This is a genomic window from Pantoea sp. PvP021, from assembly GCF_054056055.1.
Genome location: NZ_JBSRXX010000009.1, coordinates 57,672 through 114,570, shown reverse-complemented (window position 1 = coordinate 114,570; position 56,899 = coordinate 57,672). Strand labels below are relative to the sequence as shown.

At 57.8% G+C, this 56,899-nt stretch carries 53 protein-coding genes and 3 tRNA genes (2 of these 56 only partly in view); 23 read left to right on the top strand and 33 right to left on the bottom strand.

Going from position 1 to position 56,899, the window contains the following annotated elements; genetic code table 11:
* A protein-coding gene (locus tag ACVKSX_RS19620; RefSeq protein WP_033769584.1) for a YecA/YgfB family protein crosses the window boundary here: on the bottom strand, positions 1-247 show its 5' end (the start). The gene continues 422 nt to the left of window position 1, outside the view; only the first 247 of its 669 coding nucleotides appear in the window; the start codon lies at positions 245-247; the stop codon falls past the left edge of the window.
* Between the two features lie 239 nt (positions 248-486).
* Here ACVKSX_RS19620 and ACVKSX_RS19615 point away from each other — a divergent pair, with 239 nt between their 5' ends.
* On the top strand, positions 487-1,740 hold the full coding sequence (locus tag ACVKSX_RS19615) for a serine hydrolase domain-containing protein (RefSeq protein WP_354438994.1): 1,254 nt from the start codon (positions 487-489) through the stop codon (positions 1,738-1,740).
* Positions 1,741-1,872: 132 nt separating this feature from the next.
* A complete protein-coding gene (locus tag ACVKSX_RS19610; RefSeq protein ID WP_022625353.1) occupies positions 1,873-2,379 on the top strand; it encodes an RcnB family protein in 507 nt (168 codons plus the stop codon).
* Between the two features lie 45 nt (positions 2,380-2,424).
* On the opposite strand, the gene ACVKSX_RS19605 is transcribed toward ACVKSX_RS19610, so the two are convergent.
* The 4 genes from ACVKSX_RS19605 to ACVKSX_RS19590 form a co-directional block, all read right to left on the bottom strand.
* The gene (locus ACVKSX_RS19605) at positions 2,425-3,537 is read right to left on the bottom strand and encodes an NAD(P)/FAD-dependent oxidoreductase (RefSeq protein WP_324700421.1); all 1,113 of its coding nucleotides are present in this window, start codon (positions 3,535-3,537) and stop codon (positions 2,425-2,427) included.
* A 19-nt stretch (positions 3,538-3,556) separates the two neighbouring features.
* Entirely contained in the window at positions 3,557-4,318 is a 762-nt protein-coding gene (locus ACVKSX_RS19600) for an amino acid ABC transporter ATP-binding protein (protein WP_031593264.1), read from the bottom strand.
* Positions 4,311-5,117, bottom strand: coding sequence for an amino acid ABC transporter permease (locus tag ACVKSX_RS19595; RefSeq protein ID WP_010671730.1), 807 nt, complete (start codon positions 5,115-5,117; stop codon positions 4,311-4,313). Before ACVKSX_RS19595 ends, ACVKSX_RS19600 begins: the two co-directional genes overlap by 8 nt.
* 61 nt (positions 5,118-5,178) lie before the next feature.
* Positions 5,179-5,991 (bottom strand): ABC transporter substrate-binding protein, encoded by an 813-nt coding sequence (locus ACVKSX_RS19590; RefSeq protein ID WP_022625355.1) that lies wholly within the window; start codon positions 5,989-5,991, stop codon positions 5,179-5,181.
* Between the two features lie 193 nt (positions 5,992-6,184).
* On the opposite strand from ACVKSX_RS19590, the gene ACVKSX_RS19585 reads away from it, so the two are divergent.
* Both ACVKSX_RS19585 and ACVKSX_RS19580 read left to right on the top strand, forming a co-directional pair.
* Positions 6,185-7,270: a LacI family DNA-binding transcriptional regulator gene (locus ACVKSX_RS19585; RefSeq protein WP_354438997.1), complete on the top strand. Its 1,086-nt coding sequence runs from the start codon at positions 6,185-6,187 to the stop codon at positions 7,268-7,270.
* Positions 7,271-7,419: 149 nt separating this feature from the next.
* Entirely contained in the window at positions 7,420-8,133 is a 714-nt protein-coding gene (locus ACVKSX_RS19580) for a GNAT family N-acetyltransferase (protein WP_320504288.1), read from the top strand.
* Positions 8,134-8,149: 16 nt separating this feature from the next.
* Here ACVKSX_RS19580 and ACVKSX_RS19575 read toward each other — a convergent pair whose 3' ends face one another.
* The 3 genes from ACVKSX_RS19575 to ACVKSX_RS19565 all read right to left on the bottom strand — a co-directional run bounded on the left by ACVKSX_RS19575 (position 8,150) and on the right by ACVKSX_RS19565 (position 12,195).
* Positions 8,150-9,073, bottom strand: coding sequence for a tropomyosin (locus ACVKSX_RS19575; protein ID WP_354438999.1), 924 nt, complete (start codon positions 9,071-9,073; stop codon positions 8,150-8,152).
* A 219-nt stretch (positions 9,074-9,292) separates the two neighbouring features.
* Entirely contained in the window at positions 9,293-11,584 is a 2,292-nt protein-coding gene (gene opgB, locus ACVKSX_RS19570; protein ID WP_346437537.1) for a phosphatidylglycerol--membrane-oligosaccharide glycerophosphotransferase, read from the bottom strand.
* Positions 11,585-11,805: 221 nt separating this feature from the next.
* On the bottom strand, positions 11,806-12,195 hold the full coding sequence (locus ACVKSX_RS19565; RefSeq protein WP_010251498.1) for a tautomerase family protein: 390 nt from the start codon (positions 12,193-12,195) through the stop codon (positions 11,806-11,808).
* A 102-nt stretch (positions 12,196-12,297) separates the two neighbouring features.
* On the opposite strand from ACVKSX_RS19565, the gene ACVKSX_RS19560 reads away from it, so the two are divergent.
* Entirely contained in the window at positions 12,298-13,215 is a 918-nt protein-coding gene (locus tag ACVKSX_RS19560; protein WP_354439000.1) for a LysR family transcriptional regulator, read from the top strand.
* On the opposite strand, the gene ACVKSX_RS19555 is transcribed toward ACVKSX_RS19560, so the two are convergent.
* Positions 13,192-14,205 (bottom strand): glycosyltransferase family 32 protein, encoded by a 1,014-nt coding sequence (locus ACVKSX_RS19555; protein ID WP_122889254.1) that lies wholly within the window; start codon positions 14,203-14,205, stop codon positions 13,192-13,194. The genes ACVKSX_RS19560 and ACVKSX_RS19555 overlap by 24 nt on opposite strands.
* Positions 14,206-14,709: 504 nt before the next feature.
* Between ACVKSX_RS19555 and ACVKSX_RS19550 the strand changes: the two genes are divergently transcribed.
* Positions 14,710-15,675, top strand: coding sequence for a beta-propeller fold lactonase family protein (locus ACVKSX_RS19550; RefSeq protein ID WP_033759801.1), 966 nt, complete (start codon positions 14,710-14,712; stop codon positions 15,673-15,675).
* Here the strand turns inward: ACVKSX_RS19550 and ACVKSX_RS19545 are convergent.
* Positions 15,657-16,211, bottom strand: coding sequence for a histidine phosphatase family protein (locus ACVKSX_RS19545; protein WP_192034206.1), 555 nt, complete (start codon positions 16,209-16,211; stop codon positions 15,657-15,659). The genes ACVKSX_RS19550 and ACVKSX_RS19545 overlap by 19 nt on opposite strands.
* A 580-nt stretch (positions 16,212-16,791) precedes the next feature.
* Between ACVKSX_RS19545 and ACVKSX_RS19540 the strand changes: the two genes are divergently transcribed.
* The 3 genes from ACVKSX_RS19540 (at position 16,792) to ACVKSX_RS19530 (ending at position 20,287) form a co-directional block, all read left to right on the top strand.
* On the top strand, positions 16,792-18,180 hold the full coding sequence (locus tag ACVKSX_RS19540) for an MFS transporter (RefSeq protein WP_010251485.1): 1,389 nt from the start codon (positions 16,792-16,794) through the stop codon (positions 18,178-18,180).
* Between the two features lie 86 nt (positions 18,181-18,266).
* Positions 18,267-19,289, top strand: a complete 1,023-nt coding sequence (locus ACVKSX_RS19535) for a LacI family DNA-binding transcriptional regulator (protein WP_029519642.1) — start codon at positions 18,267-18,269, stop codon at positions 19,287-19,289.
* Positions 19,290-19,300: 11 nt separating this feature from the next.
* Complete coding sequence (locus tag ACVKSX_RS19530) at positions 19,301-20,287, top strand: nucleoside hydrolase (protein ID WP_062759657.1); 987 nt, start codon at positions 19,301-19,303, stop codon at positions 20,285-20,287.
* A 155-nt stretch (positions 20,288-20,442) separates the two neighbouring features.
* Here the strand turns inward: ACVKSX_RS19530 and ACVKSX_RS19525 are convergent, their stop codons facing one another.
* From ACVKSX_RS19525 to ACVKSX_RS19515, 3 genes are all read right to left on the bottom strand, one after another.
* Complete coding sequence (locus ACVKSX_RS19525; protein WP_010671716.1) at positions 20,443-20,907, bottom strand: YbaK/EbsC family protein; 465 nt, start codon at positions 20,905-20,907, stop codon at positions 20,443-20,445.
* 94 nt (positions 20,908-21,001) lie between these two features.
* Complete coding sequence (gene fhuF, locus ACVKSX_RS19520) at positions 21,002-21,796, bottom strand: siderophore-iron reductase FhuF (protein ID WP_010251473.1); 795 nt, start codon at positions 21,794-21,796, stop codon at positions 21,002-21,004.
* Positions 21,797-21,990: 194 nt separating this feature from the next.
* Entirely contained in the window at positions 21,991-23,088 is a 1,098-nt protein-coding gene (locus ACVKSX_RS19515; RefSeq protein ID WP_010671715.1) for a GGDEF domain-containing protein, read from the bottom strand.
* 231 nt (positions 23,089-23,319) lie between these two features.
* On the opposite strand from ACVKSX_RS19515, the gene ACVKSX_RS19510 reads away from it, so the two are divergent.
* On the top strand, positions 23,320-23,604 hold the full coding sequence (locus ACVKSX_RS19510) for a DUF1435 domain-containing protein (RefSeq protein ID WP_010251467.1): 285 nt from the start codon (positions 23,320-23,322) through the stop codon (positions 23,602-23,604).
* 161 nt (positions 23,605-23,765) lie between these two features.
* Here ACVKSX_RS19510 and ACVKSX_RS19505 read toward each other — a convergent pair.
* The 4 genes from ACVKSX_RS19505 to rsmC all read right to left on the bottom strand — a co-directional run bounded on the left by ACVKSX_RS19505 (position 23,766) and on the right by rsmC (position 25,267).
* Positions 23,766-23,852, bottom strand: a tRNA-Leu gene (locus tag ACVKSX_RS19505).
* Positions 23,853-23,880: 28 nt separating this feature from the next.
* A tRNA-Leu gene (locus ACVKSX_RS19500) sits at positions 23,881-23,967 on the bottom strand.
* A 30-nt stretch (positions 23,968-23,997) separates the two neighbouring features.
* Positions 23,998-24,084: transfer RNA gene (locus ACVKSX_RS19495), tRNA-Leu, on the bottom strand.
* Between the two features lie 151 nt (positions 24,085-24,235).
* Positions 24,236-25,267, bottom strand: coding sequence for a 16S rRNA (guanine(1207)-N(2))-methyltransferase RsmC (gene rsmC, locus ACVKSX_RS19490; RefSeq protein WP_010253598.1), 1,032 nt, complete (start codon positions 25,265-25,267; stop codon positions 24,236-24,238).
* A gap of 106 nt (positions 25,268-25,373) precedes the next feature.
* On the opposite strand from rsmC, the gene ACVKSX_RS19485 reads away from it, so the two are divergent.
* Genes ACVKSX_RS19485 through yjjG form a run of 3 tightly spaced genes read left to right on the top strand, consistent with a single transcriptional unit; the run spans position 25,374 to position 26,895 of the window.
* On the top strand, positions 25,374-25,784 hold the full coding sequence (locus ACVKSX_RS19485) for a DNA polymerase III subunit psi (protein ID WP_022625367.1): 411 nt from the start codon (positions 25,374-25,376) through the stop codon (positions 25,782-25,784).
* Complete coding sequence (rimI, locus tag ACVKSX_RS19480; RefSeq protein ID WP_010671713.1) at positions 25,756-26,196, top strand: ribosomal protein S18-alanine N-acetyltransferase; 441 nt, start codon at positions 25,756-25,758, stop codon at positions 26,194-26,196. The genes ACVKSX_RS19485 and rimI overlap by 29 nt, the downstream gene beginning before the upstream one ends.
* 18 nt (positions 26,197-26,214) lie before the next feature.
* Positions 26,215-26,895: a pyrimidine 5'-nucleotidase gene (gene yjjG, locus ACVKSX_RS19475; protein WP_010253605.1), complete on the top strand. Its 681-nt coding sequence runs from the start codon at positions 26,215-26,217 to the stop codon at positions 26,893-26,895.
* Between the two features lie 668 nt (positions 26,896-27,563).
* Here the strand turns inward: yjjG and ACVKSX_RS19470 are convergent.
* A complete protein-coding gene (locus tag ACVKSX_RS19470; RefSeq protein WP_010253606.1) occupies positions 27,564-28,214 on the bottom strand; it encodes a YtjB family periplasmic protein in 651 nt (216 codons plus the stop codon).
* A gap of 107 nt (positions 28,215-28,321) precedes the next feature.
* Here ACVKSX_RS19470 and serB point away from each other — a divergent pair, with 107 nt between their 5' ends.
* The 3 genes from serB (at position 28,322) to nadR (ending at position 32,012) form a co-directional block, all read left to right on the top strand.
* On the top strand, positions 28,322-29,299 hold the full coding sequence (serB, locus tag ACVKSX_RS19465; protein ID WP_010253608.1) for a phosphoserine phosphatase: 978 nt from the start codon (positions 28,322-28,324) through the stop codon (positions 29,297-29,299).
* 13 nt (positions 29,300-29,312) lie between these two features.
* Positions 29,313-30,695: a DNA repair protein RadA gene (gene radA, locus ACVKSX_RS19460; protein WP_010253610.1), complete on the top strand. Its 1,383-nt coding sequence runs from the start codon at positions 29,313-29,315 to the stop codon at positions 30,693-30,695.
* A gap of 75 nt (positions 30,696-30,770) precedes the next feature.
* Positions 30,771-32,012: a multifunctional transcriptional regulator/nicotinamide-nucleotide adenylyltransferase/ribosylnicotinamide kinase NadR gene (gene nadR, locus ACVKSX_RS19455; protein ID WP_010253612.1), complete on the top strand. Its 1,242-nt coding sequence runs from the start codon at positions 30,771-30,773 to the stop codon at positions 32,010-32,012.
* Positions 32,013-32,057: 45 nt separating this feature from the next.
* On the opposite strand, the gene ACVKSX_RS19450 is transcribed toward nadR, so the two are convergent.
* Positions 32,058-33,059 (bottom strand): zinc-binding alcohol dehydrogenase family protein, encoded by a 1,002-nt coding sequence (locus ACVKSX_RS19450; RefSeq protein ID WP_033756486.1) that lies wholly within the window; start codon positions 33,057-33,059, stop codon positions 32,058-32,060.
* A gap of 204 nt (positions 33,060-33,263) precedes the next feature.
* Between ACVKSX_RS19450 and ACVKSX_RS19445 the strand changes: the two genes are divergently transcribed.
* On the top strand, positions 33,264-34,160 hold the full coding sequence (locus ACVKSX_RS19445) for a LysR family transcriptional regulator (protein WP_010253616.1): 897 nt from the start codon (positions 33,264-33,266) through the stop codon (positions 34,158-34,160).
* Here the strand turns inward: ACVKSX_RS19445 and ACVKSX_RS19440 are convergent.
* From ACVKSX_RS19440 to deoR, 4 genes are all read right to left on the bottom strand, one after another.
* A complete protein-coding gene (locus ACVKSX_RS19440) occupies positions 34,141-34,743 on the bottom strand; it encodes a putative adenosine monophosphate-protein transferase Fic (protein WP_062759465.1) in 603 nt (200 codons plus the stop codon). The genes ACVKSX_RS19445 and ACVKSX_RS19440 overlap by 20 nt on opposite strands.
* A gap of 12 nt (positions 34,744-34,755) precedes the next feature.
* A complete protein-coding gene (locus ACVKSX_RS19435) occupies positions 34,756-34,920 on the bottom strand; it encodes a YhfG family protein (protein WP_109652447.1) in 165 nt (54 codons plus the stop codon).
* Positions 34,921-34,984: 64 nt separating this feature from the next.
* Positions 34,985-36,652 (bottom strand): energy-dependent translational throttle protein EttA, encoded by a 1,668-nt coding sequence (ettA, locus tag ACVKSX_RS19430; RefSeq protein ID WP_010253620.1) that lies wholly within the window; start codon positions 36,650-36,652, stop codon positions 34,985-34,987.
* A 190-nt stretch (positions 36,653-36,842) separates the two neighbouring features.
* On the bottom strand, positions 36,843-37,607 hold the full coding sequence (gene deoR, locus ACVKSX_RS19425; protein WP_061902110.1) for a DNA-binding transcriptional repressor DeoR: 765 nt from the start codon (positions 37,605-37,607) through the stop codon (positions 36,843-36,845).
* A 392-nt stretch (positions 37,608-37,999) separates the two neighbouring features.
* Here deoR and rbsK point away from each other — a divergent pair, with 392 nt between their 5' ends.
* The 3 genes from rbsK to ACVKSX_RS19410 are packed head-to-tail and all read left to right on the top strand — an operon-like array spanning position 38,000 to position 41,262.
* The gene (gene rbsK / locus ACVKSX_RS19420) at positions 38,000-38,917 is read left to right on the top strand and encodes a ribokinase (protein ID WP_354439006.1); all 918 of its coding nucleotides are present in this window, start codon (positions 38,000-38,002) and stop codon (positions 38,915-38,917) included.
* Positions 38,918-38,926: 9 nt separating this feature from the next.
* On the top strand, positions 38,927-40,252 hold the full coding sequence (gene fucP / locus ACVKSX_RS19415; protein WP_010671707.1) for an L-fucose:H+ symporter permease: 1,326 nt from the start codon (positions 38,927-38,929) through the stop codon (positions 40,250-40,252).
* Positions 40,249-41,262: an aldose 1-epimerase family protein gene (locus ACVKSX_RS19410; protein ID WP_137241506.1), complete on the top strand. Its 1,014-nt coding sequence runs from the start codon at positions 40,249-40,251 to the stop codon at positions 41,260-41,262. The genes fucP and ACVKSX_RS19410 overlap by 4 nt, the downstream gene beginning before the upstream one ends.
* Positions 41,263-41,269: 7 nt before the next feature.
* Here the strand turns inward: ACVKSX_RS19410 and urtE are convergent, their stop codons facing one another.
* The 8 genes from urtE to atzF all read right to left on the bottom strand — a co-directional run bounded on the left by urtE (position 41,270) and on the right by atzF (position 52,913).
* A complete protein-coding gene (gene urtE / locus ACVKSX_RS19405; protein WP_010253632.1) occupies positions 41,270-41,968 on the bottom strand; it encodes an urea ABC transporter ATP-binding subunit UrtE in 699 nt (232 codons plus the stop codon).
* 1 nt (position 41,969) lies between these two features.
* Positions 41,970-42,761 (bottom strand): urea ABC transporter ATP-binding protein UrtD, encoded by a 792-nt coding sequence (gene urtD / locus ACVKSX_RS19400; protein WP_010671705.1) that lies wholly within the window; start codon positions 42,759-42,761, stop codon positions 41,970-41,972.
* Positions 42,758-43,831 carry an urea ABC transporter permease subunit UrtC gene (urtC, locus tag ACVKSX_RS19395; RefSeq protein ID WP_010253637.1) on the bottom strand — a complete coding sequence of 358 codons (1,074 nt, stop codon included), beginning with the start codon at positions 43,829-43,831 and terminating at the stop codon, positions 42,758-42,760. Before urtC ends, urtD begins: the two co-directional genes overlap by 4 nt.
* Positions 43,831-45,396: an urea ABC transporter permease subunit UrtB gene (gene urtB, locus ACVKSX_RS19390; RefSeq protein ID WP_187507790.1), complete on the bottom strand. Its 1,566-nt coding sequence runs from the start codon at positions 45,394-45,396 to the stop codon at positions 43,831-43,833. Before urtB ends, urtC begins: the two co-directional genes overlap by 1 nt.
* 92 nt (positions 45,397-45,488) lie before the next feature.
* Positions 45,489-46,757, bottom strand: a complete 1,269-nt coding sequence (gene urtA, locus ACVKSX_RS19385; protein WP_354439088.1) for an urea ABC transporter substrate-binding protein — start codon at positions 46,755-46,757, stop codon at positions 45,489-45,491.
* Positions 46,758-46,785: 28 nt separating this feature from the next.
* Positions 46,786-47,487, bottom strand: coding sequence for a GntR family transcriptional regulator (locus ACVKSX_RS19380; protein ID WP_010671701.1), 702 nt, complete (start codon positions 47,485-47,487; stop codon positions 46,786-46,788).
* Between the two features lie 9 nt (positions 47,488-47,496).
* A complete protein-coding gene (uca, locus tag ACVKSX_RS19375) occupies positions 47,497-51,114 on the bottom strand; it encodes an urea carboxylase (RefSeq protein WP_354439008.1) in 3,618 nt (1,205 codons plus the stop codon).
* Between the two features lie 2 nt (positions 51,115-51,116).
* Positions 51,117-52,913: an allophanate hydrolase gene (atzF, locus tag ACVKSX_RS19370; protein ID WP_354439010.1), complete on the bottom strand. Its 1,797-nt coding sequence runs from the start codon at positions 52,911-52,913 to the stop codon at positions 51,117-51,119.
* A 269-nt stretch (positions 52,914-53,182) separates the two neighbouring features.
* Here atzF and sltY point away from each other — a divergent pair, with 269 nt between their 5' ends.
* Together sltY and trpR are read left to right on the top strand one after the other, a co-directional pair.
* A complete protein-coding gene (sltY, locus tag ACVKSX_RS19365) occupies positions 53,183-55,102 on the top strand; it encodes a murein transglycosylase (protein ID WP_033756501.1) in 1,920 nt (639 codons plus the stop codon).
* A gap of 45 nt (positions 55,103-55,147) precedes the next feature.
* The gene (gene trpR / locus ACVKSX_RS19360; protein ID WP_010671698.1) at positions 55,148-55,465 is read left to right on the top strand and encodes a trp operon repressor; all 318 of its coding nucleotides are present in this window, start codon (positions 55,148-55,150) and stop codon (positions 55,463-55,465) included.
* On the opposite strand, the gene yjjX is transcribed toward trpR, so the two are convergent.
* Positions 55,466-55,984: an inosine/xanthosine triphosphatase gene (yjjX, locus tag ACVKSX_RS19355; RefSeq protein WP_010671697.1), complete on the bottom strand. Its 519-nt coding sequence runs from the start codon at positions 55,982-55,984 to the stop codon at positions 55,466-55,468. It lies immediately after the preceding gene.
* Positions 55,985-56,190: 206 nt separating this feature from the next.
* Between yjjX and gpmB the strand changes: the two genes are divergently transcribed.
* Entirely contained in the window at positions 56,191-56,838 is a 648-nt protein-coding gene (gpmB, locus tag ACVKSX_RS19350; protein WP_010253664.1) for a 2,3-diphosphoglycerate-dependent phosphoglycerate mutase GpmB, read from the top strand.
* 42 nt (positions 56,839-56,880) lie between these two features.
* On the opposite strand, the gene robA is transcribed toward gpmB, so the two are convergent.
* Positions 56,881-56,899, bottom strand: partial view of an MDR efflux pump AcrAB transcriptional activator RobA gene (gene robA, locus ACVKSX_RS19345; protein WP_010253667.1) — the final stretch only. It continues 863 nt past the right edge of the window; 19 of the gene's 882 nt are visible here — the last part of the coding sequence; its start codon lies off the right edge, out of view; it ends in the stop codon at positions 56,881-56,883.

Below are 56,899 nucleotides of genomic sequence, written 5' to 3'. Positions count from 1 at the left end.
TATGCTGGAAGCAAAGCGACATAAAGCGCGTCATTTCACGCTCGTTGCTCCATTTTGGGATCTGCTTCTCGCCACCCCACAGTGCCACCAGCCACTGGCTTGGCTCGACGGTGACGGGACCGGAGAGAACGGCAGTCAGCAGGCCGTCGAGCTCGGAGACATCAATAATCGATGCTTCGCTGCCATATTTTTCCAGCATATCTTCCAGCCATTGCAGCTCTTTTTCGGACAGTGGGCCTTCTTTCATGCGGTTGCCTCCCGGGCATTTCAAAATTTCAGCGGCGTTGAGCCTTAAAACCGCAGCAGTGTACACCCTTGTGGACTGCAACACAGCTAACCCTGTTCGGGCGAGCTGCGGTGATTAAACCGCGTTTAGCACCACTTTCACCCCGTTGTGCAGGCGATAGCCCACAGCACTTTATGGTACATTTTTGCGCTCCAGCCAGACAGTTGCGTGTTAAATAATAATAAGTTAATGATTAATATATGAAAAATGGATTTACTGGCAGGCCGGCTGTTGCAGTCTCCCTTGCACGGCTGACCCTTGGCGGCCAGTGGATCAGCAGATTAATGACGCGATTCATGCCAGCCTTTATCTTCCTGCTGGCGGGATGTGGAACCCTGTCGCAAACCTCCGCCCCGGTGGGCGACCGCGTTTATCTGACACACGCCACCTTTCATGAAAATGTCGACGACATCGTGCAGCATTACATGCAACAGAAGCAGGTTCCCGGCATCAGCATTGCGGTCATTCATCGCGGTGGGCCGACCCGCTATTACGCTTTTGGCGTCACCGATCGTGTGCATCGCTATCCGATCACGCCCGATACCCTGTTTGCACTGGGATCGCTGAGTAAAGGCGTGACGGCAGAAGTGATTATCCAGCTGGTTGATCAGGGTAAGCTGCGCTGGAGCGATACACTGGCCGATCTTCTGCCGGAAGGCGTTCGCCTCAGCGCTGACGCGCAGCGCATCACGCTGCTGCAGCTGGTGACGCACACCTCGGGTCTGCCGCGACAGGATATGGATCTGACGATGCTGCAGCAGTTCGTTCGTTATCTGGACACCGGCGAGAACTTCTATGGCAATCTTGATAGCGACAAGCTGCTGAGTTATCTGGCGGACTTCTCTGCACCCGCGGTACGCATGCCACACTACTCCAACCTCGGCTATGCGCTGCTCGGTTATATCCTGCGCACGCGTTGTCATCAGGATATTCAGACGCTGGCGTCACAGCTTATCTTCACACCGTTAAAAATGAACCAAAGCAGCTTTGTACCGGAAACGCTGGCGGGCTATCCATTGCGTGCGCTGGGCCATGCAGGTGATCAGCCAAAATTAATCCGCCGCGGCACGCTGACGCCTGACTGGCATTTTCACGGCAACATGGTGGCCGCGGCCAGTCTCTACAGTAACGCGCGCGATCTGAGTGCTTATTTGCGCGCACATCTCAGCGCTACCGGTGATGCTGCGCGGGACCGGGCTTTCGCGGCGGTAGATCAGGCGTGGTATCAGCAGGGCGCGCAGGCGCAGAATATCGCCTGGGTGACCGACACTTTCGAACAGCAGCAGATCACCTATCAGGTGGGCTATATCGGCGGCTATGCCAGTTTTATCGGCTACGATAAACGTAACGGCAATGCGATTGTGGTGCTGCAGAACGGCTTTAACTGGAGTAACTATTTAGGCATTGCGTTGTTGGTCGATCTGGCAACTCAGGATAAAGTGGTCGGACAGTGATCCGCTACCTGGCCTGTGTGCAGTAAAGTGAATAGCGCTGTTTTTCCTTACACATAGCGTCAGTGCGCCGGAACTGAAGTGCGATAAACATTGTCTTTAGCCTGACTGTCAAAATTCAACGTGGAAATCATTATGCGCAGGACTCAACGTGTACTTTTATCAATGGGATTACTGGTTGGCTCGCTGAGCCTGATCCCCGCTGTACAAGCCGCTGGCGAAGCAACGGATACCGTTCCGCCACCGCCGCAGATTCAGCCTGCTAATCCGGATGCGCAGCCCGCTACGCCTGATACGGGCAGCGTTCAGCCGGATGCCGGTGCCGCGCAAAGCCAGGCGCCGACCAGCTCACAATCTAATGATGGTATTACGCCGACCACGCCAGCACCTTCCAACGGCGCGCACCCTAATTACGACCTCAGCACCATCATCATCGACTACAAACAGTATCAAATCGGTGACACAGTGCCAGAGAAGTACACCGATAAAACGTACACCATCAATGAGTGGCAAAAGCGTAATCTGCCTGCTCCGCAGGAAAACACCCACTGGGCCTATATCAACGCCAATTACATTCTTATTACTAATGACACCGGCAAAATCGTCATGGGTAAATCGGGCGATATCTTCTTCCGCGGTTAAAATAAGCGCGGTTAAAATCAGCCGGTCGTGATGACCGGCTTTTTTTTAGCTGAAACGCTCAGCACCAAAGCTTGCCAGCATCGGATGCTTTTCACCGCTTACAATCTCCTCCGCCAGCAATTCACCAACAATCAGCGCCAGGGTTGCACCCGAATGCGTGAACGCCACATAACAGCCCGGCACCTTCTGCAGTTGCCCCAGCACCGGATCGCCATCGCCTGGAATCGGCTTCAGGCCAATTTTCCAGCTCTGGACGCTGAGCGGCTCGTCACCCCGTAACAGCTGACTCGCTTCCTCGGCCAGCTTTGCTACAACCTGCTTATCAATATGGTAACCGCCTCCGGCCAGCTTCTGGATATCAGCCTCGTACCAGTCGTGATCCAGGGCGTAACGGTTGCCGGGGTTTGGCCGGATGGCGGCGCGGGGCGTGTTCAGCACCGCTTTGAGTTCATGTTTGCCCGGCTCAGTGATCACCAGCATGGAGACGGGCGATCCATTGGGAATCGTCACACCCAGTGGCGCAATCACATCCGGTGTCCAGGGCCCGCAGGCGACCACTACCGCATCTGCCCGCAGTTCGCCCAGCTCACTGCGAATGCCGCAGGCCCGGCCATTCACTGTGATCACACTGGCTTTACCGGCGTGTTCAATCACTTCACCACCCCGCGCCCGGAACTGATTCACCAGATACTCTGACAGGTGCGGCAGGCTGACCCAGCCTTCACCGGGGTTAAATATCGCCTGCGACGGCAGCGCGTCAGGATCGATCGTCGCATCCGCCTGCGCCACGTTATCAGGTGTCATGAGTTGTGAGTCGTAGCCGTGTGCTTTCTCATAGGCGTGCCGCGCCTGCGTTCCGGCTGCATCATTGCTGAACCAGCAGACCCCGCCATCAAAACGCAGCCAGTCGAGGGTAGGTTGTTGAGCAAACAGGGTGCGATAGCGATCAATGCCCGCCATGCGCAGCGCGTGATAGGGGCGGGAGCGTTCGCCCGCCGAGTTGAGCCAGGAGAGTGAACGTCCCGATGCGCCAGAACAGAGCGCGGCTTCGGTCACCAGGGTCACCGCCGCTCCCCGTTTTGTCAGCTCCAGCGCTGTCGAGACCCCTATTACGCCACCGCCCAGTACAACTACTTTCATTTCAGTTTTTACCGCCATTATCAGGTTCCTTGCTCAGTTACAGCACTTCAGAGAGAAAACGTTGCAGTCGCGGCGACTGTGGCGTATCAAAAATGGCGCCCGGCGGCCCGGCTTCAACAATCTCGCCTTCGTCCATAAACACCACCTGATCCGCCACTTTGCGCGCAAAGCCCATTTCATGTGTCACCACAACCATCGTCATGCCGCGACGACAGAGATCCGCCATCAGCGTCAGGACACCCTTCACCAGTTCGGGATCGAGCGCGGAGGTCGCCTCATCAAACAGCATGACCTCGGGATCCATCGCCAGCGCGCGGGCAATCGCGACACGCTGCTGCTGGCCGCCGGAGAGATCGCGTGGCCGGTGATCGGCGCGCTGACCCAGACCCACTTCTTCCAGCCGCTGACGCGCAATCGCCATCGCCTGCGCTTTGGGCAGGCCTTTAACCCGCCACGGTGCCAGCGCCACGTTCTCCAGTGCGCTGTGATCGGGGAAGAGATTGAAATGCTGAAATACCATGCCGATCCGTAACCGCAGCGCATCTGGTTTGTCGCGCAACACTGACCGATCAGCCAGAAGTACATCCCCCGATTGCGGTTCATGCAGCCGGTTGATGCCGCGCAGCAGCGTCGACTTACCCGAACCGGATGGCCCGATAATGCAGGTGGTGCTGCCGGGCGCGACCCGCAGCGAGACGTTACGCAACACCTCAATCGGGCCATAAGCCAGAGTCAGATCGCGCAGCTCCAGGCTGGCACCGTGCCAGCTCGCGGCAGTGATGCTGTTCAGGTTATTCATGGTTGCCTCCGATCCGGGGATGAGTGACCAGTGCGCCGCCGGGCGCTCTGACTTCCTCCACCTCTTTTAAGCCACTTTGCGGGGCAGTCAGGCGACGTCGGCCGGTGCGATAACGCACATCCACATAGTTGACCATGTGCGTCAGCGGCACAGTGATAATCAGATAGAACAGCCCTGCCAGCATCAGGGGCGAGAGGTTGCCGGTGAGCACCGCCGCGTCCTGGCCCACGCGAAACAGTTCCCGTTGTTGTGTCATCAGGCCCAGCAGGTAAACCAGCGAGGAATCTTTAATGATGGCGATGAACTGGTTAACGATGGCGGGCAGTACGCGGCGGATCCCCTGCGGGATCACCACCAGTCGCATTGCCCGGCCATAACTCATCCCCAGCGCACGGCAGGCTTCCATCTGGCCGCGTTCAACACTCTGAATACCGGCGCGGAAAATCTCGCCCATGTAGGCGCTGGCGATCAGGCTGAGGGCGAAGATCCCCAGCGGATAGGGCGTAGGACCGAACAGCTGATAGCTGAAGCGCGCCAGGCCCTGACCAATCAGCAGAATGGTCAGAATCGATGGCAGACCGCGGAACAGATCGGTATAGAGCCGGGCAGGCAGACGCAGCCAGCGTGAGGGCGAGATGCCCATCAGCGCCAGCAGAAGGCCGAATAGCGTGCCGAGCAGCGTTGCCGCCAGCGAGATAATCACTGTGTTGACCAGCCCGGTGGTCAGCATCTGCGGCAGTACTTCCATCATTGATGGAAAATCAAAGAAGGTGCGGGAAAGAATCGTGAGCAAGTCCATCGCCGTCTCCATGCAGGGTGGGGGATCCCCCGGTTAACTCAGGACGCGAACGTCCGCATCTTTACTGCCCGCCAGGCAGATACTGTTTTGGCATCGGCGATCCGGGGAACCACTTCTGATAGAGCCGTTGCCAGGTGCCATCCTGCATGGCTGCTTTAATGGCGCGGTCCAGCGCGGCCTTGAAGGCGGGTTTGCCTTTGGCAATGGCAATGCCGGCCGGTGCATCAAACGAGGGGATGTCGGCGGCAGAGACCAGCTTAAAGCGGTCGGCGTAGCTTTTTGCCGCCTCGTAGTCGAGGAAGATCGCGTCGAGCGTACCGTTGTTGAGCGCAGAGACTGCGCTGTTGTTATCCGGGAAGCGTACGAGATCGGTCTGGGTGAAGTGTTCGACGGCATAGCTCTCCTGCAGCGTGCCCTGAACCACCCCGAGCCGGTGTTTTGCCAGGCTGGCGACATTCTTCACGCCGCTGTCGTGGCGGGTCAGTACGGTGAGAAATCCCGCCAGATAGCCGGTTGAAAAATCCACCGTCTTTTCACGCGCAGGGGTGATGCCGATGGCCGCCACCGCCGCGTCATACTGACCGTTGGCCACCGCCGGCATGATGGCCGAGAAGTCCTGTCCAATAAAATCGACCTTATCGATCCCGATACGATGGGCGACATCTTTGAAGAATTCGACGTCAAAGCCGGTGAACTGACCGCTGGCATCCGTGAAGGTGTAAGGTTTTGAGTCGCCGACGCTGGCGATGCGTAGCTGACCCGGTTCGATCAGGCCATAGGGATTGTTATCGCTGGCAGCCAGCGTGCAGAACGACAGTGAACAGAGTGCGAGCGTGGTGCCGAGCAGTTTGCCCAGGGTGGTTTGCGATTTCATAGCTCATCCGTTTTTGCAGGTTTAAACATCAGAGACTGTTGAGCCAGCGATTATTATTGAGACCGGTCTCAACACAGGTGGCACCTTAAGACACTGATGTTGTGAGACCGGTCTCAAGGGGTTACAATGAGTTTAAGCACAGCCTTTTTTCGGCGTCAATATTCCTGTCATCAACCTGTGATTCAAAATAATTATGACCAGCCAGAAACGACAATCTAAAGCGCCCACCGTGGCGGATGTGGCGCGCGCAGCAAAAGTATCCAAAGCCCAGGCGGCGCGTGCGCTGGGTGGCTATGGGGCGGTCAGTGATGAGGTGCAGGAGCGGGTCAACAGCGCGGCCTCCGCGCTGGGCTACCGTCTGAATGCCCTGGCCCGCAGTATGAACACCGGACGTTCCAATACCATTGGTGTGATTGTCGGCGACATTGAGAATCCCCATTTTGGTCTTGCGCTGCGCGGCATGGCGGATGTGGCGCGCACTGCCGGTTACCATCTGCTGCTCAGTAACAGCGATGAGAAGTTGCAGGCTGAGCAGGATGCGGTGCGGGTGATGCTGGAAAAGCGGGTCGACGGCATTATCGTTGCACCCTGCTGTTCAGAACACCATCACAACAGTCACCTGACCCAGGTACTGGAAGAGGGCAGAGCGCTGAAATTATTTGATCGCGCAGTTAATGATCTTGATGTGGAGGCGATCTGCTGCGAATTTACCGAAGTCGCTGCAGAAGCAACCTCGCAGTTACTGGAAGCGGGCCATCGCCACATCGCCTATATCACCAGCATGGCACTGGCAACCGACTACAGCACGCCAGGGGATTTTGGCCTGACGCCGGTCGCCCAGTGCGTGGGCGGCATGATGCAGGCATTTGCTGCCGCGGGCGTGGATTTTGATCCGACGATGGTGAAAGTGAATGCGCTGGACGAAGCGGAGATTGCCCGTATCGTGGCCGAGCTGTGGCAGCGTCCGCAGCCGCCCACTGCGCTGGTGGCTTCTGACAGCGTGGTCGCGATGTGGCTGCTGCGCGAAGTGACGCAGCGCGGACTGCGAATCCCTGCCGATCTCTCATTCGTGATGTATGACAATTTTCCGTGGAGTGAGATTGTCACGCCACCGCTGACGGTGGTTGCGCAACCGGTGTATGAGATGGGCCGTGAAGCGGCACGACGCTTGATCGCGGAGATACGCGGCGAAGCCGTCGGACCGATGCCGCGCTTTGATGCCCGTCTGATGATTCGCCAATCCATTGCCGCACCGGCCAGCCTCATCAGTGGGAAATAAGAGGGTTAACCCGGCCAGCCCGGTAACCGGTATATCGCCTGACTGATGCGTTCGCAGGCAATGGGTCTATCATTTTCGCCAGTTTTGGTCCTTTTTAATCAATTATGATCGTGGCAATCTGCAGAGATAATCTGCAGCCAGGAGACAACATGTCACAACATACCAATCAGTACGGACAGCCGGTCGGTGAGCCAATGCCAGACTGGCAGCCCCGGCCTCTGCCCCAGCATCAGGTTTTTACTGGTGAAGTTTGTCGGCTGGAGCCGTTCAGTGTGGCGCGTCATGCTGAGGCACTGTTTGAGGCATGGGCGCTGGCTGAGGATGGGCGTGACTGGACTTACCTGCCTGCCGGTCCCTTTACCGAACGTCCGGCATGGCAGGCGTATGCCGCACAGCTTGAAATGAGTCGTGATCTGCTGCATTTTGCCGTGATCGATCTGGCCACCGACCAGGCAGTAGGCAGCCTGTCGTTAATGCGCATCCAGCCGGAACATGGCGTGATGGAAGTCGGGCATGTCATGTTTTCGGCCCGGCTGAAACAGACCCGCATGGCAACGGAGGCGCATTTCCTGCTGATGCGTTACGCCTTTGAGACGCTGGGTTATCGCCGCTATGAATGGAAATGCGATAGCTGTAATGCCCCTTCCCGTAAGGCAGCGGCACGTCTCGGTTTTCGTTATGAAGGCGATTTCCGTCAGGCAATCATCTACAAAGGGCGTTCACGTGACACCAGCTGGTTCTCGCTTATCGATAGCGAATGGCCGCAGGTGAAAAAGGGCCTGCAGCGCTGGCTGGCGGAGGATAACTTTACCGCCGACGGTCAGCAGCGCGAAAAGCTGGAGGCGCTGCGCGACAGACCCTGACCGGGCGATAACGCGATCACATTACAATATCTTTCAGGACCGCCGCCAGCAGGGTGGTGGTCATGAGAATAGATAACCGTTTGATCCAGCGCATATCGGTGGTCAGAGTAACAACGTCATTTCTGAGGCTGTCCACAGCCGAAGTTAATCGGAAATTCATTTCACTGAGAGCGACATCCAGCTTATCCACCTTGGCTTCTAACTGATTAAAACGGATGGCCAGTTTGTCCGTTTTTCTTTCAACATGGCCAAGCCGCTCGTCTATCTGATGTACTTTTGTTGTGAGCTGACCAAGCCGCTCATCTATCTGATCGACTTTGGTTGTAAGCTGGCCGAGCCGAATGTCTATCTGATCAACTTGTATTGTAAGCTGGCCGAGCCGGTTGTCTATTTGATCAACTTTTATTGAAAGCTGGCTGACCCGGCTGTCTGTCTGGTCGACTTTCAATGTAAGTTTGCCGAGTCGATCATCCATCTGCTCGACTTTGGTCGTAAGGTGGCTGACCCGATCGTTTGTTTCGTCGATTTTGGTCGTAAGGTGGCTGACCCGATCGTTTGTTTCGTCGATTTTGGTCGTAAGGTGACTAACCCGATCGTTTGTTTCGTCGACTTTGGTTGTAAGGTGGCTGACCCGATCGTTTGTTTCGTCGACTTTGGTCGTAAGGTGACTGACCCGATCATTTGTTTCGTCGACTTTGGTCCTGAGCTGACTGACCCGATCGTCTGTCTGGTCGGCTTTTGCCTGAAGCTGCCCGAGCCGAATGTCTATATGGTTGGCTTTAGTCTGAATCTGACCGAGTTGCTTTCCAACCTGTCCGCCTGGCTGCCTCTGCTGCATATCAGTAAACACCTCCACCATCGCCTCCGCTTGCTGATCGTCGATCCCTGCCTGTTGCAGCGCTTTAAAAGCTTTGTGGGTACTCATCATTGTACTTGTCATCACGACACCTCCCTGTGCACTTCAGCGATAACGGCATCATGACAGGCAAAAGACGTATCGCCACTAAGCCGGTTATATTTTGCGCGTCTCGCCGAAAAATATCAATTAGTACAACAAGTAACGTGCAGCAGAGTGCGGGCTGTCTCGCAACATTTAGCTGATGGCAGGATGAGGCGACTCTGCGGAAATCCGCAGAGTCGGAAAGAGAAAAAGCGGGCGTCAGGGCTGTGGCACGATTTTAATTTCAACCATGCCGATGCCCAGTTTGCGCGGATCCTGACCGGTGATATTGCCGGTGTTACTCAGCTGCGGTTCAGGTGGTGCAATCACCAGACGATGGCTGGCGCCTGGGTTAACAAAATGCAGGGTATGTGTCGATATCTCTTCACTCAGCGACAGCAGTTGCTGCTGATCGCCGACCCGAACCGGAATCGCCCGGTGCGCGTTGGGGCCATACGCGCGCGCGGTGATCACCAGATCGAACTTCGCGGGCAGCGCATCGATATAGTCGATATGAACCTCGGGCGCGAGATTAGCGTTAGACCAGCGTCCCCAGCTCTCTGGCCGTGAGATGCCGCTGAAGCTTTTAACACTCTCCGGCGCACCAGGCACATCAAGCCGGAAGCTATCGGCGCTGTAGCGAATGTTGTTATCTTCAATACGGATCTGCGCAAGGTTCTGCTGGTAACGCGCATCGCTGATAGCGCCCTCCGGGAAACGGACTTTGCCTTTCCACTGCGGTTTGTCGACATGCGTCACCGTCGGCGTGCCGCCGAGCTGTCCCATCGCCACACAGAGATCGCCGGAGAGTGCCAGCGAAGGCTGCCAGAGTCGCGCCATTTTAAAACAGCGATCCACCCAGAGGAATTTATCGGCTGAGGCGAAATCCGCCAGCTGATAGCGCAGCGGTGCCGAATATTCCCCCTCCGGCATCGGCTCGACATGCTTATCACTGATGCGGAACAGAATCGGCAATTTGAAGGTGGTCCCCGAGAAGCTGAAGATATTCTTCGCCTGATCCACCGTGAAGTTGTCTATCTTCTTCGGGAAGTTCCACAGCTGGATAATGTCGGGCTTCCAGCTCGTCACCTTACTCTTCATATCGTCGAACTGGGTGGAGAGTGAAAGCGATGAGAGGCTGCTGCGGCCCAGGCCAATCGCGTTATCGCCGCCGAGAATATCGAGCAGCGTGGCGCCGTTATCCAGCGTGCTGCGCTTCGCCTCCATCAATTCCGCCTGCGGCTTGTCACCACGGATCACCATGAAAAGATTGCGACGGGGCTGTTTGACCAGCCACGGATGCGCAGTGTTGTTCATCGCCAGATGGTCCGAGCTCACCACAATCACGGTGTTTTTGAACCACGGCGACGCTTTAATGCGCGCAATCAGGCGCGCCACATGCTCCTGCGAGCAGGCGACCGCACTGAATGACTGATTCGGTTTGCCCTCAATGCTGTAGCTCCTGCGAGCGCAGCTGCGTGAGATAAATCCGTCAGGATGATGGGTGTCGACGGTCAGCGTAAACAACGCAAAAGGTTTACCGGCCTGAGAGAGTTCCTGATACTTCTCAAACACCTCATCCATTACCGTATCGTCGTAATAACCCCAGTTATTACGGTAGGTGGGATCGGCGACGCGGCTTTTCAGCTCCTGCGAACCATAAAGGTTAGCGGGATCAAAACCGTGTGATTTCAGGAAGACATCTTTCCCGGCGAAACGCAGATCGGCACCCTGAATAAACCAGTTCTCGTAGCCGGAGTTCTTCAGGATGTCGCCCAGACAGACGTTCTGAGGATAGAAGCTGGAGAGCGATGCTGACGCATTGCCATCAAACGGGGCAAACAGCGGAATGCCACACTGTGAGGCGACCATGCCCGCAATGGTGTAATCGGTACCTGGCAGCTGTTCGGTTTCGCTGAAGTCGATGCTCTGCTCTTTCTGCCGGCTCAGCTCCGGCGCTAAGCCGGGAAAGGCGATAGGGTCAAAATAGGTGCGCTCTAGGCTTTCACCATAGATGTAAACCACGTTGAGGTGCGGCTGTTCAATGCGATTACGCGGCACTTTATAGAAGTTGTCGAAGTCAGAATCTGCCAGTTGGGTATGCGACACAATCAGGGTCGCGACCTGGCGAAAGGCCGGGGTAGTCTGCACCGAGCCGAGTGCACAGGCGGCGGCCAGCAGCGACCAGCCCATGTGATGCGGACGCTTACGCCGCCGCAGAATCCACGACAGCAGGCAGAACAGCAGAAACAGTACGATGATCAGGCCAATCGCCGGCACCACATATTTACTGACACCCGCGCCGGTCAGACTGTTGGTCAGCGTATAGAGCACCGCATCGTTGATGCCGTCACCGGTAAAATAGTTGCTGGCATAGAGGGTGGCGTTCAGCACAACGAAAAGCACCAGCAGGATAAGAACGACAATAAACCAGAATTTGTTACGCCCGGCTTTACAGGAATAGATTGCAATAGCGGCCAGAAACAACGCGACGGACACCAATTCGGACAACGGCAAATCCTCTCTTCAGGGCTACGCGAGGCTTCACGCAACCGGCCACCTTCGGGGGATGGTTTTTCGACAATCTATATTGACTGTAATCCGGCTGCAACATATCCGGCCCGATTTGTGCGGTGAAGAGCAGATTGGTTTATTGTCATTTCAGAAGTGAGGTTATCAGGCGTGACGGTGGCTGGCGCGCACCGTCAGCAGAGCAGAAGTCAGGGCGATTTTCAGAGTTTGCCGGTGAGATATTGTGCTTCGCCGTCGGCAAAACTCCAGTCACCTTTGTCATTGGTGATAAAGCTGATCATTAAATCGTTGCCCTGCACACCACAATGCTCACGCAGCTCACGCGCCAGCTCGGCCATGAACAGCTGTTTCTGTTCACTGCTGCGTGGGCTGGTATAGACCCGCACCATCACCAGATTATCGCTCCGGCTGAATCCCAGTCCGGTATCCTGGAACACCATCTGATAGCGCTTGTTTTCCTGAACAATCTGGTAGCGATCGCGTTCCGGCACCTTAAAGGCCGTGAGCACGGCGCGGTGTGCCGCATCCAGCAGTGTACGAAGCTCTGATTCTGAACGACCCTGGATAACATCAAATTGCAGCAGTGGCATAGCGGATTCCTCCCGGTGATTAAGAACCCTATGGTGACCCCTTTATCCGGCGGGAAAAAGCGCGTAGCCTGAAATGATTATTCACTATAGTGAACAATCCCGATGAAAGAGATGAAAACGGATACGCTGTGGGATCATCTGCACTGGCTGACCGTACTGGCAGAGCAGGGCAGCTTTACCCGCGCGGCAGAGCGGCTCGACGTCAGCAAGGCGGCGATGAGTCAGAAAATCAAAGAGCTGGAGGAGATGGCCGGTGTGTTGCTGGTACAACGCACTACGCGCAGCGTGCGGCTGACCTCTGCCGGTGAGAAGCTGGTGGAGGAGCTACGCGAGCCTTTTGCCCGCATTGAACAGAGTTTTTTCAGCATGCGGGACACCGCCGGACCGGTGCGTGGCCTGGTGCGCATTACCGCACCGGTGGCGTTTGCCCGTCAGCAACTGGTGCCGATTATCGGTGAGTTTCTGCGTGATTATCCGCAGGTGCGTCTGCAGCTGGATGTGACTGACCGCATTGTGTCGCTGAGCAGCGAGGGATTTGATCTGGCCATTCGACACAGCGACACCCTGCCGGAAACCCACGTGGCACTGCCGCTGTGTGACACACGGACATTACTGGTGGCATCACCCGCCTATCTCAACGAACAGGGGATACCGCAGTCGCCGCAGGATCTGGCGCAGCATAACTGCCTTTACTATCCACGAGGCGTCGAATCACCGCGCTGGCGGTTTACCACCACCGCGGATAACGAACAGGTCCAGATACGGATCCAGGGCAGCTTTGCCACTAACAACAGCGAGTCGATACGCGATGCGGCCCTGCAGGGATTAGGGATCGCTATGCTGCCCGATTTCAGCGCCCGGGAGGCGCTGGCAGCAGGGTCATTGCAGCAGGTGCTGCCTGCGTGGCAGCCGGTTGAGGCCTTTGCCGCCCGCCTGTGGATCGTACGACCCTGGGCGGCGCAGGTGCCCCGCGCGGTCACCACGTTTACACACTGGCTACGCGCGCGCTTTGACCGTTGAAGGCAATGCCAGCGCAGGTGGCGTGGTGTGCATCATCTCGCCAATCAGGCTGCTGCGGTTATATAAACCAAGCCGCAGATTGAAGTCGAGATGCAGCCGCTCGTTGCCGGTTAATTTTATAATGGGTGGCGGCGTCTGTGGCCGCTGCTGAAACATCACAGACTGCGCAAAGGCGCTGCTGCTGTCGGCATGCAGGCGCTGATAGAACCAGGCGCTGGCTTCACTTTTACGCAGATAGAGATTCGCCCGCCGGTATTCCCGCATCGCAACCTGCTGCGCCAGCGACAGGAGCTGACGAGACGGATTCTCCATATTCTGCACAATCAGCGGAAAATCATCACGCTTCTTCAGCTCATGGAAATAGTTGCGGATACCGACGTTTTTAACCGGCGCCAGCTGTTTCAGCCATTCGCGGATAAACGGATTTTGCGGGGCGGCAGCAAGAAACCAGCTCTCGGTGACCGGCGCCAGCAGGTTCAGCGTCGATTGCTCACCATAGTAACCAATGAGATCCATTGACCGCGCTTCGTGAACGCGATGCACCCAGGCGAGATTCTCAAACAGCAATGTGCTGCAATCAATGCCGATGCCGCCATAACGGTGAATCAGCTCAAGCCGGATGATTTCACTTTTATGTGCCAGCGTCAGATCGGAAGAGATAAAGTTGAGATCGGGCAGCCACTGCGACAGGGTGCGCTGCGTAATCAGATAAACCTGGTGGTCGGGGTTGTCCCGCCGGATTTTACTGATATTCAGCGCCATTGAGGCAGGCAGGTGATCGTTATGCCAGACCATCCAGACGATTTTTGGAATCTCCGGCAGATCTTTCTGCTGTGCGATCAATACGACATTATCTTCCTGACCCGGATCATATTCCGGTGCCTGACAGAGTCTCTGCTGTTTTCTATTCCATAACATCTGGCTACTGAACGATATTCTTTTCCAGTTACGCCAGATTTTATGCGCTGGACGTTGGCGATGTGAAGTCATGGTACACCTGTTATTTTTATTTTCCCGTCATAGTGCAGGCTCTGCCCGTTCCGCCAGCGGCGGGAACGGCCGGAATGACATACTGACTGCAATCCCGATGAGTGCGGGAATTAATGAATAGTTTTCCCTGGTGGCGACGCAGTGCTGGAGCGCGCGATAGTTTCCTCACGGCTGTTTAATTGCACTGCACCTTTTTAATAAAACATTATTTACACATTAGCTATGTCTTTTTTTGACTTTAGGATAATACGGAAATAATCCGGTCACGTTATGAAAATAATAATTTCGTCACTGTTAATCATTTATTTAAATGCGGGAATAAACGCAGTTAAGGAATATCTGAATATTATTCTTAACCTGCGCGTTATCCTGCGGCCCGGGCCACAGGAACAGTGGCTATTGTACTTAACTGGTGGTGTAAGCCCGGCTCATCAATCCGCGGAATCAGACAGCCTGAAGAGGATTGTCTACGCTTAAGAAGAACTTACTGAGAAAGGAGCGCGCATGCAGAGTGAATCTTACGGGTTACTGGCGGTTGATAAGCAGGGTAATCGCGTCCTGTTTCTTAATCCGGAAACCTTCGCGGTCGAGCGGGAACTGAACGCTTTTCCACCGCGGCCGCATGAACTCCTGATGCTGGCCCCCTGGGGTAAAGCCTATGTACCCATTTTTGGCGACGGCGTTCATGGTAATAACCCGCATCCGGGTCACAAAGTGGCGATTATTGATTTACAGCGTCGGGAGATCAGCGGCTTTATCGATCTGTCGCCGCTGCGGGCACCCCACAGCGGGCAGCTGGGTCGCGATGGCAAAGTCTATCTCTGCTGTGAGCAGAGTGCCGCAGTGGCGGTGATCGATCCGCAGAGCGACAAAGTGGAAAAAATCATTCCAGTTCCTTCTCACAACGCGCATCGCCTGACGCTGTCACCCAGCGGCCGCAAGCTGTTCACCGATAACGAAGAGGATGCGACCATCACCGTGGTGGATCTCTGTGAAGCAGAGGGGCGAGTTATCGACACCATCCTGCTGCCCGGGCCGATTGCGGGCATCGCTGCCTCTCCGAAACACCCCTATCTGGTCGCCAGCGCCGCTGATGCACCGTTGCTCTATGTGATCGATCGGCAAAGCCACCGCATTCGCCAGCGCCTGACGCTGCCGGGTCATGAACGGCCCTGTCAGGTAGTACGCTTCAGCGCCGATGGCGAGCAGCTGGTGGCGATAGGCGATCAGGAACCGCTGGTGACGCTGTTTGACGATCTGCTGAATCCGCTGGGCGACATCCGGGTAGGTAACATGCCGATGGATGGCTGTTTTACGCCAGACAGGCAACAGCTGCTGATTGCCAATCAGGATGATGGCACGCTGAGCGTCATCGATCTGGCGCAGCGTAAAGTAATTGCCACGCCGCGTGTCGGAACGGGCTGTGAGGTGCTGGGCTATTTTCCAATCGGTCAGATAAACGGACGATGATAGATCGCGGAACTCCAGTGGCGGCTGCTGGCGTGCTTCTCCGCCTGCCAGCCGCGTTTACGTAATTCGCGCGCAATCATCTTATTCATGATGCCGTGGCCCAGCAGCAGCACCGTGCCATGCCGTGAGTGATCGATCAGCTTCTCTGCCGCCGCGGAGGCGCGGCTGCGCGCATGTTGCAGCGACTCCGCTTCACCCGCATACCCGCAGAACCACAATAGCCGCAACAGGGCCAGCCAGCACAGGGTAGGCAGCTGCACCGCGCCGGTTCGCAGCAGTGGCACGGCGACTTCGCTGAACACGGCATCAACCTCATGGGGCTGCAGACCGAGCTGGCTCAGGGAGGATTGTGCGCGAGGCAGGGGACTACAGACAATCACCGCGGCCTGACGTGCAATCTTAATACTGCGCGGCGGCGGCCCGTCACTGACCTGTGACTGATCGTAGGCTTCGCACCAGTCTGCCAGCGCCTGCACGCTCTGGCGACCTGCCGCCTGATGATCGGGTTTACCATGTCGCATCAGAATAATGGTCATAACACCTCTGCCCGGACTTTTTGTCAGAGTAACGTATTGTCTGCGCTTACAGCGATTTTTCAGAATAAATACCCGTGTCATCTCACGGTCACAGGCGTGTGCGACAACAGAGCCCGATGAAAGGATTTTAGTCAGTCTTATAACGCTTAATCATAAGAGAAAATGGTAACTTATAGTCGATGGTGATTTTTTTCAGGCGATGTGTTGCGGGTAACTGGCTGAATTTGCGCTAAAAATGCGTGATGACGGGATGTGATAGTGAAGTTTTACTAATAATTTTCATCAGGATCTATTGATTTATCTACGCGCGTAGATACACTAGGTCCCCAGTGATTGCTCACGGTGCCCGATGCACAGTAGGCCCATCGATTGTTAAGTTACATTCGCTCAGTTTAAGCGACCGGTGAAAAATACACCGGCGAAATGGGGCGAAGAACAAGATTCCAACACCAGGGAATCCTTTAACCTTTCATCATGGTTAGTCAACTGAACGTCGTCACCGGGGAATTTCCGCTTTTATCAGGGAATCGACCCATGGACGGGCGTTTATCGATCTGCATACTCATTCAGGGATAGGGTTATGACGGCACACAACTCCGTTAATCAGCAGGCATCACTGTCATCCACTTCAGCCGCCGATGAGCGGTTTAACACCCCTTCAGGCCGCAAAGATTTCTGGCGCGCCACTTTCTCATGCTGGCTCGGAACGGCAATGGAGTACGCGGATTTCGCGCTCTATGGCCTGGCGGCCGGTATTATCTTCGGCGACGTCTTCTTTCCGGAATCAACCCCTGCCATGGCACTGCTCTCCAGCTTTGCTACCTGGTCAGTCGGCTTTGTTGCCCGGCCTATCGGCGCACTCTTTTTCGGCTGGCTCGGTGACCGCAAAGGCCGAAAGGTGGTGATGATCTCCACCATCATTCTGATGGGCGCTTCCACGACGTTGATCGGCTTAATCCCGAGCTATGCCTCTATTGGCGTCTGGGCGCCTGCCTGTCTGGTTCTGCTGCGCTTTACGCAGGGTTTCGGTGCTGGCGCGGAGTTATCGGGCGGCACGGTGATGCTGGGCGAATATGCGCCCACAGAGCGTCGCGGACTGATCTCCTCCGTGATCGCGCTGGGTTCTAACAGCGGCACACTGCTGGCTTCGCTGGTCTGGTTGCTGGTGGTACAAATGGATCAGCAGAGCCTGCTGGAGTGGGGCTGGCGTATTCCGTTCCTCAGCAGTGCACTGATTGCGCTGGTTGCCTTGTGGATTCGACGTCATCTGCGCGAAACGCCGGTGTTTGAGCGCAGAAAAGCGGAGATGGAAGCGGAACGTGCAGGCGTGCTGGCCGCTCCGGTGGTGGATCAGCGGCCTTTCTTCCAGCGTACCCGTGCCTTCTGGACCATGGTTGGCCTGCGTATCGGCGAAAATGGCCCCTCCTATCTGGCGCAGGGCTTCATCGTCGGTTACGTCGCAAAGGTGCTGATGGTCGACAAGTCCGTACCAACCACTGCGGTGTTCCTCGCGTCGTTGCTGGGTTTCCTGATCATTCCTTTAGCGGGCTGGCTTTCTGACCGCTTTGGTCGCCGGGTGGTTTATCGCGTGTTCTGTCTGTTACTGATGTTCTACGCCTGGCCCGCCTTTACGCTGCTCGACACGCGTGAACCGATGCTGGTGATCCCGGTTATCGTGGTCGGTATGGCGCTGGCGTCGCTGGGTATTTTTGGTGTGCAGGCGGCATGGGGCGTGGAGATGTTCGGCGTTCATCATCGCTACACCAAAATGGCAGTGGCTAAAGAACTGGGTTCCATTTTGTCCGGCGGAACCGCACCACTTATTGCCGCTGCTATGCTTTCTTATACCGGTCACTGGTGGCCGATTGCGGTTTATTTCTCGGCGATGGCCGCAATTGGGTTCTTTACCACCTTTGTCGCGCCTGAAACGCGAGGGCGGGATCTCAATCTGCCTGAAGATGCCATCTAGCTTTGCCTGAGGATGCCATCTGCCAGGATAGCGCGAAAAGCAGCAGGCCGTGTAAAGCGGCCTGTTTTTTTATGGAGGAACGTGATGTGCCTAAGTCGTTAACGGGAAAAGTGACCCGCAGTGAAGTTGCGAAAGCGGCAGGCACCTCAGTGGCAGTTGTCAGTTATGTCATCAATAACGGGCCTCGCCCGGTTGCCGAGGCGACCCGTCAGCGGGTACTGGAGGCGATTAAAGCCACCGGTTACCGGCCAAATGCGGCAGCACGCGCACTGGCATCCGGTAACACCAAAACCTTCGGATTGGTGGTGCCCAACATCGGCAATCCTTTTGTGGCCTCAATGGCGCACGTGTTGTTGCAGGAGTCGATGAATCACGGCCACGTTATGCTGCTGGGTGATGCAGGTGATGACCGGAAGCGCGAACTGGAGTTAATTCAGGGACTGCTTAATCGGCAGGTCGATGGACTCTTTTACAACAGCGTCGATCGCCATCCTTACATTGACCTGATTAAAGCCAGCGGTACGCCACTGGTCATGCTGGAGCGGGTTGAGCCTCAGCCGGGCGTTAACATGCTGCGGGTCAATGAGCGTCAGGCCGCCTGGCAGGTGACGGCACATCTCTTGAGTCATGGTTATCAGCAGGTCGGCATAATCAGCGGCCCGGTCGATATGCTTAACGCGCAGGATCGTATTCAGGGCTGGCGTGATGCCATGCAGGATCGCGGGCTGCCGATTGATGAATCGCTGATGTTTCCCGCCAGCTACACCCCACAGGGCGGATACGCTGCGGCACAAACTATGATCGCCCGGGGTCGTGTGCCTCGTGCACTGTTTACCAGCAACGAAGGTCAGGCGATTGGCGCGCTTCGCGCCTTTTCCGAACATCAGATTCGTGTGCCGCAGGATGTGGCGCTGGTCTGTTTTAACGGTACCAATCACTCGTCGTTTCACGTCCCGACATTAACGACCGTGCGCCAGCCACTGCGTGAGATGGCTCGCTCTGCGATTCATATGCTGAAAGAGGGACAGAGCGAAGCGCAATTAAAGGAGTTTCCACACTACCTTGAAATCGGTGAATCCTGCGGCTGTGAGCCGCAAAGCCAGAGTTAGCCTATAAAAATATGAAAAGAATTATTATTGACTGCGATCCCGGCAACGGTATCGCGGGTGCCAACACCGATGATGGGCTGGCGATTGCGCTGGCCTTAGCTTCACCTGCACTGTCGCTGGAATTGATCACCACCGTGGCCGGTAACACGCCATGTGAAGTTGGCGCGCGCGTCGCCAAAGATCTGATCGTCCGGCTGGGATTATCTATCCCGGTAATCCAGGGTGCTACGCAGGCGCTACAGGAAGATCCTGCGCCGTGGCGCGAGACGCTGGATAACCGGGTCAATCAGCTTGCGCTGGGTAAGATGTGGCAGGGCGTGCGCCAGCCAGCGGATATCGCGGCGGATGCGTTTGATGCTGCTGACGCTATCGGCAAACTGATTTGCGACAATCCGGGCGAGATTACCCTGGTGGCGATTGGCCCGCTGACGAATGTGGCGCTGGCAATGCAGCGCTATCCCGCCATGGCCGATTCTGTGGCGGAAATTGTCATCATGGGCGGCGTGTTTACGCTGGATGATTATATCAAAGACACCAATTTTGGACTGGATCCGGAAGCGGCCCATCAGGTGTTGCACAGTGGTGCAGCAGTAACGCTGGTTCCGATGGATGTCACCACGCAGACGCTGCTGACCCAGCAGGATTTGACCCGCCTGACCGCCGTCGATCATCCGCTGACCGAATTTGTGCGCGATACGCTGCGTCCCTGGATCGACTATTCGATGGCGACCCGGCAGCTGGCGGGATGCTGGATCCACGATGCGCTGGTGGTCGCCTGGTTGCTGAATCAGCGGGTTGCGTCAGGCATCGATTACCGGGTGGATATTGAACTGCGTCCCGGTGCGACGCGCGGCAAAAGCTGGCGTTATCGTCAGCCCCTTCGGCTCACTGTCGGCGTGCCTGAGCAGTGCGGCGCATCGGTGCATGTGCTGCATCGTGTCGATAACACGCTGCTGTTATCGATTATTGAACAGGCATTTAAGCGCCTGAAATCCTGATGTCGTGGGCGATTAACTCGCCCGCGTGCTGGCGGCAGCGGATCGGTTTCCAGAAGATCGCTGTTGCCATCAAACGCTGACGGTATCCGTCAGTTTGTCAGCCGCATCAGGACGCGGGCAGAAGGTGCAGGGCTTGTGTGAGCTGATACCCGGCATTACATTGCTTCGCACACATCGACCCAGCGGGCGTTAGTCAGTTCAGCCATCAGCTGTGGGGTAATGCGAACGGCGCTGTGGATAGCGCCGGCGGCGGGCAGGACTTCCTCGAAACTGCGCAGTGAAACATCACAGTAAACGGTCAGCGGATTCTCAAGACCGAAAGGACAGACGCCGCCCACCGGATGGCCGGTCCAGTTAATCACCTCGTCCACGCTCAGCATTCGCGCTTTCGCCCCCAGCGCCGCTTTCAGCTTGCGATTATCCAGCCGGGCATCGCCTCGTGTCACAATCAGCACCACGTCGTTTTTCACTTTCAGTGACAGGGTTTTGGCAATCTCACCTGGCGTCACGCCATGGGCGCGGGCAGCCATCCCGACCGTCGCAGTACTTTCGGCCAGTTCAATAATTTCAATTTCAGGGGCGTGTTCGGCGAAGAACTGGCGCACGGACTCCAGGCTCATCTTTCTCTCCAGGCTGATCGAAGGCGTAAAAATTGCCACAAGCCTCAGTGCCTGTAAACGAGATAAACGGAGAATTCAGCGTAATTAAGTCTGTTTAGCTGCCGCTCAGGGTGCAGTTGCCGCATTGTTCGACATCGGGAATGCGATAACGCTGGCAGCAGCTGCGACGGACCAGTTCGCCGTTGCGCGGGATCATGGTGCGGTAGAGCGGGTTTTCGCTGCCATCCAGCAGCCGCTGGTTGAAGAACAGCGCCTGCTCCAGTTGCAGCACCAGCGACTCATCGATCTGGCTTTTCAGTTCACCCAGGAACCACTGGAATGAGTAGCCCATATTGTTCCAGATGAGTCGGGCGTTGATATCACCATGCTGCGTAATACCATTAACCACCGGGATCAGATGCTGCTGAATCAGCCGATCGATACGCTGCTGAGGGTTAAGGTAGCGCGCTTCTTCATCCTCCTGCACATCGATCCAGAAAGTGGCCGGATGACCATTCTCATGAAAACCGACGCGGATATGCTCTGGCGAGCAGTCCAGCGCACGCGACTCCTGCAACAGCGCCATGATCAGTGTTGGCAGCAGCAGACCAAAATACCATTGCGCCCAGAGTGACAGCACCGGCTTCGCTTCACGAACCGCATCAGGATGATCGCGATAGAGATAATCGCTGTAGCGCTGAATAATTGGGGTAAAGGCTTCTGATTGTGACCAGGCGGCGAGGGTCAGCGTGTCGCGCGGCGCAGGCTGGCTGAGCTTCGTAGATTCAAGCAGATAGCTGCGCTGTTGTTGCAGCCGCTCATGCAGACTTTCCGCCAGTGGACGGTCATTCTGCCGGAAGATCATCGACTGAGCGTTAAAACGCTGTTCCTGAGCTGAAACGGTTGCCATGACGACTCGCGAAAAGTGTAGATAAGAAAGCAAATGATAATCGTTATTGATTAACTCTACAAGTCGTGTAAAAAATCGTCGTTGCTGGCGGGGGAAACGGCGGGGTTGAGGTCAGTTATCCGATCGGGCAGAGCAGCAGAGAGCCGGGCTTATCGAGTCAAAGCCTCAGTGATTACCGATAGCGTTACGTTTAATTATGCATGTTCACTGGCGGCGTGATGCTGTTTTCGGGGTAAATCTTCCCAGGCGAGAATGGTATTCCGGCCCTGATTTTTAGCCACATATAATGCGCTGTCAGCATTGGCGACCGCCAGGTCAAATTCATTATCGTAAATAGGCGCGATGCCGGCACTGATGGTGACGTGGGTTGAAACGGTTTCATTGAAAAGATGGGGGATTTCTAAATCCAGCACGTACTGACGGATTCGCTCTGCCAGTTTCATGGCGATGGAACTGTTCACATTGGTCATCAATACCAGAAACTCTTCGCCGCCATAGCGGGTGACAACATCGCGTGAACGCACCGCATCACGAATTGCGACAGAGACCCGCGCCAGCGCCTGATCGCCCATCGCATGCCCGTAATTGTCGTTATAAGACTTAAAGTGATCGATATCCAGCAGCAGCACGTAGTGGCTGCCAGCATGGTTTTCCAGAATATTATCCAGCCGGTTCTTAAGACCACGACGGTTATAAAGCCCGGTCAGCGGGTCGAGCATGCTGAGGTCGCTGAATGTCTCTTTCTCTTCGTAGAGCTGATGCATCAGGCGCAGAGTAAAGTTGTCGGCACGGCGGCGCATCAGATGCTGTAGTGAAAAACCAATCAGCGGCAGCGTAATGGTCAGCAGGATCAGCGGCAGGTGCTGCGCATTGTCGAGCAATAAAACGGTGAGCACCGGTGGCGTGACATGCAGACAAAAAGCCCCCAGATAGTCGCTCAGGGCGATGGCACTGATAAATAACACGCTAATCAAACTGATAATAAGAAAGCCACCATCAAAATAGAACACCTGATGAAAGCGATAATTAATATGCCAGGCCCAGAGCATTCCAAGCAGCAGCGCCACAGGATTTAACAGGGGAAGTTTTACTTTAGGCCATATTAAAAGGGAAATTAACATAATGCCGCTAAAGGCCGCGACACTCATTACCGGCAGGGTCGTCTCACTTTGCTCACTGCTCATTATTGGCAGCAGATGAAATAGCGAAACGGCGATATTCAGAAACAGAAAAAGCATCACTGAAAGCCGGTATTTACTCTGTTTCAGTTCTTCATAAGATTGTAATTTCATTATAAGTACTCGTGACGACCCTGAAATACCAAAGCGCACGCCGGCAAAACCAGGTTCTGCCAGACAATGAGCAAATTATTGCTGTTGCTGTTATTAAAGGTGTTATCGGCCGCAATCTAGCATTTTCCAACTGGTCTGTCATCTTCGTTGCCGGGCGTGACAAAAACAGGCTGCAGAGCAGGCAAAACTGTCATATGATAATGGGAATGCTTATCATTTGAGGTTCGTGTCATGGGGATAGCGATTATCGCGGCCTGCGGCCTGTGGGGAGTCAGTTGGGCACTGGGTAAAAAGCTGGATAGTGCGTGGGGCGTGTTGCTGCCGTGCATTGCGCTGCCGCTGTTCGCCTTATGGGAACCGAGCTTCAGCCAGTGGCGGATGGTGATGACGGTTGCGCTGCTGCTGACTGTCGTGATGCTGTTTAACCAGCGGCTGCGTCACTATCTGCTGCTGCCATCCTGTCTGGCGTTAGCGGGCGGACTGGCGGCTGTCTCTGTGAATTTTCATCTGAATTAACATAAGCGGAATGGTTAAAACCAGCGAACGGCGTGAAGCGGCTGGAAAAGGTAAAGCGACCGAAAAACAGAACAACTGGAAAAGGTAAAACGAGCAGGGGGTAAAACGAAACTACAGGGGAACAGAAGAGATGAGCGGGAAAGGCCTGAAGATGACAACGTTGGTGCGAAGAGAGGGACTTGAACCCTCACGTCCGTTAAGACACTAACACCTGAAGCTAGCGCGTCTACCAATTCCGCCACCTTCGCATCGAGTTGTCTGTTCATATCACCGCAATGGTGCGAAGAGAGGGACTTGAACCCTCACGTCCGTTAAGACACTAACACCTGAAGCTAGCGCGTCTACCAATTCCGCCACCTTCGCGCAGTGCTCGCGATATGAAACTTGTGATTTTGGTGCGAAGAGAGGGACTTGAACCCTCACGTCCGTTAGGACACTAACACCTGAAGCTAGCGCGTCTACCAATTCCGCCACCTTCGCATACCCGTAACACCTTGAGAATGTTACAACCACGGAGGCGCATTCTAGAGATTTTACTCTTTGCGTCAACAACTATTTCGTCGGGCTGAAACGATCGCTGTAAAAAGCAACGTTTTCAGCCCGGCAAAGCAGTTAACGGCAGGAAAAACCCTTAGCGCGTTTTGGCACCGCGACCATAGACGGCACGGTAAACTTTAAAGCGGCCGGTTTGCGCGATGACTTCGTGACTGCCGAAGGCTTCATCCAGCGCCTGCGGATAGGGCAGGAAGGTGTTGGCAACGATACGCAGCTCGCCGCCGGTATTCAGGTGCTTCACCGCACCACGAATCAGCGCCTGTGCGGCGTCGAGGCTGGTCTGAGTGCCTTCATGGAAGGGCGGATTAGAGATAATCATGTCGAAACGACCGGTCACGTCAGAGAAGACATTGCTGGCGAAGACTTCGCCCTCGATGCCATTGGCGGCCAGCGTCGCTTTACTCGCTTCAATCGCCGCTGCATGCACGTCACACAGCCACAGACGCACTTTAGGCGAACGGGCAGGCAGCGAGGCGGCAATCACGCCCGCGCCACAGCCCATATCCAGCACTTTACCTTTGGTGTGTGGGGTAAAGGTCGACAGCAGCAGGGCGCTGCCGCTATCCAGACCGTCACGGCTGAAGACGCCAGGCAGGGTATGAATCGTCAGACCATCGAGCTGATACTGGTGACCAAAGGTGCTGGCATCGAATTCAGGCTGTTTGTCGAGGCGACCGTGGTAGAGACCACAGCGACGCGCGCTGTCGATCTTCTCCAGCTTCACCCACGACTCCATCATGCCTTCGGCGCTGCGCACGCCGCTGCGGTTTTCACCGACCACGAACACGTCGCAGCCCACCGGCAGCAGCGACAGCAGGTTCTGCAGCTGGAACTGCACTTCCGGCTTATTCTTGGTCCAGAAGTAGACCAGGGTATCGCAGCCCTGCACATCTTCGGCCTGAGCAACCATTCCGTAACGCGCCTGTTCGCCCATACGGCGGCTCAGGTTTTGCCAGTGATGATATTGCTGGGTGTGAACGCGCGATGAGGCGGTTTCCAGCTGAGCGGGCAGGTCATCCTGCAGATCGCCAGCAAATAAAACATGGCGGGCGGTAAATTCATCACTGTGGCGCAGAATGACTTCGCTGGCCGGGGTAAAAGCAGACATGTAGGGCTCCTGTAAGATCTGAGCGGGGATTATAGTGGTTTGTTGGCGCATGTTCGATGGGTTTGCTAGCATAGCGTCGCATTCAGGCAGCAGAACAGGTAACACCATGACGTCCAGGCGCGACTGGCTTTTACAGCAAATGGGAATTACGCAGTACCAACTGCGCCGCCCGCGCGTGCTTCAGGGCGAAATTGCCGTCACGCTGGCACCGGACACGCAGTTAATTATTGTCGCTGACGCACCGCCCGGCCTGCATGAACCGCTGATGCGCGATGTGCTGCATGCCCTCAATCTGCAACCCGCTCAGGTAATGACCGTGACACCGGATCAGCTGCAAATGCTGCCGGAGACGCTAAACTGCGCGGGCTGGCTGCTCGGCGTAGAGAGCGAACAGACTTTCAATGGCGTGGCATTAACCAGCGCCTCTTTCAATGAACTGATCAGCAGCGGCGTCGCCAAACGCGCGCTCTGGCAACAGATGTGTAACCATGACAGCCATCTCTTTACTCACCCCTGACGATCTGGCGCAGGCCTTCGCCATTGAGTGTCGTAGTCACGCGTTTCCCTGGAGTGAAAAGACGTTTGCCAGCAATCAGGGCGAGCGCTTTATCAATTTACGTCTCGACGTTGACGGCCAAATGGCCGCCTTTGCGATTACGCAGGTGGTACTGGACGAAGCCTCGCTGTTTAACATCGCGGTCGATCCCGCTTTTCAGCGCCGGGGATTGGGCCGCCAGCTGTTGCAGCATTTGATCGATGAGTTGATCAAACGCGACGTGCTGACGCTGTGGCTGGAAGTGCGGGCCTCGAACCTGCCCGCCATCGCGCTCTATGAGCAGCTTGGATTCAATCAGGTCAGTCGTCGCCCCAACTATTATCCCACCGCCAGCGGCCGTGAAGATGCCATTCTCATGGCACTGACGCCGTAGCGGTGTTAAGGAGCTTTAATGATTGATAACTGGGATTGCATCCTGTTTGATGCCGACGATACCCTTTTTCATTTCGACGCCTATGCCGGTTTGCAGCGCCTGTTCGCCGGTTATGACGTGCAGTTCACCGACCAGGATTACAGCGATTATCAGGCGATAAACAAGCCGCTGTGGGTCGATTATCAGAACGGTGCTATCTCCGCGTTACAGCTGCAGACTCAGCGTTTCAACCACTGGAGCGAAAAGCTCAGCGTTGCGCCGGAGATCCTCAACAGCGGCTTCCTCAGCGCAATGGGAGAGATCTGTACGCCGCTGCCGGGCGCGGTCAGCCTGATGAACCAGCTGCATGGCCGGGTGAAAATGGGCATCATCACCAACGGTTTTACTGCGCTGCAGCAGACGCGTCTGGAGCGCACCGGTTTCCGCGATTACTTCTCGGCGCTGGTAATCTCCGAGCAGGTCGGCCAGCCAAAACCGGCGCCAGAGATTTTTGATTACGCACTGAATCTGATGAGCAACCCGGATCGTGAGCGGGTGCTGATGGTGGGTGATACGCCAGAGTCAGACATTCTGGGCGGTATGAATGCCGGTATTAAAACCTGCTGGCTCGATCATGGCACCCGGCCGCTGCCGGAACATATTAAGCCCACCTGGCAGGTCAAATCACTGGGCGAGCTGGAAGCGCTGCTCATCGGCTAACGCAAGTCGCCTCGCAAATCAGCATCTTTCCCATAAAAAAGGCCCGCACAGCGGTAATGCTGGTCAGTTAAGGTTAGATTTGTAAAAGGCTGTCACGGTCAAACGTGGCAGCTTTTTTTCCGGGCGGGCGAGCCGCAGTGCGGGCCAGCGCACCTCTGCTGCTGCCGGGCCGTCCTCGCGCCGCTCACGCGGTGCCTTCGGCTTTGACGTCGTGCCGACGAACCGTTCGGGGATCGGCCCTCCCTGGCCGGCCCCGAACTGTCCACGCTTCCCGGCGTGGACTTCTGGCCCGCCGTCACGCCTCAGCGCTGCGGATAGCCCTTTCAGCAGCAGAGGCGCTCAGGCCTCCACTCTCGTGCCCTTTTTAACAGCACGCACCAGAAGCTTAAGAGCAGACTGGTGGCGATCAGGAGCAGGCAATCCGCAGCGCTGAACAGAATGAGTCTGCCAGGAGAGCCCGCAGGACGCGGGCGAAAGGCGGGGCGGCACAGGATGTGCCATCCCCGCCGGTCCGTCAGGCAGAGGAATGACGTGAAGGAACCGCGCAGCGGCGCGAGGACAGCCAGCCCCTGAGTGGCACCAGACTGCGTTATCACCTGTCGCTTAACTGACTGGCATTACCGCATAGCGGGCCTTTCTTGTTTTATCTTTACAGCAGCGCCGGAACACTACTCTTTCTTCTCGTCGTCCTCATCCCGATCCTCTTTCACCGGGGTGCTGGCGGTGAGCAGGAACGGCGACTGCTGCCAGCGGGTGCGGCGGTGGCGCAGCAGAGTGCGTGAGAGAATAATGCCGATAGCCAGCGCCAGCAGCATCATCAGACGCAGAATATTGGTGGTGTTATCGACCTGATGCGAGTCGGTGACCAGCACATGGGTATCCAGCGTCACGCGCAAAAAGCCCAGCGGACCCTCGTTTCCGGCCAGCGGCTGCACAATCTGATGGTTGAAATAGCTGCCCGCGCGCTGGCCGTCGAGCGCCAGCCGATCGCGGACATTGATGTTTTCACCACTGTGCGCCACCAGGCTGCCGTCGCCGTCATAGACCGATGCATCCAGAATACGGCTGTTAGCCGTCATCTGATTAAGAATGGCTTCTATCTGAGTCCGGTTATTTTCACTGTTGTCCATCAACGGCTTAAGGCTGAACGCCACCTGGCTGGTCAGCGTATGCGCCAGCTCCTCGACCTGTTCAGAACGCGCCGCCTGATGGCCGAGGCTGAACCAGGATGCGCCCTGCATCAGCACGACCAGCAGCGCCATCGAGATGAGAACGATCACGGTACGATGTAAGCGAAATTTTAGTGCGGTTTTAGCCATTAATCATCCGGGTCATATCACAACAGAAAGCCTGGAGATTATGTTGCCAGAAGCGGCGCAGACAAGGTAGCCTCTTGCGTGGTTTTGTTGTCCCTACAGGAGCTCTGATGCCAAATCGTTTAACCTGGTGCGATCTTCCCGCCGATGTCTCCCTCTGGCCGGGTTTGCCCCTTTCTCTTAGCGGTGATGAAGTGATGCCGCTGGATTATCGCGCTGGCCGTACCGGCTGGCTGCTGTATGGTCGCGGGCTGGATAAGCAGCGGCTGACCGATTACCAGCATCAGCTGGGTGCCGCCATGGTGATCGTCAGCGCCTGGAACGTCGATGAGTATCAGGTGATTCGCCTGGCGGGATCGCTGACGCCGTTTGCCAGCAAGCTGGCGCACGACGCCGGACTGGATGTTGCGCCGCTGGGCAGAATTCCGCATCTCAAAACGCCAGGCCTGCTGGTGATGGATATGGACTCCACCGCGATTCAGATCGAGTGCATCGATGAGATTGCAAAACTGGCGGGCTGCGGCGAGCAGGTGGCGGAAGTCACGGAACGTGCGATGCGCGGCGAACTCGACTTCACCGCCAGCCTGCGTCAGCGCGTGGCCACGCTGCAGGGCGCGGACGCCAATATTCTGAAACAGGTGCGTGATGCCCTGCCGCTGATGCCAGGCTTAACCACCCTGACGCAGAAGCTGCAGGCGCTGGGCTGGCAGGTTGCCATCGCGTCTGGCGGCTTTACCTACTACGCCGAATACCTGCGCGACAAGCTGCATCTGTCGGCGGTGGTGGCTAATGAACTCGAAATTCGCGACGGCAAACTGACCGGCAACGTGCTGGGACCAATTGTCGATGCACAATACAAAGCCGATACCCTGAAGAAGCTGGCGCAGCGTTTTGACATCGCGCCGGAACAGACGGTGGCGATCGGCGATGGTGCCAATGACCTGCTGATGATCAAAGCCTCAGCACTGGGCATTGCGTTCCATGCTAAACCTAAGGTGAATGAGCAGACTGCGGTCACCATTCGCCATGCCGATTTAATGGGGGTGTTCTGCATCCTCACCGGCAGCCTGATCCACGAAGAGCGTTAACTGAGGTATTGATTTGGCCAAAGCGGCAAAACGCGCATTTGTCTGTAACGAATGTGGCGCAGATTACCCACGCTGGCAGGGGCAGTGCAGCGCCTGTCACGCCTGGAACACCATCACCGAGGTGCGCATTGCCGCCTCGCCCGCGGCTGCGCGTAACGAGCGCCTGAGTGGCTATGCTGGCAGCGCCGGCACCAGCCGGGTGCAGAAGCTCTCTGAAATCAGCCTGGAGGCGTTACCGCGCTTCTCGACCAGCTTCAAAGAGTTTGACCGGGTGCTGGGCGGCGGGGTGGTGCCGGGCAGCGCCATTCTGATTGGCGGCAGCCCCGGCGCAGGCAAATCCACGCTGCTGCTGCAGGTGATGTGCCGGTTGTCAGAGGGGATGAAAACCCTGTATGTCACCGGTGAAGAGTCACTGCAGCAGGTGGCGATGCGCGCCCATCGTCTGGGATTACCTACCGAAAATGTGAATATGCTGTCGGAAACCAGCATTGAGCAGATCTGCCTGATCGCCGAACAGGAGCAGCCGCAACTGATGGTGATCGACTCGATCCAGGTGATGCACATGGCGGAGATCCAGTCATCGCCGGGCAGCGTCGCCCAGGTGCGTGAAACCGCCGCTTACCTGACGCGCTTCGCCAAGACGCGCGGCGTGGCGATCATCATGGTTGGTCACGTTACCAAAGATGGCTCCCTGGCCGGACCGAAAGTGCTGGAACACTGTATCGACTGTTCGGTGCTGCTGGATGGCGATGCCGATTCCCGCTTCCGCACCCTGCGCAGTCATAAAAACCGCTTCGGCGCGGTCAATGAACTGGGTGTGTTTGCCATGACCGAGCAGGGCATGCGTGAAGTCAGCAACCCGTCAGCTATTTTCCTGTCGCGCGGCGAAGAGATCACCTCGGGCAGTTCGGTGATGGTGCTGTGGGAGGGAACGCGACCGCTGCTGGTGGAGATTCAGGCGCTGGTCGATCACTCGATGATGGGCAATCCACGCCGCGTGGCGGTAGGTCTGGAGCAGAACCGTCTGGCGATTCTGCTGGCCGTTTTACACCGTCACGGCGGATTGCAGATGGCGGATCAGGATGTGTTCGTTAACGTGGTCGGCGGCGTCAAAGTCACCGAAACCAGTGCAGACCTGGCGCTGATGCTGTCGATGGTGTCGAGCCTGCGCGATCGTCCGTTGCCGCAGGATCTGGTGATCTTCGGCGAAGTGGGACTGGCGGGCGAAATCCGTCCGGTGCCCAGCGGTCAGGAGCGCATCGCTGAAGCGGCGAAGCATGGCTTCAAACGCGCCATTGTGCCGGCAGGGAATGCACCGAAAAAACCGATTGCCGGGATGCAGGTTTTCAGCGCGAAGAAGCTGGCCGATGCGCTGGCGATTCTGGACGATCTGTAACGCGCCTGCGGCCGCCAGCGAAAAGCCGCTGGCAGGCCGCTCCCACCTTAACCGCATTGATGCAGGAGGCACGACATGTCGTCGTTTGATTATCTGAAAACGGCCATTCGCCAGCAGGGTCACACGCTGCAACAGGTCGCTGATGCCAGCGGCATGACCAAAGGCTATCTGAGCCAGTTGCTCAATGCCAAAATCAAAAGCCCCAGCGCGCAAAAGCTGGAGGCGCTGCACCGTTTTCTGGGTCTGGAGTTTCCGCGCCGCGATAAAACGGTCGGCGTGGTGTTTGGTAAATTCTATCCGCTGCACACCGGCCATATCTATCTGATTCAGCGCGCCTGTAGCCAGGTCGATGAGCTGCATATCATTATGGGCTACGACGAGCCACGTGACCGCGAACTGTTTGAGAACAGCGCGATGTCACAACAGCCCACGGTCAGCGATCGCCTGCGCTGGCTGTTGCAGACCTTTAAGTATCAGAAAAATATCCGCATTCACGCCTTTGATGAGGAGGGGATTGAGCCCTATCCACACGGCTGGGATGTCTGGAGTAAGGGCGTCAGCGCGTTTCTCAGCGAGCACGGTATTGCGCCGGACTGCATCTACACCAGCGAAGCGCCCGATGCGGAGATGTATCAGCAGCATCTGGGCATTCAGACCGTACTGGTCGATCCCAGCCGATCCTTTATGAGCATCAGCGGCGCGCAGATCCGTCAGGATCCGTTCCGCTTCTGGGATTATATCCCGACCGAAGTAAAACCTTTCTTTGTGCGCACCGTGGCGATCCTCGGCGGGGAGTCGAGCGGTAAATCGACGCTGGTGAATAAACTCGCCAACATCTTCAATACCACCAGTGCCTGGGAATATGGCCGCGACTATGTCTTCTCCCACCTGGGCGGTGATGAAATGGCGCTGCAATATTCAGATTACGACAAGATCGCGCTGGGCCAGGCGCAGTACATCGATTTCGCGGTTAAATACGCCAATAAAGTGGCGTTTATCGACACCGACTTTGTCACCACGCAGGCGTTTTGTCTGAAGTACGAAGGGCGTGAACATCCATTTGTGCAGGCACTGATCGATGAATATCGCTTTGATCTGGTGATCCTGCTGGAGAACAACGTGCCGTGGGTTGCCGATGGCTTGCGCAGCCTGGGCAGTTCCGTGGATCGACGGGAGTTTCAGTCGATGCTGGTGACGATGCTGCGGGAAAACAACATCGAATTCCTGCACGTGCAGGAAGATGATTATGACACCCGTTTCCTGCGCTGCATTGAACTGGTGAAAGCGATGCTGGGCGAGAAAAACGCCCAGCCGTAACGCATGCTGTGACCCGGTCTGCCGCAGGGCAGCCGGGTCAGCGCATTAATACACCATCACTACTTTGCCGCGCATGTGGCCTTCCAGCACGCGCTGATGGGCAGCAGTTAAGGTCTCAACGCTTAGGCCGTGCAGCGTCTCGCTCAGTGTGGTTTGCAGCTTACCTTCATCCAGCAACGCCGAGACGGCATCCAGAATCTCACCCTGACGCGCCATATCCGGGGTATTAAACATGCTGCGGGTGTACATCAGCTCGAAATGCAGGGCAGCACTCTTCAGCTTCAGCTGATCCATCGACAGCGGATGTTCATTTTCCACGATGGTGCAGATATGACCCTGCGGGGCAATAAGCTTTGCCATGGTTTCCCAGTGACCGTCGGTATCATTCAGGCAGAAGATATAATCGACCTGCTTAATGCCCTGTTTTTCCAGCTCACCAATCATATCTTTGTAGTTGATCACCAGATCGGCGCCGCGATCGCGGCACCACTGCGCGGAATCTTCACGCGAAGCGGTGGCAATGATCTTCACCTTGCTGCGCAGTTTCGCCAACGGGATCGCCAGCGATCCGACGCCGCCTGCGCCGCCCACGATCAGCAGCGTCTGATCTTCCGTTGCTGACTCAAGGTTCAGTCGCTCAAACAGTCCTTCCCAGGCGGTCAGGGCCGTCAGCGGGATCGCGGCGGACTGCGCCCAGTCCAGGCTCTCTGGCTTGTGACCGGTGATGCGTGAGTCAACCAGCTGCTCGGTGCTGTTACTGCCAGGACGGGTCAGGTCACCCGCATAAAAAACTTTATCGCCTGGCTTAAAGTTGCTGACTTTGCTGCCCACTTCCAGCACCACACCGCTGGCATCCCAGCCGAGGATGCGTGGCTGCTCTAATCCGTTCTTCTTCGCCCCTTTGTGAACTTTGGTATCGACCGGGTTGACCGACGCGGCTTTGACTTCGACCCGCAGGTCATACTCCCCTGGCGCTGGGGTGTCAGGGAAAATTTCAGTGAAGTTTTCAGGACTTTCCGGATTAATTGCGATAGCGCGAATAGACATACATTTTTCCTGTTTAGTCAGGCTGGAAGCCTGGATCTGGTGGTTGCCATTCTGGCCCTGAAGAGTGCTCACACTCCGCAGGGGCTGTGCCACGCTGTCCGTGGCAGACTGGCTGATGATTCGGAACAGGCTTTAAGTGTAGAACCTGATTTTAGCAGTGATAAGATGGACAATCTTTCATAGAGTGTTCGTCTGAGGTGAACAATGGCATTTCGCCAGTGGCAGGATATGGCACTGTTTGCGCTGGTGGCGGAGTGCGGCAGCTTTACCGGCGCGGCAGAACGCGCAGGGCTGCCAAAATCGAGCGTCAGTCAGCGCATCAGCCAGCTGGAGCAGCGGCTGGGGATTCGTCTGCTGAACCGCACCACCCGCCAGCTCAATCTGACCTTTGCCGGTGAGCGCTATCTGCTGCATTGCCAGGAGATGATGCAGGCCAGTGAACGCGCCGATCAGGCGATCGCCAGCCTGCGTGAAAATCCCAGCGGGCGTCTGCGTATCACCAGCCCGGCGGGGATTGGTGCCACGCTGCTGGCGCGCTGTAACGCGGCGTTTTTACGTCTCTATCCCGATGTGACGCTGGATGTCTCGATCTCCGATGAGATGCGTGATCTGGTGCAGGAGGGCTTTGATGTGGCGCTGCGCACCGGTCAGCCGCAGGAGTCCTCGCTGATTGGCCGCCGGATAGGCAACTGCCCGCGACTGCTGGTTGCATCACAGCGCTATCTTGATCAGCATCCGCCGCTGGTTCATCCACAGCAGCTGTCGGCCCACCGCTGTATAGCGCATCGTGCCTGGAATGAATGGGTGTTGCAGCGCGATGACGAATTCTATCGCTGGCTGCTGCCGCCAGGCCATCTCACGGACAATTTGCTCTATGCGCGCGAATCTGCGCTGGGCGATGCGGGCATTACGCTGCTGCCGCACTTTCTGACCGACGGGGCGATGGCGGATCCCCGGCTGGTGCCGGTATTGCCGGAATGGGAAATCGAGGGGAATGAGCTCTGGCTGGTCTATCCGGGCCGTAAACTGAATTCACCTGCGCTGGCGCGATTTATTGAGTTCGCGCTGCAGTCACCGGTGTTCAGGGAGTTTTATCGCTGACCGGTACAATGTGGCGCAGGAAGAGTGCCGCCATTTTTTCCGGGCCACTCTGGTAACCTGCGATATTTGCCGCTAACCAGTCGCTGGGGCTCACGCCTTCCCAGCTCACCTGATAGCCTGCGTGAAGAATGATATGCTCGAACAGAATGCGTAATGCCCGACCGTTTCCTTCCCGAAAGGGATGCAGGATATTGAACTCGCAGTAATACCAGGCAACCTGATGACAAAAAGCTTCATGGTCAGTCTGCTCAAGCCATCTTTCGCACGCCAGTTTTGCACATAATTTCTCCGCTTCACGCAGAATAAAAGCGGGCTGGCAAAAGCGGGTCTCTCCTTTGCTGATAGAGATATCGCGTATCTGCCCCGCCCAGCTATAAAGCTCGTTAAACAGGCAGTAATGAATGTGACACAGTGACTGAAGGGTAAAAGGAGGATGAGAGAGCTTAATGGTGTGAATGGTCAGTGCGGTAACATCACGCTCAGCCTGATCCAGCAGGGTTTGTTCGCGGATATTATAGCGATTGATCAGCACATCGGAATCGGGATAACAGTAGTGATCTCGCCAGACAAGATAACGATTCACGTTGGCTTCCTGCTACTGCTTATAGCGGCGTCGAACCTGTTCCAGGGTCGATAATTCAGCATCTGCTGAAATACGTATCCCCTCCAGCAGGGAACTTGCGGCAAAGTTTGCGACTTTAGTGGCTTCATAAATCGCTTCAGCTTTTTTAGCCACTGGCCGCTCAGCTTTTTTCTTCATTGCGTTCAGCCCTTAAAACGTCACTGGTGAAGCAGGAGGAGGCCTGAGCCTCCCCCTGACATCGTTACTTCGTCATACGCTTATACTTGATGCGCTTCGGCTCCAGCGCTTCGGCGCCGAGGGTACGTTTCTTGTACTCTTCATATTCGGTAAAGTTACCTTCGAAGAATTCGATGTTGCCCTCATCCTGATAATCCAGGATGTGCGTGGCGATACGGTCCAGGAACCAACGGTCATGCGAGATCACCATGGCACAACCCGGGAACTCCAGCAGGGCGTTTTCCAGCGCGCGCAGGGTTTCAATGTCCAGGTCGTTGGTTGGCTCATCGAGCAGCAGCATGTTACCGCCAACCTGCAGCAGCTTCGCGAGGTGCAGACGACCACGCTCACCACCCGACAGTTCGCCTACGCGTTTGCCCTGATCGACGCCTTTAAAGTTAAAGCGGCCGACATAGGCGCGGCTTGGCATCTCGGTGTTACCGATGCGCATGATGTCCTGACCGCCGGAAACCTCTTCCCACACGGTTTTGGCGTTATCCATGCTGTCGCGGAACTGATCCACAGAGGCCAGTTTCACGGTTTCACCCAGTACAATCTCGCCGGAATCAGGTTGTTCCTGACCAGACATCATGCGGAACAGCGTTGATTTACCCGCGCCGTTCGGACCGATAATCCCGACAATCGCACCTTTCGGTACCGAGAACGAGAGATCGTCAATCAGCACACGGTCGCCATAAGACTTACGCAGATTGCTGACTTCCAGCACTTTGTCACCCAGACGGGCACCTGGCGGAATGAACAGTTCGTTGGTTTCGTTACGCTTCTGGTAGTCGGTGTTGTTCAGCTCTTCAAAGCGTGCCAGACGGGCTTTGCCTTTAGACTGCTGGCCTTTTGGCCCTTTGCGCACCCACTCCAGCTCTTTCTCAATCGACTTGCGACGAGCGGCTTCAGAGGAGGCTTCCTGCGCCAGACGCGCATCTTTCTGCTCCAGCCAGGAGGAGTAGTTACCTTCCCACGGAATCCCTTCGCCGCGGTCAAGTTCCAGAATCCAGCCTGCAACGTTATCCAGGAAGTAACGGTCATGCGTAATCGCGACGACGGTGCCTTCGAAGTCGTGCAGGAAGCGCTCCAGCCAGGCGACAGATTCGGCGTCCAGGTGGTTCGTCGGTTCGTCCAGCAGCAGCATGTCTGGTTTTTCCAGCAGCAGGCGGCAGAGGGCGACGCGACGACGTTCACCACCGGAAAGGGTGGCGATTTTCGCGTCCCAGTCAGGCAGGCGCAGCGCATCGGCAGCACGTTCCAGCTGGGTATTCAGGTTGTGACCATCGTGAGCCTGGATGATCTCTTCCAGACGGCCCTGTTCAGCGGCCAGTTTGTCGAAGTCTGCACCTTCTTCAGCATAGAGCGCATAGACTTCGTCGAGACGCTTCAGTGCGCCAACGACTTCTGACAGCGCTTCTTCTACCGACTCACGCACGGTGTGTTCAAGGTTAAGCTGCGGTTCCTGCGGCAGGTAGCCAATCTTGAGGCCTGGCTGCGGACGCGCTTCCCCTTCGATATCTTTATCGATGCCGGCCATGATGCGCAGCAGGGTAGATTTACCCGCGCCGTTCAGGCCGAGTACGCCAATTTTTGCGCCAGGGAAGAAGCTGAGCGAGATGTTTTTCAGGATATGTCGCTTCGGCGGAACCACTTTGCCGACGCGATGCATGCTATAGACGAATTGAGCCACGTTGGTTTGAGCCTCTGGGTCTGTTGGTCGTTTGAATGATGTCGAAGTTTAGCCTTTTTCACCGTTTAATCCCAGCCGGGGGGCGGCGAATATTAGCGTGGCGGAGCCGATGCCGGGCGATCCAGGCATAACTGACTGATTTCCACACTCAATCGCTGACAGAGTCAGGAGAGGATGTCAGAAAGAGGCGTCAGGGCAGGCGCAGCGGGATCGCCTGCTGGGCCAGCCAGTTTTGCAACGCCTGATCGGGTGCGCTGTCACTCACCAGCAGATTAAAGCGCTGCAACTCGGCGATGCGGGCAGGCAGCACCTTGCCATATTTACTGCTGTCAGCCACCAGCACCGACTTTCGGGCGCGCAGCATGGCGTGATGCTTCATCATCAGCTCATTGGTGTTGTAGCAGGTCGCGCCCTGATCTTTGTCGATGCCCGCTGCAGAGATAAAGGCCAGCGTCGGGCAGAGATCGTCAAGGATGGTATGCACGCCAATCGGCGTAAACAGGGCGTTGTCGGCATGAAATTCACCGCCGCTGAGAATCACGTTACAGGCCGGTTTCTCTTTCAGGGTCAGAAAGGTATTCATGGCGCAGCAGATAGCGGTAAACGACAGGGTGTCGGGAATCGCATCCACGATGTAGGGCAGGGTGGTGCCGCAGTCAAAAAAGACCGTGTCGTTCTCATTGATCAGGCTGGCGGCCGCCTGTGCCAGTCGCTGCTTTCTGGCGGCATTCTGGCCATGCTGATCGCTGACAAAATAGTGGCTGGCATGACTTTTCGGATCGCTGACGATATAGCCGCCCAGCAGGACCACGCTGGAGCCCGGCTCGGTTAAATCACGGCGAACCGTCATCTCTGAGACGCCAAGCAGCTGGGCCGCATCTTTCAGATGCAGTTTGTCGGTGCGTTTCAGCGCCTGCGTCAGCTTGTGAATGCGTTCGTCGCGCCGGGTTTCCATGGTCATCTCTCTGTTCCCTATCCTGCAGTGCGGATGAAAGACGCCGGGATCGACGTCAATACGCTACAAACCTCACAGATTTGAATGAGTTGCGTCTCATCCGCCAGGCTGGCAGTCAATCTTACCCGCATTCCGTGAGGGCCGCAAACCTCCGCCGTGCTGTCAGCGTGTGGTGATATCGGCACATCACCGCGGGCGGTTGTGGCTTTCACCATCCGCGTTCAATGATGTTAGATTGTTATAATAATAACACTGAAAGTCCCATTGCATGCCGTTATTCGCCCATCACCACCGTGTCAGGATGTGGTTTTTGTCACATATTTAACCTTTAAGAATTGTTATTGTTACTTTAATAACATTTTAAGTTTAAAAAACATCCGGGAGAAAAGGTCATGACAATTGCGGTCATCGGCTCAAACATGGTCGATCTGATTACCTATACCAACAGCCTGCCAAAAGCGGGCGAAACCCTTGAAGCGCCCGACTTTGCCATTGGCTGCGGCGGTAAAGGGGCCAACCAGGCGGTCGCGGCGGCAAAAATGGGCGGCAACGTGATGATGGTCAGCAAGGTCGGTGACGATCTCTTTGCTCCGAACACCGTTGCAAATCTTCAACAGCAGGGCGTGGACACGCGCTTCGTCACCACCGCACCAGGCACCTCCAGCGGCGTGGCACCGATTTTTGTCGATGACCAGTCGCAGAACCGCATTCTGATTATCAAAGGTGCTAACCAGCAGCTGAAACCGGCCGATATCGACGACGCGGCAGAGGCGCTGAAAGCCTGCCAGCTGATCATCCTGCAGCTGGAGATCCCGCTGGAGACGGTCTATTACGCCATCGATTTTGCCCGCCAGCATCAGATCAACGTGATCCTTAATCCGGCGCCGGCCGTCGCCACGCTTGATATTGATTACGCCTGCAAATGCGACTTCTTTATGCCCAATGAAACCGAGCTGGAGATCCTCACCGGCCTGCCGGTCAGCAGCGATGAAGAGGTGATCCTCGCCGGACAGTCGCTGCTTAAGCGCGGCCTTAAAAATCTGATCATCACCCTGGGCAGCCGGGGATCGGTCTGGATGAGCGGCGACGAGATCCATCGCGTGGATGCCACACCGGTTCAGGCGGTCGACACCAGCGGCGCGGGCGATGCCTTCATCGGCTGCTTTGCGTATCTGCTGGTGAAAACCGGCGATGTGGCCGCCGCCATGACCCAGGCGTCTGCCTATGCCGCCTGCAGCGTCACCGGGCGCGGCACCCAGCGCGCCTATCCCGACGCAGAGAGTTTCCAGCGCTTTCTCAACCGTAACTGAGGTTCTGCCATGCAACAGAAAATTGTTCAGCAATCTGATGGCTATCTGAATAAAACGCCGCTGTTCCAGTTCATTCTGCTGTCGTGCCTCTTTCCGCTCTGGGGCTGTGCGGCGAGTCTTAACGATATCCTGATCACCCAGTTTAAAAGCGTATTTGCCCTGAGCGACTTTGCCAGTGCGCTGGTGCAGAGTGCCTTTTATGGCGGCTATTTTCTGATTGCGATCCCCGCGTCGCTGGTGATCCGCAAGACCAGTTACAAGATGGCGATCATGATCGGCCTGGCGCTCTACATTGCCGGCTGTATCGCCTTCTATCCCGCCTCGCACATGGCGACCTACACCATGTTCCTGGCAGCGATATTTGCCATCGCCATCGGCCTGAGTTTCCTGGAAACCGCCGCCAACACCTACAGCTCGATGATTGGCCATCGTGATCACGCCACGCTGCGCCTCAACGTCAGCCAGACCTTCTATCCGATCGGTGCGCTAATGGGGATCGTGCTGGGTAAATATCTGGTGTTCCAGGATGGCGACAGCCTGGAGAGTCAGATGGCGACCATGACGGCAGAGCAGGCGCATGCGTTCCGCCTGACGATGCTGGAACACACGCTGGAGCCCTACAAATATCTGGTGATGGTGCTGGTGGTGGTGATGCTGCTGTTTATGTTCACCCGCTATCCGCGCTGTAAACCCGAAAGCAGCGAGAGGTCGCGCCCCTCGCTGGGCGAGACTTTCCGCTATCTGGCTGGCAACCGACACTTTAAACGCGGAATTGTGACCCAGTTCCTCTATGTCGGCATGCAGGTGGCCGTCTGGTCGTTTACCATTCGTCTGGCGCTGACGCTGGGGGCGACTAATGAACGTCACGCCTCGAACTTTATGATCTACAGCTTCATCTGCTTCTTTATCGGCAAGTTCGTGGCGAACTTCCTGATGACCCGTTTCCGCGCAGAGAAGGTGCTGATTGCCTATTCGGTGCTGGGCGTGCTGACGCTGGCTTATGTGATGCTGGTGCCGAACTTTACCGCCGTCTACGCTGCCGTCTTTGTCAGCGTGCTGTTTGGTCCCTGCTGGGCGACGATCTACGCGGGAACGCTGGCGACGGTCGATAACAAATACACCGAAGTCGCGGGCGCGTTTATCGTGATGGCGATTGTCGGTGCGGCCTTTGTCCCGGCGCTGCAGGGCCTGGTTTCGGACTCACTGGGTTCTATGCAGCTGGCATTTGGCGTCTCGCTGCTCTGTTTCGCCTGGGTCGGATTCTACTTCTATGGCGAACTGCGCCATAAAAAACAGCCGGTTGCGACCGGTCGTCTGGCGGAGGAGTTACCATGAAAACCCGTTTACCCTTAGCGCGTGAACAGTTTCACACCACACCCTGGGTGCTTTTAGAAAGCGATAATTTCCGGGTTGAGCTGTTTCGCTATCCGGCGGGCATTGAGGCGGTGCGCATTCATAACCGGCGCGGCAGCGTGACCGTGCTGCCGTTTCTCGGGCAGATGATCTGGGACGCAGAGTTCGACGATCATAACCTGACCATGGGCCACAGTTTTAAGCAGCCACTGCCCGCAAATTCGATCATCGACACCTATGGCTGTTTTGCGTTTCATTCGGGACTGCTGGCCAACGGCTGTCCCGCACCAGAGGACGATCATCCGCTGCACGGTGAGATGGCCTGCGCTCGCATGGACAGCGCCTGGCTGGTGCTGGAGGATCAGACGCTGTCGCTGGAAGGGGAGTGTGAATATGTCAAAGGCTTCGGCCATCACTACCTGGCCGCACCCGCTGTCCGCATTCCGGCCGATCAGCCCCGGCTGACGATTGAAATGACCGTCACTAATCTGGCTGGCGCGCCGATGCCGCTGCAGTATATGTGTCACCTTAACAGCGCGTGGATCGATCAGGGCCGCTTCCGGCAGTCGATCCCCGAACAGGCATTCCAGCTGCGTCGCTCGATCCCGGCGCATCTGCGACCGACGCCCGCCTGGCGGGATTACACCGATCGGCTGGCGCGCGATCCGCAGGCGTTACAGCAGCTCGATCAGCCGCAACTTTGCGATCCGGAGATCGTCTTCTTCGCGGACGATCTGCCGCAGTATGGCGATGAGGTGCAGTTTGAGCTGCATTCGCCGCAGGGCTATGCGCTGATGACGCGCTTCTCTACCGCACAGTTCCCGCACGCCACTCGCTGGCTGCTGCACAACCACGATCAGCAGGTGGCGGCCTATATTCTGCCCGCCACCTGCCGGCCAGAGGGCTCTCTTGCCGCGCAGCAGGCTGGCACGCTGATCATCCTGGCGCACGGTGAACAGCGCCACTTTTCTGTCGAGACCGGCTTACTCTGAGCCGGGTTTAAATTGCCACCAGGCCGCGCACACCCTCTGCTTCCATGGTGTCGCCGCGGCCACGCTGCACAATTTCTCCGCGCGACATCACCAGATAGCTGTCCGCCAGCTCCGCCGCGAAGTCATAAAACTGCTCCACCAGCAGGATCGCCATATCTCCCCGTTGCGCCAGCTGGCGGATCACCGCGCCGATCTCTTTGATCACCGAAGGCTGGATCCCTTCGGTCGGCTCATCAAGGATCAACAGCTGAGGCCGACAGGCCAGCGCCCGGCCAATCGCCAGCTGCTGCTGCTGACCGCCAGAGAGATCGCCGCCCCGGCGTGACTTCATCGCCAGCAGCACCGGAAAGAGCTGGTAGATCTCCTCCGGCACTTCACGCGCCTGCGCAGCCGGAAAGCGTGACAGCCCCATCAGCAGATTCTCTTCCACCGTCAGACGCGGAAAGATTTCCCGCCCCTGGGGCACCCAGGCGATGCCAGCCTGCACCCGCTGGTGCGGCTTGCGGCCATTCATGCGCTGCTGCTGCCAGTGAATCTCGCCCGACTTCGCCGGGATCAGCCCCATCAGGCATTTCAGCAGCGTGGTCTTCCCCACGCCATTGCGCCCCAGCAGACAGGTGATTTCGCCAATCTTTACCTCAAACGACAGGCCGCGCAGAATATGACTGCCGCCATAATATTGATTCAGTTCAGTAACCTGTAACATTTCAGCGCCCCAGATAAACGTCGATAACCTGCTCGTTGGCCTGCACGTCGCGCAGCGAACCCTCGGCCAGCACCTGACCCTGATGCAGCACCGTCACGTGGTCGGCAATGGTTTCGACAAAGCCCATGTCATGCTCCACCACCATCAGCGAATGCTTTCCCGCCAGGCTGCGGAACAGCTCGGCGGTGTAGTCCGTTTCGGCATCGGTCATGCCCGCGGCCGGTTCATCCAGCAGCAGCAGATGCGGCTCCTGCACCAGCAGCATGCCGATCTCCAGAAACTGCTTCTGGCCATGCGACAGCAGGCCCGCGCGACGCTGGCGTTCGCCGCCCAGCCGCAGCAGTTTCAGCACCTCATCAATGCGGTCACGCTGTTCGCCGCTGAGGCGGGCGCGCAGGCTGGCCCAGACCGATTTATCGGCTTTAAGCGCGATCTCCAGATTTTCGAACACGGTTAACGCCTCAAACACCGTGGGCTTCTGGAACTTGCGGCCGATCCCGGCGCGGGCGATCTCCACCGGTGAGAGACGGGTAAGATCGCTGTCCTGGTCGTAGATCACCCGGCCGGCATCGGGCCGGGTTTTGCCGGTGATCACATCCATCAGCGTGGTTTTGCCCGCGCCGTTGGGGCCGATCACGCAGCGCAGTTCCCCGACGCCGATCTGCAGCGAAAGATCGGTCAGTGCCCGGAAGCCTTCAAACGACACGCTGATCTTCTCCAGTTGCAGCACCGGATCGCGCTGCACCCGATGGCGATCCGCCAGTTGAGTTTGGGTAAACAGGGCATCACTCATTTTTTCCTCCGGCGCAGCAGGCCAATCACGCCGTGCGGCAGAAACAGCGTGACCAGGATAAACATCAGCCCCAGGAAAAAGAGCCAGTATTCGGGGAAGGCGACGGTGAAGAAGCTGCGTGCGCCGTTAACAATCGCGGCACCCAGCAGCGGGCCTATCAGCGTGCCGCGTCCGCCCAGCGCCACCCAGATCGCCGCTTCAATCGAATTGGCCGGTGACATCTCACCCGGATTGATAATGCCGACCTGCGGCACATAGAGCGCCCCGGCCAGGCCGCACAGCACGGCGGAGAGCGTCCAGACAAACAGCTTGAAACCGCGCGGGTCGTAACCACAGAACATCAGGCGGTTCTCCGCATCCCGCACCGCAGTCAGCACCCGGCCAAATTTGCTGCGCGCCAGGGCGAAGCCGATCGCCAGGCTCAGCAGCAGCAGCAGCACCGTGGCGATAAACAGCCCGATACGGGTGGGGGTTGCCGTCACCGAAAAGCCGAGCAGGGTAGTAAAGCCGGTAAAGCCATTGTTGCCGCCAAAACCGGTTTCGTTGCGGAAGAACAGCAGCATCCCGGCGTAGGTCAGCGCCTGGGTCATGATGGAGAAGTAGACGCCTTTGATCTTCGAGCGAAAGGCAAAAAAGCCAAAAATCAGCGCCAGCAGGCCCGGCACCAGCATGCTCAGGCAGAGCGCCCAGGCGAAATAGTCGGTGCCGGTCCAGAACCAGGGCAGTTCCCGCCAGGAGAGAAAGGACATAAAGGCGGGTAAACCCTCGCCTGCGGCCTGGCGCATCAGGTACATGCCCATGGCATATCCACCCAGGGCGAAAAAGATGCCGTGGCCCAGCGACAGCAGTCCGGCGTAGCCCCACACCAGATCCAGCGCCACCGCGACCACCGCGTAGCAGAGGATTTTGCCGACCAGCGTCAGGGTATAGGTGGAGATCGCCAGCGGATGCGTGGCGGGCAGCAGCGCCAGAAACGGCATCACCAGGAGCGCTACGGTAATCGCCAGGCCAATGCTGATGGTCAGGCGCGGCGCGGTGCGCGCCACGCGAAGCGTGATGGGTTGCGTCATCAGTCAGTCACCCTTCCTTTTACCGCAAACAGCCCCTGCGGACGTTTCTGAATAAACAGCACGATAATCACCAGAATCAGGATCTTGCCCAGCACGGCGCCAATCTGCGGCTCCAGCACTTTGTTGAGAATGCCCAGGCTGAACGCGGCAACCACGGTGCCCGCCAGCTGACCGACGCCACCCAGCACCACCACCAGGAACGAGTCGATAATGTAGCCCTGGCCCAGCTCCGGTCCGACGTTTCCGAGCTGCGACAGCGCCACGCCGCCCAGCCCGGCAATCCCCGAGCCAAGGCCAAACGCCAGCATATCGACGCGGCCGGTCGGCACGCCGCAGCAATCCGCCATGGCGCGGTTCTGGGTCACGGCGCGCACGTTCATGCCAAGGCGGGTCCGGTTCAGCAGCAACCAGGTGAGCGCCAGCACAAACACCACAAACAGGATCACCGCGATGCGGTTCCACGGCAGCACCAGATTGGGCAGCAGCTGTAAGCCGCCGGAGAGCCACGCCGGATTCGCCACCTCCAGGTTTTGCGCCCCGAACAGCACCCGTACCAGCTGGATCAGCATCAGGCTGATCCCCCAGGTGGCGAGCAGCGTCTCCAGCGGACGGCCATAGAGATGGCGGATCACCGTGCGTTCCAGCGCCATGCCGATGGCGGCGGTAACCAGAAAGGCGACCGGCAGCGCCAGCAGCGGATACCAGGCTAAATAGTGCGGCGCAAACTGCTGAAACAGGCTCTGTACCCACCAGGTGGCGTAAGCACCGAGCATCAGCATTTCACCGTGCGCCATGTTGATCACCCCGAGCAGGCCATAGGTGATCGCCAGACCCAGCGCGGCCAGCAGCAGTATGGAACCCAGCGACAGGCCGCTAAAAGCCTGCCCCAGCAGATCGCCCCACATCAGCCGTTTCTGAATCTGTTGCAGACTTTCCGCCGCGGCGGCCCGTACCGTGGCGTCCGGTTCATTCGCGGGCTGAGTCAGGCGTTGCAGGCTGGCTTGCGTATTGGGATCGCTGGACTCACCCAGCAGTTTCACCGCCCGCAGACGCACCATCGGCTCGCCATCTGCCAGTTGCAGGTTCGCCAGCGCCAGCGCCAGTGCGGCATGGACCCGGCTGTCCTGCTCGGCGGCAAAACGCTGCTCCAGCAGCAGCAGCTGGTCGGCAACGCCCTCACTTTGCAGCTGCTGCGCTGCGCGCAGACGCAGGGCCGTATCAGTGCTCACCAGCTGGTGGGCGGCCAGCGCGTTGTTAACCAGCACGCGCAGACGATTGTTCATAAACAGCTTTTTCAGGTTGCCCGTGGGCTGCGCCACCGCATCCAGCGGCTGCAGCGTGGATCCCTGCTGGCTGAACGGCTGTTTATTCTGGTCGATGACCACAGTTTCGGCATGCAGTGCTTCCAGCAGCGGCAGACGATGGCTGTCCGGTGCGGCGGCCCACTGTTGCAGCAGCGTGGCCTGCTGACTGCGGCTGGCGGCGGCAAAGTCAGCCGCCGGTCCGGCACTGGCCAACAGCGGCATCAGCAGCAGCAGGCTGAAAAAGCAGCGACATAGATTCATAAAAGGAGCCTCGTCAGGGGAGGGCAGCACGGCGGGGTGCCGTGCTGCCGCTTCACAGCGGGTGACGCTGCGTATCAATCAGCAACGCGCGATTACTGCGCGGTCTTCACCGGGTGGTCGGGCTTTTTGTCGTTACCGGCAATGTACGGGCTCCACGGCTGCGCGCGTACCGGCTGATCGGTCTGCCACACCACGCTGAACTGGCCGTTCTCTTCCACTTCACCAATCATGACCGGTTTATGCAGATGATGGTTGGTCTGATCCATGGTCAGGGTAAAGCCATCCGGCGCTTTAAAGGTCTGACCGGCCATCGCCGCCCGCACTTTGTCCACATCCGTGGTGCCCGCTTTTTCCACCGCCTGCGCCCACATATGAATGCCAACATAGGTCGCTTCCATCGGGTCGTTGGTGACGACGGTGGCGGCGTTCGGCAGGTTATGTGCTTTGGCATATGCGCGGTAGTCGGCGACAAACTTCGCGTTGGTCGGATTATCGATAGACTCGAAATAGTTCCAGGCGGCTAACTGACCCACCAGCGGTTTGGTGTCGATGCCGCGCAGCTCCTCTTCGCCCACCGAGAAGGCGACCACCGGAATGTCAGTGGCTTTGATCCCCTGGTTCGCCAGCTCTTTATAGAACGGCACGTTGGAGTCGCCGTTGATCGTGGAAACCACTGCCGTTTTGCCGCCAGCCGCAAACTTTTTGATGTTGGAGACAATGGTCTGGTAGTCGCTGTAACCAAACGGCGTGTAGACCTCTTCGATATCTTTATCCGCCACGCCTTTGCTGTGCAGGAAGGCGCGCAGGATCTTGTTGGTAGTACGCGGATAGACATAGTCGGTACCAAGCAGGAAGAAGCGTTTCGCGCTGCCGCCATCTTCGCTCATCAGATACTCCACAGCCGGAATCGCCTGCTGGTTAGGCGCAGCGCCGGTGTAGAAGACGTTGGGTGACATCTCTTCCCCTTCATACTGCACCGGATAGAACAGCAGGCCGTTCAGCTCTTCAAACACCGGCAGCACCGATTTGCGCGACACCGAGGTCCAGCAGCCAAACACCACCGCCGCCTTATCCTGAGTCAGCAGCTGCCGCGCCTTCTCGGCAAACAGCGGCCAGTTAGAGGCGGGATCGACCACCACCGGCTCCAGCTTTTTCCCCAGTACGCCCCCTTTGGCGTTGATCTCATCAATGGTCATCAGCGCCACATCCTTCAGCGGCGTTTCCGAAATCGCCATAGTGCCGGAGAGCGAATGCATGATCCCCACTTTGATGGTGTCAGCCGCCTGCGCACTCCAGGCGAACCCCATGCTGACAACGGTGGCGGAGAGGGCGAAAGCCTTGATCAACGAATGTCTTTTCATCATCTGAAACCCCTGAGTAGTTGTTGTGTTATTCGGTGAGCTGGAGCCGGGCCTGCTGGAGGCGGTGCAGCGTGATCTTTCTGACCTCCGCCTTACTCACGGCGATGTGATCGGTCAGGATGCGTTGCGCCCCGGCGGTCTGCTGCTGAAAAATTGCCTGTAAAATCTGTGCATGTTCCTGATAAGTGGCACAGATGCGATCGTCGCGAGTGAAGTCGAGCCGACGGATAATGCGGATCTTCTCGGTGAGTTCGGCGTGAATGCGTGCCATCTCCGGGTTACCCGCTGCCGCCACCAGCGTCATGTGAAATGCCTCGTCATGCTGCGATACCACCAGGCCCTCTGTAAGCGGCTCCGCCTCGCACCAGAACTGGTTCAGTTCGTTTAACAGCGCGGCACACTGCGGCGCGGGCAGGGCGCAGAGGCGTTTGACCGCCTCGCACTCCAGCACGGTGCGCAGGTCATACAGCGATTCGAACCAGGCGAAATCGAAGTTCTTAATCTGCCAGCCGCTGCGAAACCAGACGTCGACAAAGCCTTCGCGTTCCAGCCGGAACAGCGCCTGACGGACCGGGGTGCGGCTGACCGCCATCCGTCCGGCGATTTCGCTTTCGCTGAAGCGATCGCCGGGCATCAGGCGAAAGGCGAAGATATCGTCCTTCAGCGCCTGATAAACCCGTTCCGCCAGCGCTTCCGGGCGGGCTTTAGGGGAGTGGGGTTGCGTTGTCATTACCGCTCCTTATTCCAGCCACAGCAGGTTATCGCCAGGACTGACCGGACGGCCCGCCTGGCAGGCAATCTGCGTCACACGACCGGCCTGCGGGGCGACAATCGCCAGCTCCATCTTCATCGCCTCCACGATAATCAGCGTCTGCCCGGCGCTGACCTCGTCGCCCGGCTGCACCAGCACTTTCCAGATGTTGCCATTGAGATCCGCCTGCACCGCCAGCCCGTTCTCCGCCTCTTCGCTGACGCTGGCGCGCGTTTCATCCTCCGGCGGCGCGTTCTGCTCCTCCTGCGCCCATAGCTGCACTTCCTGTTCAAAGGCGGCGGCCTGGCGCTGGCGGAACGCTGCAATTTCAGCGGCGTGGTCGGCGAGGAACTGCTGGTGGGCGGCAAAATCAAACTGCGTCTCTTCAATACGCAGGCTGGCGCGGCCTTCGCGGAAATCTTCGCGCAGCTGGGTCAGTTCGGTTTCACCCACCGGATAGAAGCGCACCTGATCGAAGAAGCGCAGCAGCCACGGCGCATCGGTAGCGAACTGCGGATTTTTCAGGAAGGTGTTCCAGATGGGCAGCGTGCGGCCCACCAGCTGATAGCCACCGGGCGAATCCATGCCGTAGATGCACATGTACATGCCGCCGATCCCTACGGTACCTTCGGCGGTGAAGGTGCGCGCCGGACTGTATTTGGAACTCAGCAGGCGATGGCGTGGATCGATCGGAACGGCACAGGGTGCGCCAAGGTAGACGTCCCCCAGCCCCAATACCAGATAGCTGGCATTGAACAGGGTGTCGCGCACCTCATCGCGGCTGCTTAAGCCATTAATCCGCTGGATAAAGTCCACGTTGTTGGGCAGCCAGGGGGCGCTGGCGCGCACCGTCTCCTGATAGCGGCTGACGGCACCCAGCGTGGCGCTGTCTTCAAATGCCATCGGCATCCACACCACGCGGGAGGGCACTTTCAGCGTGCTGACGTCGCCCAGCGTCGCTTCCAGCGCCAGCAGCAGCGACATCAGCCCGGACTGGTGAATGATGCGGCTGTCGTAGCGCACCTGCAGCGAACGCACGCCAGGCGACAACTCCTCTACGCCGGGCTCCGCCTGCGCCGTCAGCGCATTCATCAGCAGATGGACACGCAGACGCAGCGCCAGATCCAGCACGTTGTCGCCATACTCAATCAGCACATATTTGTCGCCCGCCTGGCGATAGACCACTTTCGGCGTGCTGGTCGTGGCCTCCAGAGCGGCCAGAATCGTGGCGGAACCGTGGGCGGTTTCGGCCAGTGACGGCACGGCAAACGTGGGCGGATGCTCAGGCCGCAATGTCTCAATCAGATGCATCTGCGCTTTTTCCCGCGCCAGCGCATCGTCTGCGGTGATGGGGTGGAAGCGGATGGTGTCGCCAGGTTTAACCTGGCCCACTTTCCACAGCTCGGCTTTGGCGATGGTCACCGGACAGACAAAGCCGCCGAGGCTCGGGCCGTCGTGCGTCAGGATCACCGGGAAGTCGCCGGTAAAATTGACCGCGCCAATGGCATATTCACAGTCGTGAACGTTGGAGGGATGCAGGCCCGCTTCGCCGCCGTTGGCGCGGGTCCAGGTCGGTTTCGGGCCGACCAGCCGCACGCCGAGGCGGTTGGAGTTGTAATGCACCTGCCAGTCACTGGCGAAGAACGCATCGATGGCGGCCTGGGTGAAGAAATCCGGTGCGCCGTGCGGGCCGTAAAGCACGCCGATGCGCCACTCGCTGCCGTAGTGCGGAATCAGCGCCGCATCGAGCGGCTGAGGATCGCTGACCGGGGCAGGCGTGGTGCAGGCTGCCCGATCAGGCTGGGAGATCGCCAGCATATCGGCAACCCGCAGGGTGCGTCCGGCGTGACCGCCAAACTGGCCCAGCGAAAAGGTGCTGCGGCTGCCCAGATACTCCGGCACGTCGAAGCCGTTACGTACGGCCAGATAACTGCGGCAGCCGGTCCGGGCGCGTCCCAGCACCAGAGTCTCTCCCGCTTTCACCGCCAGCGGCTGCCAGGTGCTGACCGGTTCGCCCTCCAGCGTGGCGTCGCAGTCAGCACCGGTCAGCGCCACGATGGCATCACAGTGGAAACGCAGCGTCGGCCCCTGCAGGGTAAATTCCAGCCCCGCCGCCGCGTCATGATTACCGACGATGCGGTTAGCCAGCCGGAAAGCGAAGTCATCCATCGGGCCGGAAGGCGGCACGCCGATATCCCAGTAGCCGAGGCGGCCTGGATAGTCCTGAACCGAACTGAAGGTGCCGGGTTGCAGCACTTCCACCACGGAGGAGGCAGGCACCACGCTGTCGAGGTAGCGCGTCCAGACGTTGCCGCTGCGAAACGCGTCGCTGGCGGTAATCTGGCGCAGATAGTCGAGGTTGGTGGCGATGCCGTGCAGCTGAGTGGCATCCAGCGCATGGTGAAGTTTTTCCAGCGCCGCATCGCGGGTGTCGGCATGCACGATCAGTTTGGCGATCATCGGATCGTAGAAGCTGGAGACCTCGCTGCCGGTTTCGATGCCGCTGTCGACCCGCACGCCGTCAGGGAAAGTTACGCCGGTTAGCAGGCCGGGGCTGGGCTGAAAGTTCTTGAGTGGATCTTCCGCATAGAGCCGCACTTCAATGGCGGCGCCCTGCGGCGCCTGCTGCAGACGTGACCAGTCAACCGCATCGCCCGCCGCCACCTGCAACATGCACTCCACCAGATCGAGTCCGGTGACGCACTCAGTGACCGGATGCTCCACCTGCAGGCGGGTGTTCACTTCCAGAAAGTAAAAGGCCTGCTGGTCGACGTCGTAGATATACTCCACGGTGCCTGCGCTGCGGTAGTTTACCCGCTCGCCGAGCCGCACCGCCGAGGCGAGCAGGGCGTCACGCGTCGCCGGAGACAGGCCGGGCGCGGGCGTCTCTTCCACCACCTTTTGATTGCGGCGCTGCAGTGAGCAGTCGCGTTCACCCAGCGCGACCACAGTGCCGTTACCGTCACCAAAAATCTGCACTTCTACGTGGCGGGCGCGATCGATGCAGCGCTCCAGAAACACGCCCGCATCACTGAAGAACTGCTCGCCAAGACGGCGTACGCTCTCCCAGGCGCTGGCGAGCGCACCGGCGTCGGCGCAGCGCGTCAGGCCAATGCCGCCGCCGCCCGCCGTGCTTTTCAGCATCACCGGATAGCCGATCTTATCGGCCGCCTGCATCGCCTCCTCCAGCGACGCAAGCAGCGGTGTGCCGGGCGTCATTGGTACACCTGCACTGGCTGCCAGCTCACGGGCACGGTGCTTAAGGCCGAACTCACCAATCTGCTGCGCGGTGGGGCCGACAAAGGCGATCCCCGCCGCTTCACAGGCTTCGGCAAACGGCTGGCTTTCTGAAAGAAAACCGTAGCCCGGCCAGATAGCCTGGGCGCCGCTCTGCTGAGCCGCCGCCAGAATTTTGTCGATGCGCAGATAGCTGTCGCTGGCTTTATCGCCGCCCAGCGCGATAGCGATATCCGCCTGCTTAACGTGCTGCGCGTTGCGGTCAGCATCTGAATAGACCGCGACACTTTTGACGCCCAGGCGCTTCAGCGTCCGAATGGCGCGGCAGGCGATTTCGCCGCGGTTGGCAATCAGTACGGTGGTGAACATGATCAGTGACTCCCCTGTGATGCCAGCCAGTTGCGCCAGCCGCCCGTCTCAGTAATCTCCAGCGCGTTGTTCAGCGCCGCGCCTTCGCAGATAAAGCCTTTCACCACCCGCCCATCCGCCAGCGTCAGGCTGCCGATGCCCAGCGGTGCGGGAATCTCGGCCACAAACTCACCAAAGCGCGCCAGCGGGATATCCCACAGCTCCACGGTGATAGCGGCGCCCTGTTCGTCACGCATCAGGCCGGGTTTTTTGATCGCGCCCTCCAGCAGGGCAAACAGGCGATAGTGTGGCGCGGTTTTCGTCTCTTCCACCCAGACGGCATGGCGATCGGTGAGCTGGAAATTTAGCGGCATTCCGGTGAGATGCGCGCCCACTACCGCCAGCCGGACATGGTCGGCGGAGGCGGGCAGGCTGGTGCGCCAGGCAGGGCAGGGCTGGCCGGTCGCGCCCAGCGGCAGAGCAAGCTGCTGCTGCCAGCGAATGCCAAACTCAGCCAGCGCCCGATCGTGCCAGGCGGGCGCAATCAGCGTGATGCCTGCCGGGAGATCGTCATTGCGGAACGGTGCGGGCAGCGCCAGCGCGGCGAGGTCGGCAAGGTTGGTAAAGTTGGTATAGGTGCCGAACTGCGAGTTGAAGTGAATCGGCTCCTGCTTCATCTCCTCCAGGGTATGAATCGTGGGCGAGGTCGGCACCACCAGCGCGTCAAACTGTGCCAGCGTCTGCTGAATCTGACGCGTCAGTTCGGCCCGCAGATACTCCGCCTTATAGGCATCGACTGCGCTGTATTTCAGGCCGCTGGCGATAATCTCGTGTACCACCGGATCCATCTCCGCCGGGCGATCGAGCATTCCGCCCACCGCCGCCGTGCGTTCGGCGACCCAGGCACCGTAGTAAAGCTGTTCAGCCAGCTTCCTGAACGGGGTGAAGTCGATGGGGTGTAGCGTCACGCCACCCGCCTGCAACGCCTCCAGCGCCTGGTCCCAGGCGGCTTCGGCGGCGGCATCATCAAAAAACTCCGGGTTCAAAGGTACAGCAAAATGGGGATGAACCGGCAGGCTGGCCGGGGCGGTGCGCGGATTAATGCGCGAATAGGCGTCACCGGCATCATAGCCACCCATGACGCTGGCGACGCTAAAGGCATCTTCTGCCGTCAGCGCAAACACGGAAATCGTGTCGTTGAGGCGGCAGGCGGGCACCACGCCGCGTGCAGAGAACCAGCCCTTGGTCGGCTTCAGTCCGACAATATTGTTAAAGCCCGCCGGAACACGGCCCGATCCCGCAGTATCGGTGCCCAGTGAAAAGGCGACCAGCCCGCGCGCCAGCACCGACGCGGAGCCGGAGCTGGAGCCGCCACTGACGTAATCGGCATCAAAGGTGTTACTGACCGCGCCAAACGGGGAGCGGGTGCCCACCAGGCCGGTAGCGAACTGATCGAGGTTGGTTTTGCCGATGACTATCGCGCCGGCGGCTTTCAGGCGGGCGACCGCTAACGCGTCTTCGCTGGCGGTATAGGTAAAGGCGGGGCAGGCGGCGCTGGTCGGCCAGCCCGCCACATCAATGTTGTCTTTGACGGCGAAGGGAACACCAAACAGCGGCAGCGATCCGGGATCGCGCTGATAGTGCGCCAGCAGTGGCTCAATCTGAGCCGCTAACTGATCCGGTGTCGCCAGATAAATCCAGGCACTATCCTGGGGATCGAGTGCCGCCAGGTGGGCGCTCAGCAGCGAAGTAATCTGTTGCGGCGCCTGCTGATAGCGCTGCTGCCAGGCGTGAAGCGTCAGGCCAAAGGTTGAAGTCATACGAAGAATTCCAGCTGGTATACAAGATGGAATTCAACAGAGCAAAGGCTGTGCCACTTTTTTAACGCAATGATTCAACAGTTTAATGCGTGCAGTGATAAGATTTTCTGATGATAATTTGCACAATTACGGCGCGCACGCTGAGCGATGACGGTGCGTTTACCTTTCGTGTGCGTAAATTTTGTGAAGAACATGGCAAGAGTCCGGTGGCCTGGTTAGCATGAAGACTGTCTGGCAACTCGCCGGCCCCAGCAACAGAGGAGATTTACGTGGTGAAGTGGCGTAACTGGATAATAGGGATCTGCATGGCCGGCACGGCCAGCAGCGCATGGGCCGATTCGCTTGATCAACAACGGCAACGTTATCAACAAATTAAACAGGCCTGGGACAGCAATCAGATGGCCACCGTGGATCAGCTGTTGCCCACGCTACAGGATTATCCGCTCTATCCTTATCTGCAATATCGACTGCTGGCACAGGATCTCGATCAGGAGACCACCCTGGCGGTACAGAACTTTATTCGCCAGTATCCTACGTTGCCACCCGCGCGTTCGCTCAGCACCCGCTTTATTAATGTGCTGGCTTACCGACAGGACTGGCAGGGTGTGCTGAACTTCAGTCCGACCGAACCTAAGCCGGTGCAGGCACGCTGTAACTGGTATTACGCCAAATGGGCCACCGGTCAGCAGCAGGCCGCGTTTGACGGCGCGAAGCAGATCTGGCTGCGTGGCACGGCGCTGCCCGCGGACTGCGATAAGCTCTTTTCGGTCTGGCAGGCGTCCGGTCAGATTTCGCCAATTACGATCCTGGAGCGTATCCGGCTGGCGATGAAAGCAGGCAACGACAGCCTGGTGAGCTATCTGGCGAAAACGTTGCCAACTGACTATCAGACCATGTCTGACGCGATACAGGCCCTGCAGCAGGACCCGTTAACGGTCAGTACCTTCGCCAGCGCCGTCGGGCCAACCGACTTTACCCGCCAGGCGACGATTTACGCCTTTACGCGTGTGGCGCGGCAGGACATGGAAAATGCCCGCAGCCTGATTCCGATCCTGGTCCGGGCGCAGAAGATGGGGCCGGAGGATGAGCAGGCGCTGAAGGAGATTGTGGTCTGGCGCATGATGGGCAGCGATCTCACCTCTGAGCAGGCACGCTGGCGCGATGCGGTGGTGATGAACAGCGAGTCTACCGCGCTGGTAGAACGCCGGGTACGACTGGCACTCTCTCAGCATGACCGACGCGGCCTTAACACCTGGATCGCCCGTCTGCCGCTGGAAGCCAAAGAGAAAGATGAATGGCAGTACTGGCAGGCCGATCTGCTGTTTGAGAAAGATCGCAAAGAGGAAGCGGAAGAGATCCTGCGCAAACTGATGCAGGCGCGTGGCTTCTATCCAATGGTGGCCGCACAGCGGCTGGGCGTTGACTACCCGTTGCAGGTGGATGAAGCGCCGAAGCCTGACAGTGCCACGGTGCAGGGACCGGAGCTGGCCCGCGTTCGCGAGCTGATGTACTGGGGTCTGGATAACCTGGCGCGCAGCGAGTGGAGCAATCTCATCGGCAGCCGCACGCACACGCAGCAGCAGATGCTGGCGCGCTACGCCAATGAGCAGGACTGGTGGGATCTCAGCGTGCAGGCGACCATCACGGCCAAAATGTGGGACAGCCTGAAAGAGCGTTTCCCGCTGGCGTGGCAGAGTGTCTATGAGCGCAACACCGCGGTGAAGCAGATCCCACCGAGCTATGCGATGGCGATTTCGCGTCAGGAGAGCGCCTGGAATCCGAAAGCGCGTTCACCGGTCGGCGCCAGCGGTCTGATGCAGATTATGCCTGCCACGGCGGCGCATACCGTGAAGATGTACAACATCCCTGGCTACAGCAACACCAGCCAGCTGCTCGATCCGGAAACCAATATTCAGATCGGCACCCAGTATCTGGAATATGTCTATCAGCAGTTCAATCAGAACCGGATCTTCGCCTCGGCGGCCTACAATGCCGGACCGGGCCGGGTGCGAAGCTGGCAGAAAACCAGTGCAGGCAATCTTGATGCCGTCGCGTTTATCGAGACCATCCCGTTCTCTGAAACGCGTGGCTATGTGAAGAATGTGCTGGCGTACGACGCCTACTATCGTCACTTCATGGGCAAGCCTGACAAGATCCTGTCAGATGCTGAGTGGAATCGCCGTTACTAGCTGTGCTAAGCTTCCGTACTCTTTAGCGAGTACGGAAGCCTCTTCATGACCCATTCTGATTCCCCCACCGATGCGCATCCGGCACAAGATAGCTGGCAACGCTTTGTCGTGCTGATGCAGCAGGCCTTTGCTGATGGTCATGCGCTGCCACTGATGCAACTGATGATGACGCCCGACGAGCGGGAAGCGTTCGGCACCCGTCTGCGGATTATCGAAGAGTTAATGAACGGCGAGATGAGCCAGCGCGAACTGAAAAATGAGCTCGGCGTTGGCATTGCGACCATTACACGAGGCTCGAACAGCCTGAAAGAGGCGCCGCCGGAGCTGAAACGCTGGCTGGAGGCGCGTCTGGGACGCGCCTGATCACTGCTGGTAAAGCGGATGGATGAACGGGCAGAGCGCCAGAATCAGTGCCTGATGATAGACACTGGAGCGGCTGAGCAGGCCATTTGTGAACGCCCCGATAGCGCCACCCTGGTGTTTAATATTTTCGATGCCGGTTAACCGCGCCATCTCGTCGCCCAGCTCCCGCCCTTCACGCAGACCCGCCAGCACCACCGGCGGCAGGGTGAAACTGGCCGAGCGCGATTCGCCGCGCTGCTTCTGATTTTCTACCACCATCCAGGCAAACGCGCTGTCATCTTCGATGCCCGCCTCAATCGCTACCCAGAACGCCGCTTCTGGCCGGACCTGCCGGGCATTCATCACGCGCTGACGTGCGCCAGTTCGCGTTTCGAGATGGGTTAACGGTTGTGCTGCTACGCCGCTATCGACCTCGACCCCTTCAATATGGCAGGATCCCTCGCCGAAAACGTCGTTGAATGCCTGAGCAATCGCATGAATTTTCGCTGGATTGGTGGTGGCTGCGACAACATGGTACATAATTGGTTGAACCCTCAGGTGATTAAGCGCCTGGTCCATCGGGCTGTTTGATTTGTCATTCTGAACCCGGGCAGTGCTCACAATCCTCACGTACTTTCCGTACGCGCCGGTTGTTTCGCGCTCTCCGTGTGCAGACTGACTGCAACAATGACGCCTGATGGGGTAAGCTCTAAAGCGATTTTTGTCGCAGTATAACGGAAACTAACATGCTACAGGTCTATCTTGTTCGTCACGGTGAAACGGTATGGAATGCGGAGCGTCGCATTCAGGGTCAGTCCGACAGTCCGCTGACGGAAAAAGGTGAGCAGCAAGCCTGGCAGGTGGGTGAGCGCGTGAAACATCTGGGCATTACGCACATTATTGCCAGCGATCTGGGGCGTACGCGCCGCACCGCGGAGATTATTGCGGATGCCTGCGGTTGCTCAGTCACGCTTGATCCGCGGTTGCGTGAGCTGAATATGGGGGTGCTGGAGAAGCGTCCGCTGGATGGCTTAACCGCGGAAGAAGAGCAGTGGCGCGCTACGCTGGTCAACGGCACCGAAGGGGGCCGTATTCCTGAAGGGGAGTCGATGACTGAGATGGCGACGCGCATGCACGCCGCGCTGAATGCCTGTCTTGATCTTCCAGCCGGAAGCCGTCCACTGCTCGTCAGTCACGGTATGGCGCTGGGGGCGCTGGTCAGCACGATTCTCGGTCTGCCTGCCTATGCGGAACGTCGTCTGCGTCTGCGTAACTGCTCACTCTCACGTGTTGATTATCAGCAGAGCGCCTGGCTGGCAGAAGGCTGGATTGTCGAGACGGCGGGGGATATTTCCCATCTGGATGCGCCTGCACTCGACGAGCTTCAACGCTGATTTACTTAAAAGGCTGCCGTCGCGATGACGGCAGCCTTAACGTCAGCTGGCTACGGTCTGG

Coding starts and splice junctions, on each gene's coding strand:
- ACVKSX_RS19615 (WP_354438994.1), top strand. CDS start 487: ATGAAAAATGGATTTACTGGCAGGCCGGCTGTTGCAGTCTCCCTTGCA.
- ACVKSX_RS19610 (WP_022625353.1), top strand. CDS start 1,873: ATGCGCAGGACTCAACGTGTACTTTTATCAATGGGATTACTGGTTGGC.
- ACVKSX_RS19605 (WP_324700421.1), bottom strand. CDS start 3,537: ATGGCGGTAAAAACTGAAATGAAAGTAGTTGTACTGGGCGGTGGCGTA.
- ACVKSX_RS19600 (WP_031593264.1), bottom strand. CDS start 4,318: ATGAATAACCTGAACAGCATCACTGCCGCGAGCTGGCACGGTGCCAGC.
- ACVKSX_RS19595 (WP_010671730.1), bottom strand. CDS start 5,117: ATGGACTTGCTCACGATTCTTTCCCGCACCTTCTTTGATTTTCCATCA.
- ACVKSX_RS19590 (WP_022625355.1), bottom strand. CDS start 5,991: ATGAAATCGCAAACCACCCTGGGCAAACTGCTCGGCACCACGCTCGCA.
- ACVKSX_RS19585 (WP_354438997.1), top strand. CDS start 6,185: ATGACCAGCCAGAAACGACAATCTAAAGCGCCCACCGTGGCGGATGTG.
- ACVKSX_RS19580 (WP_320504288.1), top strand. CDS start 7,420: ATGTCACAACATACCAATCAGTACGGACAGCCGGTCGGTGAGCCAATG.
- ACVKSX_RS19575 (WP_354438999.1), bottom strand. CDS start 9,073: ATGACAAGTACAATGATGAGTACCCACAAAGCTTTTAAAGCGCTGCAA.
- ACVKSX_RS19565 (WP_010251498.1), bottom strand. CDS start 12,195: ATGCCACTGCTGCAATTTGATGTTATCCAGGGTCGTTCAGAATCAGAG.
- ACVKSX_RS19560 (WP_354439000.1), top strand. CDS start 12,298: ATGAAAGAGATGAAAACGGATACGCTGTGGGATCATCTGCACTGGCTG.
- ACVKSX_RS19555 (WP_122889254.1), bottom strand. CDS start 14,205: ATGACTTCACATCGCCAACGTCCAGCGCATAAAATCTGGCGTAACTGG.
- ACVKSX_RS19550 (WP_033759801.1), top strand. CDS start 14,710: ATGCAGAGTGAATCTTACGGGTTACTGGCGGTTGATAAGCAGGGTAAT.
- ACVKSX_RS19545 (WP_192034206.1), bottom strand. CDS start 16,211: ATGACCATTATTCTGATGCGACATGGTAAACCCGATCATCAGGCGGCA.
- ACVKSX_RS19540 (WP_010251485.1), top strand. CDS start 16,792: ATGACGGCACACAACTCCGTTAATCAGCAGGCATCACTGTCATCCACT.
- ACVKSX_RS19530 (WP_062759657.1), top strand. CDS start 19,301: ATGAAAAGAATTATTATTGACTGCGATCCCGGCAACGGTATCGCGGGT.
- ACVKSX_RS19525 (WP_010671716.1), bottom strand. CDS start 20,907: ATGAGCCTGGAGTCCGTGCGCCAGTTCTTCGCCGAACACGCCCCTGAA.
- fhuF (WP_010251473.1), bottom strand. CDS start 21,796: ATGGCAACCGTTTCAGCTCAGGAACAGCGTTTTAACGCTCAGTCGATG.
- ACVKSX_RS19515 (WP_010671715.1), bottom strand. CDS start 23,088: ATGAAATTACAATCTTATGAAGAACTGAAACAGAGTAAATACCGGCTT.
- ACVKSX_RS19510 (WP_010251467.1), top strand. CDS start 23,320: ATGGGGATAGCGATTATCGCGGCCTGCGGCCTGTGGGGAGTCAGTTGG.
- rsmC (WP_010253598.1), bottom strand. CDS start 25,267: ATGTCTGCTTTTACCCCGGCCAGCGAAGTCATTCTGCGCCACAGTGAT.
- ACVKSX_RS19485 (WP_022625367.1), top strand. CDS start 25,374: ATGACGTCCAGGCGCGACTGGCTTTTACAGCAAATGGGAATTACGCAG.
- rimI (WP_010671713.1), top strand. CDS start 25,756: ATGACAGCCATCTCTTTACTCACCCCTGACGATCTGGCGCAGGCCTTC.
- yjjG (WP_010253605.1), top strand. CDS start 26,215: ATGATTGATAACTGGGATTGCATCCTGTTTGATGCCGACGATACCCTT.
- ACVKSX_RS19470 (WP_010253606.1), bottom strand. CDS start 28,214: ATGGCTAAAACCGCACTAAAATTTCGCTTACATCGTACCGTGATCGTT.
- serB (WP_010253608.1), top strand. CDS start 28,322: ATGCCAAATCGTTTAACCTGGTGCGATCTTCCCGCCGATGTCTCCCTC.
- nadR (WP_010253612.1), top strand. CDS start 30,771: ATGTCGTCGTTTGATTATCTGAAAACGGCCATTCGCCAGCAGGGTCAC.
- ACVKSX_RS19450 (WP_033756486.1), bottom strand. CDS start 33,059: ATGTCTATTCGCGCTATCGCAATTAATCCGGAAAGTCCTGAAAACTTC.
- ACVKSX_RS19445 (WP_010253616.1), top strand. CDS start 33,264: ATGGCATTTCGCCAGTGGCAGGATATGGCACTGTTTGCGCTGGTGGCG.
- ACVKSX_RS19435 (WP_109652447.1), bottom strand. CDS start 34,920: ATGAAGAAAAAAGCTGAGCGGCCAGTGGCTAAAAAAGCTGAAGCGATT.
- deoR (WP_061902110.1), bottom strand. CDS start 37,607: ATGGAAACCCGGCGCGACGAACGCATTCACAAGCTGACGCAGGCGCTG.
- rbsK (WP_354439006.1), top strand. CDS start 38,000: ATGACAATTGCGGTCATCGGCTCAAACATGGTCGATCTGATTACCTAT.
- fucP (WP_010671707.1), top strand. CDS start 38,927: ATGCAACAGAAAATTGTTCAGCAATCTGATGGCTATCTGAATAAAACG.
- ACVKSX_RS19410 (WP_137241506.1), top strand. CDS start 40,249: ATGAAAACCCGTTTACCCTTAGCGCGTGAACAGTTTCACACCACACCC.
- urtE (WP_010253632.1), bottom strand. CDS start 41,968: ATGTTACAGGTTACTGAACTGAATCAATATTATGGCGGCAGTCATATT.
- urtD (WP_010671705.1), bottom strand. CDS start 42,761: ATGAGTGATGCCCTGTTTACCCAAACTCAACTGGCGGATCGCCATCGG.
- urtC (WP_010253637.1), bottom strand. CDS start 43,831: ATGACGCAACCCATCACGCTTCGCGTGGCGCGCACCGCGCCGCGCCTG.
- urtB (WP_187507790.1), bottom strand. CDS start 45,396: ATGAATCTATGTCGCTGCTTTTTCAGCCTGCTGCTGCTGATGCCGCTG.
- urtA (WP_354439088.1), bottom strand. CDS start 46,757: ATGAAAAGACATTCGTTGATCAAGGCTTTCGCCCTCTCCGCCACCGTT.
- ACVKSX_RS19380 (WP_010671701.1), bottom strand. CDS start 47,487: ATGACAACGCAACCCCACTCCCCTAAAGCCCGCCCGGAAGCGCTGGCG.
- uca (WP_354439008.1), bottom strand. CDS start 51,114: ATGTTCACCACCGTACTGATTGCCAACCGCGGCGAAATCGCCTGCCGC.
- atzF (WP_354439010.1), bottom strand. CDS start 52,913: ATGACTTCAACCTTTGGCCTGACGCTTCACGCCTGGCAGCAGCGCTAT.
- trpR (WP_010671698.1), top strand. CDS start 55,148: ATGACCCATTCTGATTCCCCCACCGATGCGCATCCGGCACAAGATAGC.
- yjjX (WP_010671697.1), bottom strand. CDS start 55,984: ATGTACCATGTTGTCGCAGCCACCACCAATCCAGCGAAAATTCATGCG.
- gpmB (WP_010253664.1), top strand. CDS start 56,191: ATGCTACAGGTCTATCTTGTTCGTCACGGTGAAACGGTATGGAATGCG.